The sequence below is a fragment of the Pontibacter anaerobius genome (assembly GCF_026241195.1).
Taxonomy (GTDB): domain Bacteria; phylum Bacteroidota; class Bacteroidia; order Cytophagales; family Hymenobacteraceae; genus Pontibacter; species Pontibacter anaerobius.
Genome location: NZ_JAPFQO010000005.1, coordinates 115,344 through 173,014, shown reverse-complemented (window position 1 = coordinate 173,014; position 57,671 = coordinate 115,344). Strand labels below are relative to the sequence as shown.

The 57,671-nt window shown below is 51.3% G+C and carries 47 protein-coding genes and 1 tRNA gene (2 of these 48 cut by a window edge); 17 read left to right on the top strand and 31 right to left on the bottom strand.

Going from position 1 to position 57,671, the window contains the following annotated elements; genetic code table 11:
- Positions 1 to 381 carry the beginning of a hypothetical protein gene (locus OO017_RS08920; protein WP_266052132.1) on the bottom strand. The gene continues 426 nt to the left of window position 1, outside the view, so only the first 381 of its 807 coding nucleotides appear in the window; it begins with the start codon at positions 379 to 381; the stop codon falls past the left edge of the window.
- 264 nt (positions 382 to 645) lie between these two features.
- Positions 646 to 3,087 carry a GAF domain-containing protein gene (locus OO017_RS08915; protein ID WP_266052131.1) on the bottom strand — a complete coding sequence of 814 codons (2,442 nt, stop codon included), beginning with the start codon at positions 3,085 to 3,087 and terminating at the stop codon, positions 646 to 648.
- Between the two features lie 236 nt (positions 3,088 to 3,323).
- Here OO017_RS08915 and OO017_RS08910 point away from each other — a divergent pair, with 236 nt between their 5' ends.
- Entirely contained in the window at positions 3,324 to 3,953 is a 630-nt protein-coding gene (locus OO017_RS08910; protein ID WP_266052130.1) for a hypothetical protein, read from the top strand.
- Between the two features lie 78 nt (positions 3,954 to 4,031).
- Here OO017_RS08910 and OO017_RS08905 read toward each other — a convergent pair whose 3' ends face one another.
- The gene (locus OO017_RS08905) at positions 4,032 to 4,208 is read right to left on the bottom strand and encodes a hypothetical protein (RefSeq protein WP_266052129.1); all 177 of its coding nucleotides are present in this window, start codon (positions 4,206 to 4,208) and stop codon (positions 4,032 to 4,034) included.
- 677 nt (positions 4,209 to 4,885) lie between these two features.
- Between OO017_RS08905 and OO017_RS08900 the strand changes: the two genes are divergently transcribed.
- The 8 genes from OO017_RS08900 (at position 4,886) to OO017_RS08865 (ending at position 21,979) form a co-directional block, all read left to right on the top strand.
- Entirely contained in the window at positions 4,886 to 8,041 is a 3,156-nt protein-coding gene (locus OO017_RS08900; protein ID WP_266052128.1) for a SusC/RagA family TonB-linked outer membrane protein, read from the top strand.
- A 53-nt stretch (positions 8,042 to 8,094) separates the two neighbouring features.
- A complete protein-coding gene (locus tag OO017_RS08895) occupies positions 8,095 to 9,624 on the top strand; it encodes a RagB/SusD family nutrient uptake outer membrane protein (protein WP_266052127.1) in 1,530 nt (509 codons plus the stop codon).
- A gap of 113 nt (positions 9,625 to 9,737) precedes the next feature.
- A complete protein-coding gene (locus OO017_RS08890) occupies positions 9,738 to 13,070 on the top strand; it encodes a VCBS repeat-containing protein (protein WP_266052126.1) in 3,333 nt (1,110 codons plus the stop codon).
- A 174-nt stretch (positions 13,071 to 13,244) separates the two neighbouring features.
- Positions 13,245 to 16,580 (top strand): VCBS repeat-containing protein, encoded by a 3,336-nt coding sequence (locus OO017_RS08885; RefSeq protein WP_439651302.1) that lies wholly within the window; start codon positions 13,245 to 13,247, stop codon positions 16,578 to 16,580.
- Positions 16,581 to 16,656: 76 nt separating this feature from the next.
- The gene (locus tag OO017_RS08880) at positions 16,657 to 17,988 is read left to right on the top strand and encodes a vanadium-dependent haloperoxidase (RefSeq protein WP_266052124.1); all 1,332 of its coding nucleotides are present in this window, start codon (positions 16,657 to 16,659) and stop codon (positions 17,986 to 17,988) included.
- A gap of 248 nt (positions 17,989 to 18,236) precedes the next feature.
- Positions 18,237 to 18,851, top strand: a complete 615-nt coding sequence (locus OO017_RS08875) for a deoxynucleoside kinase (protein WP_266052123.1) — start codon at positions 18,237 to 18,239, stop codon at positions 18,849 to 18,851.
- Positions 18,852 to 19,753: 902 nt separating this feature from the next.
- Entirely contained in the window at positions 19,754 to 21,415 is a 1,662-nt protein-coding gene (locus tag OO017_RS08870) for a DUF8614 domain-containing protein (RefSeq protein ID WP_266052122.1), read from the top strand.
- A 351-nt stretch (positions 21,416 to 21,766) separates the two neighbouring features.
- A complete protein-coding gene (locus OO017_RS08865; protein WP_266052121.1) occupies positions 21,767 to 21,979 on the top strand; it encodes a hypothetical protein in 213 nt (70 codons plus the stop codon).
- A gap of 77 nt (positions 21,980 to 22,056) precedes the next feature.
- On the opposite strand, the gene OO017_RS08860 is transcribed toward OO017_RS08865, so the two are convergent.
- The 7 genes from OO017_RS08860 to OO017_RS08830 all read right to left on the bottom strand — a co-directional run bounded on the left by OO017_RS08860 (position 22,057) and on the right by OO017_RS08830 (position 27,959).
- Positions 22,057 to 23,202 (bottom strand): NAD(P)/FAD-dependent oxidoreductase, encoded by a 1,146-nt coding sequence (locus tag OO017_RS08860; protein ID WP_266052120.1) that lies wholly within the window; start codon positions 23,200 to 23,202, stop codon positions 22,057 to 22,059.
- Between the two features lie 3 nt (positions 23,203 to 23,205).
- A complete protein-coding gene (locus OO017_RS08855; RefSeq protein ID WP_266052119.1) occupies positions 23,206 to 23,457 on the bottom strand; it encodes a hypothetical protein in 252 nt (83 codons plus the stop codon).
- Complete coding sequence (locus tag OO017_RS08850; protein ID WP_266052118.1) at positions 23,409 to 24,107, bottom strand: alpha/beta hydrolase; 699 nt, start codon at positions 24,105 to 24,107, stop codon at positions 23,409 to 23,411. The genes OO017_RS08855 and OO017_RS08850 overlap by 49 nt, the downstream gene beginning before the upstream one ends.
- Before the next feature lie 84 nt (positions 24,108 to 24,191).
- Positions 24,192 to 25,139: an alpha/beta fold hydrolase gene (locus OO017_RS08845; protein WP_266052117.1), complete on the bottom strand. Its 948-nt coding sequence runs from the start codon at positions 25,137 to 25,139 to the stop codon at positions 24,192 to 24,194.
- A gap of 225 nt (positions 25,140 to 25,364) precedes the next feature.
- Positions 25,365 to 25,766, bottom strand: coding sequence for an SPW repeat domain-containing protein (locus OO017_RS08840; RefSeq protein ID WP_266052116.1), 402 nt, complete (start codon positions 25,764 to 25,766; stop codon positions 25,365 to 25,367).
- Positions 25,767 to 25,769: 3 nt separating this feature from the next.
- The gene (locus OO017_RS08835) at positions 25,770 to 26,330 is read right to left on the bottom strand and encodes a vitamin K epoxide reductase family protein (RefSeq protein ID WP_266052115.1); all 561 of its coding nucleotides are present in this window, start codon (positions 26,328 to 26,330) and stop codon (positions 25,770 to 25,772) included.
- A gap of 156 nt (positions 26,331 to 26,486) precedes the next feature.
- The gene (locus OO017_RS08830) at positions 26,487 to 27,959 is read right to left on the bottom strand and encodes an APC family permease (protein ID WP_266052114.1); all 1,473 of its coding nucleotides are present in this window, start codon (positions 27,957 to 27,959) and stop codon (positions 26,487 to 26,489) included.
- A 293-nt stretch (positions 27,960 to 28,252) separates the two neighbouring features.
- On the opposite strand from OO017_RS08830, the gene OO017_RS08825 reads away from it, so the two are divergent.
- The gene (locus tag OO017_RS08825) at positions 28,253 to 28,450 is read left to right on the top strand and encodes a hypothetical protein (RefSeq protein WP_266052113.1); all 198 of its coding nucleotides are present in this window, start codon (positions 28,253 to 28,255) and stop codon (positions 28,448 to 28,450) included.
- Positions 28,451 to 28,473: 23 nt separating this feature from the next.
- On the opposite strand, the gene OO017_RS08820 is transcribed toward OO017_RS08825, so the two are convergent.
- The 5 genes from OO017_RS08820 to OO017_RS08800 form a co-directional block, all read right to left on the bottom strand.
- A complete protein-coding gene (locus OO017_RS08820; protein WP_266052112.1) occupies positions 28,474 to 28,956 on the bottom strand; it encodes a hypothetical protein in 483 nt (160 codons plus the stop codon).
- 129 nt (positions 28,957 to 29,085) lie between these two features.
- The gene (locus tag OO017_RS08815; protein ID WP_266052111.1) at positions 29,086 to 29,439 is read right to left on the bottom strand and encodes a Rieske (2Fe-2S) protein; all 354 of its coding nucleotides are present in this window, start codon (positions 29,437 to 29,439) and stop codon (positions 29,086 to 29,088) included.
- Positions 29,440 to 29,441: 2 nt separating this feature from the next.
- Complete coding sequence (locus OO017_RS08810) at positions 29,442 to 29,819, bottom strand: DUF3221 domain-containing protein (protein ID WP_266052110.1); 378 nt, start codon at positions 29,817 to 29,819, stop codon at positions 29,442 to 29,444.
- Positions 29,816 to 30,484: a DUF2461 domain-containing protein gene (locus OO017_RS08805; protein WP_266052109.1), complete on the bottom strand. Its 669-nt coding sequence runs from the start codon at positions 30,482 to 30,484 to the stop codon at positions 29,816 to 29,818. The genes OO017_RS08810 and OO017_RS08805 overlap by 4 nt, the downstream gene beginning before the upstream one ends.
- A gap of 204 nt (positions 30,485 to 30,688) precedes the next feature.
- Positions 30,689 to 31,384, bottom strand: a complete 696-nt coding sequence (locus tag OO017_RS08800) for a hypothetical protein (protein WP_266052108.1) — start codon at positions 31,382 to 31,384, stop codon at positions 30,689 to 30,691.
- Between the two features lie 392 nt (positions 31,385 to 31,776).
- On the opposite strand from OO017_RS08800, the gene OO017_RS08795 reads away from it, so the two are divergent.
- From OO017_RS08795 to OO017_RS08785, 3 genes are all read left to right on the top strand, one after another.
- Complete coding sequence (locus tag OO017_RS08795; RefSeq protein WP_266052107.1) at positions 31,777 to 34,311, top strand: PIG-L deacetylase family protein; 2,535 nt, start codon at positions 31,777 to 31,779, stop codon at positions 34,309 to 34,311.
- Positions 34,312 to 34,411: 100 nt separating this feature from the next.
- Complete coding sequence (locus tag OO017_RS08790) at positions 34,412 to 34,558, top strand: hypothetical protein (RefSeq protein WP_266052106.1); 147 nt, start codon at positions 34,412 to 34,414, stop codon at positions 34,556 to 34,558.
- Positions 34,558 to 36,261 (top strand): sodium:solute symporter family protein, encoded by a 1,704-nt coding sequence (locus OO017_RS08785; RefSeq protein ID WP_266052105.1) that lies wholly within the window; start codon positions 34,558 to 34,560, stop codon positions 36,259 to 36,261. The genes OO017_RS08790 and OO017_RS08785 overlap by 1 nt, the downstream gene beginning before the upstream one ends.
- 794 nt (positions 36,262 to 37,055) lie before the next feature.
- Here OO017_RS08785 and OO017_RS08780 read toward each other — a convergent pair.
- From OO017_RS08780 to thpR, 11 genes are all read right to left on the bottom strand, one after another.
- The gene (locus OO017_RS08780) at positions 37,056 to 37,970 is read right to left on the bottom strand and encodes a class I SAM-dependent methyltransferase (protein ID WP_266052104.1); all 915 of its coding nucleotides are present in this window, start codon (positions 37,968 to 37,970) and stop codon (positions 37,056 to 37,058) included.
- Between the two features lie 83 nt (positions 37,971 to 38,053).
- A complete protein-coding gene (locus tag OO017_RS08775) occupies positions 38,054 to 38,923 on the bottom strand; it encodes a DUF2911 domain-containing protein (protein ID WP_266052103.1) in 870 nt (289 codons plus the stop codon).
- Positions 38,924 to 39,026: 103 nt separating this feature from the next.
- On the bottom strand, positions 39,027 to 39,554 hold the full coding sequence (locus OO017_RS08770) for a hypothetical protein (protein WP_266052102.1): 528 nt from the start codon (positions 39,552 to 39,554) through the stop codon (positions 39,027 to 39,029).
- Between the two features lie 132 nt (positions 39,555 to 39,686).
- Positions 39,687 to 41,501, bottom strand: coding sequence for an ABC transporter ATP-binding protein (locus OO017_RS08765; RefSeq protein WP_266052101.1), 1,815 nt, complete (start codon positions 41,499 to 41,501; stop codon positions 39,687 to 39,689).
- 1,003 nt (positions 41,502 to 42,504) lie between these two features.
- On the bottom strand, positions 42,505 to 43,980 hold the full coding sequence (locus OO017_RS08760; protein WP_266052100.1) for a sodium:solute symporter: 1,476 nt from the start codon (positions 43,978 to 43,980) through the stop codon (positions 42,505 to 42,507).
- Between the two features lie 67 nt (positions 43,981 to 44,047).
- Positions 44,048 to 45,064, bottom strand: a complete 1,017-nt coding sequence (locus OO017_RS08755; protein WP_266052099.1) for an MBL fold metallo-hydrolase — start codon at positions 45,062 to 45,064, stop codon at positions 44,048 to 44,050.
- A 254-nt stretch (positions 45,065 to 45,318) separates the two neighbouring features.
- Positions 45,319 to 45,966, bottom strand: a complete 648-nt coding sequence (locus tag OO017_RS08750; RefSeq protein ID WP_266052098.1) for a hypothetical protein — start codon at positions 45,964 to 45,966, stop codon at positions 45,319 to 45,321.
- A 97-nt stretch (positions 45,967 to 46,063) separates the two neighbouring features.
- On the bottom strand, positions 46,064 to 47,896 hold the full coding sequence (locus OO017_RS08745) for a M61 family metallopeptidase (protein ID WP_266052097.1): 1,833 nt from the start codon (positions 47,894 to 47,896) through the stop codon (positions 46,064 to 46,066).
- Positions 47,897 to 48,036: 140 nt separating this feature from the next.
- A complete protein-coding gene (locus OO017_RS08740) occupies positions 48,037 to 48,690 on the bottom strand; it encodes a class I SAM-dependent methyltransferase (protein WP_266052096.1) in 654 nt (217 codons plus the stop codon).
- A 34-nt stretch (positions 48,691 to 48,724) separates the two neighbouring features.
- Positions 48,725 to 49,216: a CinA family protein gene (locus OO017_RS08735; protein WP_266052095.1), complete on the bottom strand. Its 492-nt coding sequence runs from the start codon at positions 49,214 to 49,216 to the stop codon at positions 48,725 to 48,727.
- 63 nt (positions 49,217 to 49,279) lie between these two features.
- Positions 49,280 to 49,825: an RNA 2',3'-cyclic phosphodiesterase gene (gene thpR, locus OO017_RS08730; protein WP_266052094.1), complete on the bottom strand. Its 546-nt coding sequence runs from the start codon at positions 49,823 to 49,825 to the stop codon at positions 49,280 to 49,282.
- A 91-nt stretch (positions 49,826 to 49,916) separates the two neighbouring features.
- Between thpR and OO017_RS08725 the strand changes: the two genes are divergently transcribed.
- Positions 49,917 to 50,636 carry a phosphatase PAP2 family protein gene (locus tag OO017_RS08725; protein ID WP_266052093.1) on the top strand — a complete coding sequence of 240 codons (720 nt, stop codon included), beginning with the start codon at positions 49,917 to 49,919 and terminating at the stop codon, positions 50,634 to 50,636.
- 111 nt (positions 50,637 to 50,747) lie between these two features.
- A tRNA-Leu gene (locus OO017_RS08720) sits at positions 50,748 to 50,829 on the top strand.
- Between the two features lie 1,036 nt (positions 50,830 to 51,865).
- Here OO017_RS08720 and OO017_RS08715 read toward each other — a convergent pair.
- From OO017_RS08715 to OO017_RS08705, 3 genes are read right to left on the bottom strand one after another with little or no spacing between them, the layout of a single operon-like run.
- On the bottom strand, positions 51,866 to 53,500 hold the full coding sequence (locus tag OO017_RS08715) for a glycosyltransferase family 39 protein (RefSeq protein WP_266052092.1): 1,635 nt from the start codon (positions 53,498 to 53,500) through the stop codon (positions 51,866 to 51,868).
- Between the two features lie 5 nt (positions 53,501 to 53,505).
- Positions 53,506 to 54,162 (bottom strand): lipid-A-disaccharide synthase N-terminal domain-containing protein, encoded by a 657-nt coding sequence (locus tag OO017_RS08710; protein WP_266052091.1) that lies wholly within the window; start codon positions 54,160 to 54,162, stop codon positions 53,506 to 53,508.
- Positions 54,149 to 54,910 carry a glycosyltransferase gene (locus tag OO017_RS08705; RefSeq protein WP_266052090.1) on the bottom strand — a complete coding sequence of 254 codons (762 nt, stop codon included), beginning with the start codon at positions 54,908 to 54,910 and terminating at the stop codon, positions 54,149 to 54,151. Before OO017_RS08705 ends, OO017_RS08710 begins: the two co-directional genes overlap by 14 nt.
- A gap of 119 nt (positions 54,911 to 55,029) precedes the next feature.
- On the opposite strand from OO017_RS08705, the gene OO017_RS08700 reads away from it, so the two are divergent.
- Entirely contained in the window at positions 55,030 to 55,725 is a 696-nt protein-coding gene (locus OO017_RS08700; RefSeq protein ID WP_266052089.1) for a phosphatase PAP2 family protein, read from the top strand.
- Here OO017_RS08700 and OO017_RS08695 read toward each other — a convergent pair whose 3' ends face one another.
- Both OO017_RS08695 and OO017_RS20010 read right to left on the bottom strand, forming a co-directional pair.
- Positions 55,726 to 56,778, bottom strand: coding sequence for an NAD-dependent epimerase/dehydratase family protein (locus OO017_RS08695; protein ID WP_266052088.1), 1,053 nt, complete (start codon positions 56,776 to 56,778; stop codon positions 55,726 to 55,728).
- A 229-nt stretch (positions 56,779 to 57,007) separates the two neighbouring features.
- Complete coding sequence (locus OO017_RS20010; RefSeq protein WP_369426425.1) at positions 57,008 to 57,205, bottom strand: zinc ribbon domain-containing protein; 198 nt, start codon at positions 57,203 to 57,205, stop codon at positions 57,008 to 57,010.
- A 109-nt stretch (positions 57,206 to 57,314) separates the two neighbouring features.
- Between OO017_RS20010 and OO017_RS08690 the strand changes: the two genes are divergently transcribed.
- Positions 57,315 to 57,671, top strand: partial view of a tetratricopeptide repeat protein gene (locus OO017_RS08690; protein WP_266052087.1) — the 5' portion only. Its footprint extends 2,520 nt past the window's final position; the window shows 357 of its 2,877 coding nt (coding positions 1-357); it begins with the start codon at positions 57,315 to 57,317; its stop codon lies beyond the right edge, outside the window.

The following is a 57,671-nucleotide window of genomic DNA, read 5'->3' as shown; positions in this document are numbered from 1 at the left end:
CTCCAGTTTGCTGCCGCTGTAGTAGGCCATGCTGCTTTTGGTCAGTTCCCCGTTAGTGTTGTACGTGAAATTCTGCTCCGAAAGCAAAGTCTTGCTGTCGCCTGAGTAGGTGCTGCTCTTCAGTATTCGTCCTTTTGAGTCGCGCTCAAACTTCTCAAAGCTTGCCAGGTCGCCTGATTCCACATCAAAGTGGTTGATCTGGCTCAGCTGCTTGCCGGCAAAGTTGTAAGAACTTACTTCTGCAGAGTCTGCCAGAATGTGGGAGATCATTCCCTGCTCCAGCTCGGGCTGGATTGATTCATTTTCCTGCTTGTCGCAAGAGCTAAACGCCACCACACCTAACATCAGCATAGCAGGCATAAATTTGTTTCTCAGTTTCATTGGGCTAAAAGTTGATTTGATGAAACAACACTTGCCGGCAGCCTGTGCCTTGCAAGTCCCCCTGAGAACGCAATCCTTTTTTAAAAAATTGCACTTGTCGTGAATAAATATTTCAGGCCTTGTGAGTTGATTAGAGTGATGATGTGTTTAAGTTGTTGATATATAGTGTATTTGTGTGTGTTAGAGTGCTGGTTTAGGCAATGGTAAAAAGTTGAAATTATTTGTTAAATATGATATTATGAATATTTTATACTTGCATTTTCCCTAGTTCAGGCTGGCGGACTGCGCTATGCTCAGTAGTTCGTCGCCGGCATCGATGTTGTGGCGCAGCTCTTCTTGCAGGTTAATGGATACACGTATCGCTTTCAGGCCCTGCACCCCCTGCAAATCCTCCACCTCCAGGTGCTCCACCTCTTCCCTGATGTATCCTTCCGACTGCAGAAACTCCAGGTATCGCATGTACTCCTGCTTGGCTTTTTGCTGGGTATACACAATCGCGATCTTGCCGGGCTGCGTCAGGCGTTCTTCGGTGCCGCGCACATTGGCCTTGTCTATGCGCTTCTTTATGATCTCGTAACTGATATTGTTGGCGCCCTCAATGTCAAACTTTTTCTCGTCCAGCCTGTACCGGATAGAGATTGCGTCGGAGTGCACCAGTATAAGCTGCGTGATCTCCAGCGGCAGCTTCAGGCTGGCGCGCAGTTTCTGTATGCGGCGGGCGATCTCGCAGGTCAGCATGAGCTGCCACAGGCGCATGTTCTTCAGGTAAATCGGCTGAAAGTCGCCGGAGCTCAGCAGCGAGGCCCCTATGTAAATGTTATACTCTACACCATCGGTTTTGTACTTCTCGAAATAATGGGGGAAGATCTGCTGTGCCTTCTCCTCCTCCCGGTCCAGGAAACTGGAGATGGTTTCGTTGATCATGAACAGGCTTTCCTCGTAGGCGCGGCGCTTGTTATACACTGCCTTGTAGGGGTTGTTGATGGCCGTGCGGTATCCCTGTATTGCCTGCTCCGCGGTCGGTTCTTTTCTCAGGAAGTAATCGAAAAGCGGCTCTATCTCAGCGCGCAGAAAATCAAGTATGACTACCTCATCGCCTGAACTCAGTTCGTGCAGAATGCCTTGTGAGAGGTTATCTATCTTAAACATCAGCTCGTCGAGTATGGGCAGGGGCATCTTGTCTTTCACGGCAAGTATAACTTCCTTTGCCAGCACCAGCTGTTCCAGCATGTCGCCCTGTATGGCCTTGTTGCGCTCCGTGGCCGAGCTGCGGATATCAGAAGAGCCGTAGAGCGGGAAAATCTCGCGGAATATGATCGGCTCGATCTCCGGGCTGTTGTTGCGCTCCATTTTCTCGAGCAGGTTGATGGCTGCCTGCGTAAAGCGCCACTCTACAATGGGGTGTATGGCTGTATACTTCTCTTTAATGATGCTCTGTATGCTGCTGCGCAATTCTTCCAGGCTGCGGTTCATGGCCAGGGCAAACAGCGGCAGTATCTCTTTAAGCTTGATGGTGGACAAAGCGTTCAGCTCGCCGGGGATGGGAGAGGCCAGCTCCATCAGACCGATGGTGGTTCCCTCGTACTGCAGCGGCGCTATGATAAGGTTGCGCAGACCCATTTCCAGCAGTTTCTGCTCCATGCGCGTGGGGTGTGGCAGCACTTTTAGGTCCTCCACCACTACAGTGTTTCCCTGGGCCAGCACGGGTTCATAAATAGATCCCTTTAAGTCGCTTAGCGATAATTCACAGTCCTGTGTCAGAATGAGGCCGCTCCAGATGCGGCGGGCGTAGCTGGTGTCAAACTCGCGCAGGTTGGGGCAGGAGGCAAACCCAAGCTGTATGCCGGGCAGGCCGAAAAGCACACGCAGCTTTTCCTGCAGGCTCATAAAGCCTTCCTCAGAGCTCACAGAGTCTTTGTCCAGCAAGTCGTAGCGCAGGGAGGAGATCGTTTCCTCCATGGTTACATCGGTAAAATCGAAGATGGCGAAGCCGCTGAACTCGAAGTTTTCCGGGGGGAGCATCTGCATCCACAGGTCCAGGTTGTTGTAGCGGTTTATCAGGAAATTGATCTGCTGGGGCTTCAGCGGTTTTACCTCGCTTTTGGCCTTCACCTCCATAAACTTAAGGTCTACATCTACTTTGTAGTGGCGCGGCAGCCCTGTAAACTTATCGTGCACAGTAAACACAAAAGGCTCATCTATTACAAAGTTAGCCTTGTAAAACTTGCCCAGAATAATGGTATAAGCTTGCAGAATGAGGCGGAAAAGCAGTGTTTTGCGGTCCAGGTCCAGTTTTTCAGAAGAGTCTTCGCTTTCCAGCAGCTCCAGCTCCTCCAATTTTGGCGTAGCGTAAAAGCTTTGGAACCGGAAAGGTACGGCCACAGCCTTGAGGTCATTCTCCCACAACGCCCCTGGAAAAATGTCTTCCATCAGCACATCAACCGTGTCTATGTATTTATCTATAACCGATACATCCTGTATAGAGCCCATCAGCTCTGGCGTGCTGCGTAGCAGGTTTATAAGGTCACGGATTCGGTCGGCGTTGCAGCTTGGGTCATGCTTTACTTTATCCTCCCAATACGAGATAAGCGGGCCCAGGCTAAGCGTTGTCTTGAACGGAAAATCGTTCACGCTCAGCTTTACGTCATCGCTGCTGCTTATGGAGACTACTGTCTCGTGAAAGTTGCCTTTAGGGTTTTTACTCATAAACTGTGTTGTTGCCACACGTGTATGGCTGTAAAGTATAGTTGCTTAATAAGTATAAACGAGGTTTTTTTGTATAAGTATAGAACAGCCGACGCAGCTTGATGTTATGGTTTTGTTACCAGCCTTCCGGCCGGATTGCTTTTGCGGCAGAAATATTTCTCCGGTAAGGAATATAATTGTGGCACAATATTTACGGGAGTGGCTTGTTAAAGTTTATATTCTAATCACTGACTACTATGAAAGGACCTCTGAAATTATTGCTTACAGCCGCTATGGCCTTACTGACTTTTAGCATGGCACAGGCGCAGTCGCAACTGGAGCGCGACCTGGCTGACCTGCGTGCCTGGATGCAGAAGCGTAGTGGACAGGCCGATAGCACCTTGGCTGCCGAGTGGCCAACGGTAAAAAAAGAGTTTAAGGAGCTGACTTATAGCTTGGACAGTAACAGCAAGAAGCTTTCGGAGAAATCCAGGAGCGAGTACAACGATTATAAGCAGCGCTACGAAGCTTGGGAGGAACGGCATGAGAGCGAACTGGTAGACCTGGACGGGCGTGAGTTGGAGCGTTGGGAGCGAGAGATGGCTGGCACCACGAACATCAGCAAAGTGAAACCTGTGCACCTGCGCGATGCCTTTAACCGGGCACTGGAGTATACCCGCACCTATCGCCAGGACTGGAGCCTGCAAGACTGGGCTTACGCCGAGTTTGTGGTGGGGGAGCTGAACAACCGTAAATCTGAGGTGCTGGACCTGCTGAACACCGGTGATAAAATTAAGATCGCCGCCTTGCAGGTTGAGTTTGCTACCTTGAAAAAAAGCCGCGAAGCCAAAGACGCTTACGAGGACAGGAAGAAGGACAAGCGTTAGTTGTAAATCATATTTTAAAACGGGCAGCCCCGGCAGAAGTATAAACTGCCGGGACTGCCCGTTTTTATAAGCTTAAATTTAGATGGCGTTCTTGCCTTTTGTGCCGCCAGACTGCTCTTTGTTCTCGTTGCGGCCCTGGTTCGGGCTCTTGTTCTGCTGTTGGTCGCTTAGGTGGCGGTTCTCTTTTTTGTCGTCGGAGCTCTTGGCGTGCGGCTGGCTCTGCTTATTCAGGTTTTGATTATGTCCTTTTGTCATAGCTTTCATGTGTTTGGTAAAACAAACGTGTTGGTACATAATGGCTGAGAAGTAACCATGCAACACATTTTTATAAACGGCATTGCTACTGTTGAGTTGGCATTATAAGCGGCATTAATCAACGTAACAGCAGGGTTAACTCATGTGTTTTAATTTCATACAGGTTGGGATAGCCCCTGCCAGTTCTGTTTTCCCGTTTTTCTGAGAGCATGGCGTAACCTACTTGCTGGCTTGTGCTGGGGTAGGCTTTGGTGATTTTAGATGTTGTAATTCATACTTGTCTCTGTGGGGGTATGCAGGCGTTACCTGTATTTTTTTAGAGCATGGTAGAGTTTGGTGTGTGGTGTATGTGGTTGTTAATCTTGTGTTTAAACACTGAGTGAGTAATCATTATTTATAAGGTGTATTTTATATATTTATATAAAACTTTTTGTAGGTTTGTTAAGTATTTGCAGTAATACTATTGTTGGCAGAAGGAGAGAGGTTATACTTTAATGTAGCTTGGTTGGGGGCTTGCTATTGTAACATAACAATAAACGCCAGCTAATCTGCATGAGCATGAGTAGACTTTGAGTGTGTACTTGCAACATGTATGGCACACTTTGTACATAGATTTTAAGATACGCCAGTAAGCGTTCTGAATATAAATTTAAAGTGTTACTCCTTAAAGCCATAGTATGAGAAAAATCTACTTTACCCCCGGTGTGCTGTTCCAAGGCACGCCCTTAAGATGTCTGCCGCAGAAGAGGGTGCTCGCGGTATTATTGGCTTCCCTTTGTTTTTCCCAAGGTTATGCGCTGGCAGAAGTGCCAAACACGTTAAGCGATTTCTCTCTGGTGCAGCAGCAAAGGGTAGAGGTTAAAGGAAAAGTTACAGACAATACCGGTGCGGGTATACCTGGTGCCACTGTGCTTGTTAAAGGAACCACAATAGGTACTGCCACAGACGCAAACGGTAACTTCACGTTGAACGTGCCAGACCCTAACGGCACCCTGGTTATCTCCTTTTTAGGTTACCAGCGACAGGAAGTGCCGATCAATAACCAATCCGTTATTAACGTTACCATGGCTACCGATGCTAAAGCACTCGGAGAGGTAGTTGTTACGGGGTATGGCACACAGAAAAAGGCCGATGTTACCGGGGCAACTGCCACCGTTTCAGCAGAAGACCTGAACAATGGCGTTATTAACAACCCCATGCAGGCTGTGCAGGGTAAAGTGGCAGGTCTTAATATCGTTTCATCAGGCGGTGACCCAACCAACAACCGTCCTGCAATCCGCTTGAGAGGAACATCATCCCTGAGCGCCAACAGTGAACCGCTTATCGTTATTGACGGTGTGGCTGGAGCAGACCTGAATACGGTTGCGCCAGAAGATATTGCCTCCATGGACGTGCTGAAAGATGCCTCTGCAGCTGCCATTTATGGCTCAAGGGGCTCTAACGGAGTAATTATCATTACAACAAAACGTGGTCAGCCTGGCAAACCTACCGTAGAGGTGAGCAGCTACGTTGGCCTGGAAGAGGTTTCCAAAACCCTGGACTTCTTGTCACCGGATGAGTATGTTTCTAAACTGAGTGAACTTGGCCTGGACGTTTCAGCTAACGACTATGGGGCACGAACCGACTGGTTTGATGAGATAACCCGCAAGGCAATTAGCCAGAACTATAGCGTGGCTGTTTCAGGAGGCACGGATAACTTTAACTACCGCGGCTCGGTGGTATACCTCGATCAGCCAGGTATTGCCATCAATTCCGGTTTTGACCGCCTTAACTCGCGACTGAATCTGTCTCAAAAGGCTTTAGACGATAAACTGGAAATCCAGCTGTTGCTCTCTCAGCAGGTTAGTAACAAGAACTTTGTAGACTATTTCTCTTTCCTGACGGCTGGCAGGGTTAATCCTACCTTCCCGGTTTACAACGATAACGGCACCTACCTTCAGCCTGGGGTTGAAGGTTTTGATGAATTTAACGGTGCAAGAATACCAGGAGGTTTCGAAATCGAGAACCCGGTGGCCAGGATGCAGCAAATCACTAATGAGGCACGTGAAAAGCAAACGCTGGCTAACCTGAAAGTATACTTAGAGCCTGTGCAAGGGCTACGGTTAGGCGTAAACACCTCTGTAAACAATTTTAACAGCCTTAATGGCTTTTTCAGGCCAAGTACCTTTAAGGCAAACGGTAATAACATTGCCTATGCAAACCGTTCTCAAAGAGAGGTGATTGATAGGTTGATGGAGCTTACAGCCCAATATGAGAGGGAGTCAGGTGACCACCGATATACGTTGCTGGGTGGTTATACTTACCAAAAATTGTCAAACGAAGGATTTAGTGCTGGTAACAGCAGGTTCCCGAATGCCTTGGGGTATAACAACCTGGACGCTGGTAACGCCAACATAGATGATACAAACTCTACCAACAGAGAAGTTGGATCCTACAAGTCCGAAGCCATTCTCGTTGGCCTCATCGGCCGCCTTAACTACTCTTATAAAGACAAATATTTGCTAACCTCCAACATCCGGCGTGATGGCTCTTCACGCTTCGGTGAAAACAATCGCTGGGGATGGTTCCCTTCTGTTTCCGTGGGATGGCGCCTCATTGAGGAGGATTTTATGCAGGGAGTGTCTTTTATAGATGACCTGAAACTGCGTGTAGGTTATGGTGTGACAGGCAACCAGGAAGGTATTGCGGATTATGCTTCACGTCTGTTGTATGGCCCTGGGGGGTACTATTTTACTGACGGCGGCTTCCAGCGTGGCTATGCCTATAGCCAGAATGCTAACCCGGATCTAAAGTGGGAAACTTCTGCGATGACCAACATAGGTGTGGACTTTGCTTTCCTGGGTGGCCGTTTAAACGGATCTCTGGAGTTTTATAATAAGGATACAAAAGACCTGCTTTTTAACTACCCAATCGCTATAGGTACTAAATATGGCTCCGATCAATTAACAGCCGTTACGAACAGCATCCTGGCAAACGTAGGTGAGATCAACAACAAAGGAATTGAGCTTGCCCTGGATTATCTCGTGATGGACAAAGGGGACTTCCAGTGGAACACCAACCTTAACCTGGCACACAACAAGAACGAGATCATTTCCCTGAGTTCCGGAATCTTTGAATATGACCCAACCACGCCCAGAACATATGGAGGGTTTGGTAGCGGCCAGGGCGGTATTGCGCAGCCGGTGGTGCTGCAGGAAGGTAAACCTATTGGCCAATTCTACGGACCTGTTTTTGAAGGATTTGGCGTAAACGAAGATGGTAGCCCGAGATATATCTGGAAAGACTTAGGCGGCGGCGGCGATGACCCATTCGGTGTGGACCGCGATTATCTGGGCGATGCCAACCCAGACCTTACTTTTGGCTGGGGCAACAGTTTCTCATACAAAAGCTTCAGCTTTAACTTCCTGTTCAGGGGCGCTATAGGGCATCAGATCGTGAATGGACCTTATATTTACTCTGCTAACCCTAACCGTTTCCCTAGTAATAACGTGATCAGTGATGCCTTCTCAACCGGTATTCCGGAGGGCTTGTCACCCGCTTTCTCCAGCCTTTGGGTAGAGGATGCCGACTTTGTGCGCCTGGATAACTTCCGTTTGTCTTACCAGCTACCTGAGTTTTGGAAGTATATCAGCAACATGCAGGTTTACATCGCGGGTAACAACACATTTGTCATCACAGGCTACCGCGGCATTGACCCTGAGCCAAGGCTGGGAGCAACACGTGATATTTATGGTGGATCAGACATAGAAACAAACCTTTCCCCAGGAATTGAGCCGGTTACTTTTTACCCAAGAACGCGATCCTTCTCATTCGGAGTTTCTTTAACGCTTTAGAAGCTACTCCATTACAATGTTTTAGAGATCAAGGTTAATTCAAGAGACTTCGTATGAAAAGATATACTATAAAAAAAGTGTTAACTGTTGCATCCCTGGCCGGTGTGCTGCTAGGTGTACAGGCATGTGAACTGGATGCAGAGGTGTTTGACCAGGCAGAAGCCAGCAAGTTTCCCTCAAATGAGGAAGAGTTTCTGTCTATCGTCGGGTCTACTTACGGACAGCTGCGAGGCTTCCTGGACCCGGTACTCGTACTGAACGAGGCCACCACAGATGAACTGGTGGTGCCAACCCGCGGCCCGGACTGGTACGACAACGGGTCATGGCAGCAAATGGCCAAGCATGAGTGGACTCCGGTGTCACCAGGGCAGATGAACGGCTCTTGGGAGTGGGCTTATGGTATTATTGCGTCAGCTAACATTAACCTGGCAGGCCTAAAAAACAATAACCTGGAAGTACAGGGAAAGGAAACCGTTGTCAGTGAAGTTAGGATGTTGCGTGCCTTCGCCTATTTTTGGTTGCTTGACATGTTCGGCAATGTTGCCATCCTGACCGAAGACACCCCTCCCGGAAACCCTCCTCAGAATACCCGGCAGGAAGTGTATGACTTTATTGAAAAGGAGATATTAGAATCTCTGCCAAACCTGAGAGAGGATGCTGGTTTGGCAACATACAGCCGCTTTACGCAAGGGGCTGCCAATACCCTTTTGGCTAAGCTTTATTTGAATGCCGAAGTGTATACAGGTACGCCACAGTGGCAGAAGGCCCTGGATGCTACCAATGCCGTGATAAACTCACCTGCTGGTTTTGCTCTTAATGATGATTATCTGGAAAACTTTGCGGTTAACAATGTGCGCATCGCAGACACCTACAAAGAGAATATATTCGTGATCCCGTACGACAAGGTATTGGCAGGTGGTATGAACATGCAAATGCGAACCCTGCACTATGCGCAGGGGGTAGTGTACGGATTGGCAGCCAGTCCTTGGAATGGTTTTGCAACCAGGGCAGAGTTCTACAATAAGTTCTCAGATACTGATAAACGGAAAGCCATGTGGTTGGCCGGCCCACAGTTGGATAACAGCGGACAAGTGATCACGTACACTGATGCTGTCGACAACAAAGAAAAGGACTTGGTTTTTACACCGGAGATATCTTCTCTCGAAAGAGCCCTTCAGAATGAGGGGGTGCGCAACGTGAAGTATGAAGTGCAACGTAATAACAGCCGCAACGACCAGGACAATGACTTAGTTGTTTTCCGCTATGCCGACGTACTTTTGATGAAAGCAGAGGCGCTGCTGCGCCTGGGTAATGCAGGAGAAGCATTGCTGCTGGTAAACGAGGTGCGCGAACGTGCTGATGTTGCTCCGCTCACATCCATAACACTGGATACGCTGTTGGAGGAACGCGGCAGAGAGTTGGCTTGGGAAGGCTGGCGAAGAAACGATCTGATCCGTTTTGGTAAGTATACAGGTAGCACCTGGCAGTTTAAAACTAACACGCAGCCGCACCGCATCCTGTTCCCAATTCCTGCACAGCAATTGTCCAATAACCCTAACCTAAAACAGAACCCGGGCTATTAACTAACACACTAAAGCTGTAAGCTTATTGGAAAGGAAGTAAGTTGTAGAACTTACTTCCTTTCTGTATATTAGAGTATGGTATTATATTATTACGTGTGAGCTTTTGTCGGGCAATGGTAAAAAGAATTAATCCTAAGGCAACACTTGGCCTCCTCCTTATCTTGTGCTTTGCCTGTAATAAGAAAACTCCACGGCAGGAAGCCACCCTGTTCGAGGAGCTCGCTGCTTCTGCCACTAACGTTGACTTCATCAACAATGTGGAAAGCAACGAGGAGATGAACATCTTTAACTACCGCAACTTCTACAATGGTGGTGGCGTGGCTATCGGTGATGTGAACAATGACGGCCTGCCGGATATTTACCTTACCTCGAACACAGGACAGAACAGGCTATACCTGAACAAGGGCGGTTTCAAGTTCGAGGATGTAACCGAGTTGGCAGGGGTAGGAGGCAACCAGGCCTGGAGTACAGGGGTGACCATGGCCGATGTGAACGGGGATGGACTGCTGGATATTTATGTCTGTAATGCAGGAGAGGTAAACGGTGATAACCGTAAAAACGAGCTTTTCATAAATAACGGTATCACCGGCCAGGGTATACCTTCTTTTTCCGAAAAAGCCACGGCTTATAGCCTGGATGATGAAGGCTTTTCTACGCACGCTACTTTCTTTGACTACGACCGGGATGGCGACCTGGATGTTTACCTGCTCAACAACAGTTCTTATCCGGTAAGTAGCTTAGGGTATACCAATCTCCGCACCAAACGCAACAGCCTGGGCGGCGACAAACTACTCCGCAACGACAACGGAATTTTTACTGATGTAAGTGAAGAGGCCGGGATATATGGCAGCCTGATCGGGTTCGGCCTGGGCATTACCATCGGAGATGTGAACAACGACAACTGGCTGGATATTTTCATCTCCAACGATTTCTACGAGCGGGATTACCTCTACATCAACAACCAGAACGGCACCTTCACAGAAGCCAGTAAAGAGTGGATGCCTCATGAAAGCCTTTCCTCGATGGGGGCGGATATAGCCGACCTCAACAACGACGAGTACCAGGATATCTTTGTAACGGATATGCTCCCTGGCAACGATGCCAGGCTGAAAAGAACCTCTACCTACGAGAACTATGATCTGCAGCAGCTAAAGCTGTCACGCGATTTTCATTACCAGTACATGCAGAACATGCTCCATCTCAACAATGGCGACAATACCTTTAGCGAGGTGGCCCGCCTGGCGGGGGTGCATGCTACCGACTGGAGCTGGGGCGCTTTGCTGTTCGATATGGACAACGACGGACTGAAAGACATCTTTGTGGCCAACGGGATTTACCAGGACCTGACGGACCAGGATTTTGTGAACTTTCTGGGCAACGAGGAAACGATGCGCAAAGCGGCAGAAGGAGGCGGCGGTTATAAGTATAATAAAGAGCTGATCTCCAAAATGACGTCCACGCCTATCCCGAACTATGCGTTCCAGAACAAGGGCAACCTGCAGTTTGAAAACCAGGCAAAGAACTGGGGCTTGGGCAAGCCGGGTTTCTCTAACGGCGCTGCCTACGGCGACCTGGATAACGACGGTGACCTGGATCTGGTTGTAAACAACGTGAACATGCCGGTGTCCATCTATAAAAACAATGCCTCTGAAAGGCTGGGCAACCACTTTCTGCGGGTGAAGCTAAAGGGGGGGCAAGCGAACCTGAATGGGATAGGGGCAAAAGTATACGTGTATCAGCCGGGTAAAACGGTATACCTGCAGCAAATGCCAAACCGCGGCTTCGAGTCGTCTGTAGACCTGACGCTCGTGTTCGGTTTAGGCAAAGAGGCTGTGATAGATTCTGTCCGGGTGATATGGCCGGACGATAACATGCAGGTGCTACAGCAGGTGAAGCCTGACCAGGATCTTATACTTGGTTACCAGCAGGCAGACAAACTGTACACTCCTGAAAAAAAGAACCCGGGCAAGCCATTCTATGATGCCACAGAGGCTGTAAAACTGGCTTATGCGCATCAGGAGAGCAATTTTGTGGACTATAACCGGGATGCACTGCTAAAACAGATGTTCTCTACTCAAGGGCCTGCGCTGGCCACGGGAGATGTAAATGGTGACGGACTGGACGATGTGTATGTAGGTGGTGCAGCAGGGGGCGACAAGAAGCTGTTCCTGCAGCAAAAGGATGGTACGTTTGTGGAGGCCGCCTCAGTTGTTTTTGAAGCGGACAGGGCTTCTGAGGATATAGCGGCGAAGTTCTTTGATGCCGACGGCGACCGTGACCTTGACCTGATGGTGGTGACAGGCAGCAATGAGTTTGTGGCTAACGCGCCTCAGTTGCTGGACAGGCTCTACATAAATGACGGGAAGGGGAATTTCAAAAAGGAGAACAGGTTGCCCAACCTGGAAACAAATGCCTCCTGTGTAGCCGCTGCAGACTTTGACCAGGACGGGGACATTGATCTGTTTATTGGGGGGCGCATGATTCCGGGAGGCTACGGGTATGCTCCGCCCAGCTACCTTTATGTGAACGATGGCACCGGTAATTTTAAAAACTACACCAAGCGGTATTTGCCCGCAAATGAGCTGGGCATGATCTCTGAAGCAGTATGGGTAGACCTGAACGGTGATACATACCCGGAGCTGGTAATGGTAGGAGATTGGATGCCTGTTACCGTGTTCGCGAATGAAAAAGGGCGAAGCCTAAAAAGTAAAACCGAGGTGCCAAACTCCTCCGGCTGGTGGAATACCATTAAAACAGCTGATGTAGATAACGACGGCGACACGGACTTTATACTTGGTAACTTAGGGCGTAACAGTCGTCTGGCAGCCAGTCAGAAGCAGCCCGTGGAGATGTATGTGCACGACTTTGAAGGGAATGGCACCGTTGAGCAGATCATCAACTGCTATGCTGAGGATGGCAAGGCGTACCCTATGATCCTGAAACAGGACCTGCAGAAGCAGGTGCCCAGCATCAAAAAGAAATTTGTAAAGCATGTGGATTATGCCGGTAAGCAGCTGCATGAGATACTGCCCGAGGAAGAGCTGAAAAAGGCAGTGGTCAGAAAGGTAGATAACCCAAACTCCTCCTTCCTGATTAACGACGGCAACATGAAATTTTCCCTGAAAGCGCTGCCGGTAGAGGTGCAGTTTTCCCCGATCCATGCCATCGAGACGCTTGATTACAACCAGGACGGACACCTGGACATTCTGCTGGCCGGAAATTTCCTGGATGTGCTGCCGGAACTGGGACAATATGACGCAAACTATGGCCTTGTGCTGCAGGGCAAAGGGAACGGCTTGTATGATGTAGTAAAGTCCAAAGAGTCAGGTTTCTTTACAAAGGGGCAGGTTCGGAGAATGGGGCAGGTGAGGAATGCGAAGGGGGAAGTATACTTTCTCCTGGGAAAGAATAACGATAAGCTGCAGGTTGTGAGCACCCGAAGGTAAGGTTTTGATTTTCAGTCAACCATGTGCGTGCGTTGGTTTAGTTAATCCGCTATTATGAAACACTTTTATACTTCATTTGTGAAGCTTTTACATCGGCAGCTGTTCTCCGCAAGTGTACTTGCTGGCGGGGTGGCCGCGGCCCTGTCTTTTTCTGGTTGCCAGAGCAAGGCAGCCATGGCGGAGCATGCCCTTTTTGAGGCCTTAGACGCTGCCCAAACGCAGGTAACCTTTATAAACAATGTTCAGGACACGGATAAACTGAACATCCTGAGTTACCTATACTTTTACAATGGTGGTGGGGTAGCCGCCGGCGACGTAAACAACGATGGTTTGGTTGATTTATACTTTGTATCGAACCAGGGCAAGAACAAGCTGTACCTGAACAAAGGTGGTTTTACGTTTGAGGACATCTCGGAGGAAGCCGGTGTGGAAGGCTTCTCAGACTGGCAAACAGGTGTTTCCATGGCTGATGTGAACGGCGATGGCCTGCTGGACATCTATGTAAGCGCCGTGAGCGACTACAAAGGGCTGGAGGGAGCGAACGAGCTGTACATCAACAACGGTGTAGGGGCAGACGGCAAGGTACGCTTCACAGAGGAATCCGCAGCCTATGGCCTCGATTTTACAGGCTTCTCTACCCAAGCCGCCTTTTTTGACTATGACCGAGATGGCGACCTGGATGTGTACCTGCTAAACCATGCCGTGCATACTTCCCGGAGCTATGACCGCGTGAGCGCCCGAAACCTGCGCAGCAACGAGGCTGGGGATATACTTTTCGAGAATCAGCTTATCTCATCTAGTGGCGAGGCCCCTGCAGGCAAGGCCACCAAGTTTAAAAACGTAAGCGACAAGGCTGGCATCTATGGCGCGGCAATGGGCTACGGCTTAGGGGTGGTGGTAGCAGACATGAACAACGATGGCTGGGATGATATTTACGTGTCCAATGATTTTCATGAAGACGACTACTATTATCTGAATAACGGCGACGGTACTTTTTCAGAGAGTGTGAAAGAGCATTTTCAGCATCTTAGCCGGTTCTCGATGGGCTGCGACGCCGCAGACATGAACAATGATGGCTACCCAGACCTGATGACCCTGGACATGTACCCGGAGGATGAACTGGTGGAGAAAACGTCGATGGGGGAAGATCCGATGGATATTTTCCTGTACAAGCTCCAGTTCGGCTACTTTAACCAGTATAGCCGTAACTGTCTGCAGCTTAGCCACTCCGGCGAGAAGTTCTCAGACATTGGCCTGATGGCCGGTGTTGCCGCTACCGACTGGAGTTGGAGCACCTTGCTGGCCGACTACGACAACGATGGCATAAAAGACATCTTCATCTCAAACGGCATTGTCCGGAGGCCGAACAACATGGACTACATCAAGTTCGCCTCCATGGACTCCATGCACTACGCCCCTCAAATCTCGAAGACCCTGGATCAGAAAGCTATCGCGATGATGCCTGACGGAAAAGTGCATAACTACCTGTACAAAGGCACGGAGAGGCTGCGCTTCGAGGATAAGTCCCTTGCCTGGGGCTTTGCTGAGCCAACCGTATCAAACGGGGCCGTGTACGCTGACTTGGACAATGACGGACACCTGGAGCTGATTACGAATAACATCAACCAGCCTGCCGGCATCTACAAAAACAAAGGAAGTGAGCTTAGCGGCAACAACTTCATCAAAGTTAAATTGAAGGGCGATAAGCTGAACACCTTTGGCTACGGGGCCAAGGTGTTGCTGAAAAGCAACGGAAACGTGCAGGTGCAGCAGCTGATGCCTGCCAGAGGGTTTATGTCATCGGTAGAGCCTGCCTTAAATTTTGGCATAGGCAAAGAGACAAGTATAGATACTCTGATAGTAATCTGGGGAAACCAGCAGGTTGAGCTGAAGGCCAACGTGAAGGCAAACACCACGCTGGTGCTGGAGGAGGCAGCGGCCCGGCAGGAGGCGAGCGTATACTACAGCAACTTTACACCAAAGTATAAACCGCTTTACGAAGACGCAACGGCATCCTTTGCCCTTAACTTCACGCATCAGGAGAACAACTACCTGGACTTCTACAGAGAAAGCCTGATTCCTTTCCAGACATCTACGGAGGGGCCAAAGCTGGCTGTTGCTGATGTGAACGGTGATGGGCTGGATGATTTTTACGTGGGAGGGGCCAAGTGGCAGGCCGGAAGCCTTTTTCTGCAGCAGGCAGACGGCAGTTTCACTTCCTCCAACGAGTCGCTCTTTAAGGCTGATTCTGTTTACGAAGATGTGGACGCGATCTTCTTCGACGCAAACAACGACCAGCACCCGGACCTCTATGTGGTGAGCGGTGGAAACGAATTCTACGGGCAGATGAAGGAGCAGTTTGACAGGCTTTACCTGAACGATGGCAACGGAAAGTTTACCAGGAGTAACGGTCTGCCCCCAATGTATGACAATAAAAGCTGCGTACGGCCTTTTGACTTCGACAAGGATGGGGACCTGGACCTGTTTGTAGGCGGCAGGGTACTCGGTTATCAGTACGGAAACTCCCCAGACTCTTACCTGCTCATAAACGATGGCAAAGGCAGGTTCTCTGACAAGACAGACCAACTGGCTCCGGAATTGCGCAAAACCGGCATGGTGACAGATGGTACCTGGTTTGACTATGATAAGGATGGGGATGCCGACCTTGTTGTAGTAGGGGACTGGATGCCGGTAACCTTGTTTGAGAACAAGGACAACCGCTTGGTTAAAGTTACCGAGAGCAATGTGCTGAGCCAGTTAGTCGGGTTTTGGCAGACCGTGAAGGCAGCTGACTTTGATAAGGACGGTGATGTAGACCTGGTACTTGGCAACCTCGGCACTAACACGAAGTTCAGAAAGAAAGAAGACACTGCTTTAAGGATGTATGTTAAGGATATTGACCATAACGAAAGTATAGACCATATCCTGGCTTACAAGGCGCATGAAAACTGGTACCCCGTAGCCACGAGAGATGAACTGGGGAAGCAGCTTCCGCTTATAAACAGGAAGTTCACGGACTATAAAGGCTATGCTGGTAAAACGGTAGAGGAGATTTTTGATGACGGGGAGTTAGAGGATGCCCGGTTACTGGAGGTGAATACCTTTGAGTCTGTTTACCTGGAGAACCTGGGGAAAGGCGCGTTTAAGAAGCATATTCTGCCGCGGCAGGCACAAATGTCTAAAGTGTTTGCATTTCATGTAGAGGATGTGAACCAGGATGGCAACCTTGATATTTTAGCGGGCGGCAACCTGCATGGCGTCAGTACTTACCAGGGCAGGTATGATGCCAGCTATGGTGTGCTGTTGGCAGGCGACGGCAAAGGGGGCTTCGCGGCCATACCTCCGGCCGAAAGCAGGTTTTTGCTGGCAGGGGAGGTGCGTGACATTAAAAAGCTGAAAACTTCCGGAGGGGAGTTTCTGCTGGTGGCCCGCAACAAGCTGCCTGTTCAGGTTCTTAAAAAGCTACACCAGGCACCTGCGGCACCCATAGCTTTGGGAAAGCCCCGCTAAAGAAACCTGCAAAGTATAAATGTTGCTTTAAACAGCTGTTTTACTTTAATTTAATTTACACAAAGCATCCAAAGGCATGAGACAGCATTACGTATTTGTCGGCATATTTTTTCTTTTGTTGGGAGTAGGGGCAGGCTGCCAGAATAAGGCAGTAGACTACAAGCAAGCGGCTGCTGACCCTGAGTTTTTGCACCAGTCCGTAAAGAAGCTTACCGATGTCATCACCCACGATATTTTTTCCCCGCCGGTAGCCAGCAGGGTATACGCTTATCCCCAGATTGCCGCTTATGAGGTGCTGGTGCATGATTACCCTGCGTACCAATCTTTGGAGGGGCAGCTGAACGGCTTTAAAGGCATCCCGAAACCTGTCCCTGATTCTGCCTACTGCTTTCCGCTGGCCAGCTTAAATGCCTACCTTACTGTAAGCCGAAGCCTCACGTTCTCTTCTGATATGTTTGATGATTATGAAGCGCAGCTTTATGACAAATACAGAAACATGGGAGTGCCTGACGATGTGTTTGACCGCTCTATCAGGTATGGCCAACTGGCTGCTAAAAGTATACTTGCCTATGCCTCCGAGGACGGGTATAAGCAAACCAGAGGGTACAGGCATACGGTATCGCAGGCTCCCGGGCATTGGGTGCCAACTCCCCCTGCTTATATGGATGCTGTGGAGCCTTTCTGGCACAAGATACGCCCCTTTGTGATTGATTCCTGCAGCCAGTTTGCGCCCGTAAGGCCAGCTGTTTTCAGTACGGACAAGGACAGCGACTTCTATAAGGAGATGATGACTGTTTATGAGACGACAGTAAAGCTTACGGAGGAGCAAAAGCAAATTGCAAGCTTCTGGGACTGTAATCCCTTTGTGATGCACACTACCGGCCACGTAATGTACGCGACCAAGAAGATCACCCCTGGGGGGCATTGGCTGGGCATAACGGGCATTGCCACGCGCAAAGCCAAGGCCGACATGATGGAAACCCTGGAGGCATACACAAGAGTATCTGTTTCGCTGGCAGATGGCTTTATCAGTTGTTGGGACGAGAAGTATAGAAGTGACCAAATTCGCCCGGAAACGGTTATCAACACGCTGGTAGATGATAAATGGGTGCCGCTGCTGCAAACTCCCCCGTTCCCGGAGTACCCCAGTGGGCATAGCGTAATATCGAATGCCGCGGCGGTGGTGTTAACAGACCTGTATGGCCCTTCCTTTCAGTATGAAGACTCCACAGAGGTAGCTTATGGGCTGCCGGTACGGTCATTCAACTCTTTTGAGGAAGCTGCGGAGGAAGCCGCCATCAGTCGCCTGTACGGTGGCATTCACTTTATGCCAGCCATTATAAATGGAGCGGAAGAGGGCAGGCAGGTAGGCAAGTATGTTGTGACGAATCTAAAAACTAAGAAGTAAACTTAAGAAGTAAACTGGAGTGGCAGCGCAACACTTCTATGCTCAAGACTTCTGCTACCCAGGCAACGTGTTATATTAACCTGAACGTGGGGCTTTCCTTTATTTCTCATCCAGGCCTTTAACTTAACCCAAGGGTGATAAATATAGTTTTTTGCTTATGTTGATAACCTCGTGGGGAACTTGTAGATAACACTGCGTTAAAATCTGTTACTTTTGTAACCCTTAGATATTAAAAGTAACAGATTACCATGCATATCGCGATAGTTGGCAATATTGGCGCCGGCAAAACCACGCTGGCAACAAAGCTGGCCCAACACTTTAACTGGGATTTATACCTGGAGGCTGTGGATAATAATCCATACCTGAAAGATTTTTATGAGGACATGGAGCGCTGGGCTTTCCATCTGCAGGTTTTTTTCCTGAACAGCCGCTTTAACCAGGTACAGCAGATACAAGCTACGAACAAAAGTGTGATACAGGACCGCACCATTTACGAGGACGCCCACATTTTTGCTAAAAACCTGCACCAGTCAGGGCTTATGAGCGCACGCGATTATGAGAACTATCATGCCCTGTTCCAATCCATGATCAGCATGGTAAAAGCCCCGGACCTGATGATTTACCTGAAAGCGGACCTTCCGAAGCTGATCGGGCAGATCGAGAAGCGTAACCGCGACTATGAGAGCAGCATCAGCATCAATTACCTACGCAACCTGAACGATCATTACAATACCTGGATGAGCAACTACGACCTGGGCAAGCTGCTGGTGATAGACGTGAACAACATGGATTTCGTGGCCAACCCGGAAGACCTGGGCACCATCATCGAGAAGATCCAAGGCAAGCTATTCGGCCTGTTTTAACTGTTGAATTTATACTTACTTATACTTCTGAAGAGGGGAGCGGCCGCGGTTGCTTCCCTTTTTGTTTTTAGGGATTAAAAAGACCCTGCTGCACCGGGGCCAACCACCCCTGCCCCTCCTTGACTAAGGCGGGGAGCCTGTAGTTACTGATGTTAAAGTATAAATTGCATAGCAAGGGTTTTTATTAGCAAAAGTGTTAACCCACCCCTAACCCCTCTGAGGAGGGGAATCATACCTCTCCCCAGCCCTCTCCTTTTCTCGAGGGCCCCTACCCCCAAAACAGGAGAGGGAGTCCGGTTCATGTTGCATCAGCTTAGGCTATCGAACTGATCCCAGTCTTTCCGTGGGGGTAGGGGCCCTCGTATAAAGAGCGCCTTTGGAGTTTTTCCGGTGCCGAGCGAGAGCGAAGGCAGCCCGAGGCACGAGGGCAGGAAAAGCTCCCAGCGCGATGCGGGAAGACGAGGCCTCCCGGCCTTGAGGGTGCCAAAGCCAGAGGTGAAACGATAGGTATGTAAGACTGAGGATCAGCAGTGGCTAGTAAGGATAGCTTGTGTCAAGCCAATGAAAGCAGCGGCTATGAAAGTACAAGTACGCGGACTAGGAAATCCGCGGCAGAGAGGTTCCGGACAGGGATATCCGGAACAGCGGGAGAGGCAGGTGTAAGAGAATAGCCAAAGTTTAAGGTATGGCTATTCAAGCGAGTTGCGTTACAAATTCACCATCATAAAAGGATACAAGTATAAATACTTGCGCCAGAGGGGGGACAGCCTGCTTCAGTTAGAAGGAAGCAGCGGTTATAAAGTATAAACTCTATTCCCCCTGAACCCACTCTAACCCCCTTTTTTTGCCATAACCGCAAAAACTGCTATCTTCATCATCAGAACTAATCTTAAACTAAACCCATGAAACCACGCCATATACTTTTTGCCTCGGCTATGGCTGCGGCTACCTTTGGCTGTAGCAGTAGTACTACGGAAGGTACGGAAGCCGCCACGGAAGCCGTTGCCACAGACGAACTGCAACAAAAGCTAGATACCTACACTTCGGTACGCCTGACAGCTGACCTGAGCCACCTGAGCGAGAACGAGAGAAAAATGATCCCGCTCCTGATTGAGGCTTCTGATATTATGAACAAGCTGTTTTGGTACGAAGCCTACGGCAAAAGCGACTCCCTGCTGGCAACCCTGGACAGCGAGTCTGCTAAAAAGTATACCCGGATCAACTACGGTCCCTGGGATCGTTTGAACAACAACGAGCCGTTTATACCTGGTGTAGGACCAAAGCCTGAAGGGGCTAACTTCTACCCAACCGATATAACCAAGGAGGAGTTTGAGCAGGCCGAACTAAAGGATAAAGCCAGCCAGTATACGTTCCTGCGCCGCGATGAAAATGGTAAGCTAATTACGGTGCCTTACCATGTGCAGTTTAAGGAGGAGGTGCAGCGTGTGGCCGAGCTGCTGAAGCAAGCCGCTGGCCTGGCCGAAGACGCTGGACTTAAAAAGTACCTGACCCTGCGCGCCGAGGCCATGCTGACCGACAACTACCAGCCATCGGACCTGGCATGGATGGACATGAAGGACAACAAGCTGGACATTGTGATCGGGCCTATCGAGACGTATGAGGACAAACTGTTTGGCTACAAGGCTGCCCATGAGGCCTACGTACTGGTAAAGGATTTGGAGTGGAGCGATCGCCTGTCGAAGTATGCAGCCTTCCTGCCTGAGCTGCAGCGCGGCCTGCCGGTACCGGCCAAGTATAAAACCGAGACCCCGGGCACCGACTCTGACCTGAACGCCTACGACGTGGTATACTATGCCGGCGATAGCAACGCAGGGAGCAAGACCATTGCCATAAACCTGCCGAACGACGAGGAGGTGCAGCTGAAGAAAGGTACACGCCGCCTTCAACTCAAGAATGCCATGCAGGCCAAATTCGATAAGATTATGGAGCCGATTGCTGATGAGCTGATCGTGGAGGACCAGCAGCAGTTTGTTACGTTCGATGCCTTCTTTGCCAATACCATGTTCCATGAGGTGGCGCACGGCCTGGGCATCAAAAATACCATCAATAACAAAGGCACAGTACGTGAGGCGCTGAAGGAGCATGCTTCTGCTTTGGAAGAGGGCAAGGCCGACATTCTTGGCTTGTACATGATCACGCAGCTGCACGAGAAGGGCGAAGTAGAGGGTGATCTGAAGGAGTACTATACTACCTTCCTGGCGGGTATATTCCGTTCAGTGCGTTTTGGTGCGGCCAGTGCACATGGTAAAGCCAACATGGTGCGCTTCAACTTCTTTAAGGATAACGGTGCTTTTGAGCGCGATGAGGAAACCGGAAAGTACCGCGTAAACTATGAGAAGATGCGTGAGGCCATGAACAAACTTTCTGAGAAGATCCTGACGCTGCAGGGCAATGGCGACTATGCCGGCGTGGGTTCACTTCTGAATGAGCAGGGCCAGATCAGCGCACAGCTGCAGGCAGACCTGGACCGCCTGTCTGAAGCTAACATACCAGTAGATATTGTATTTGAACAAGGTACAGAAGTGCTGGGGCTGAAGCAGTAAAAGCAATTTAAACCTGAGGACACAAACAACAAGCCCGGCCATTTTGGCCGGGCTTGTTGTTTAAGTGGTTAGAGTATGATATATGTACTTTAAAAATATTTATTATAACAAGTTCAGTAGCAGCTCAATAAGGCTGCCGAAAAGATTCCGGTGCAACAGGATTTAAGCAACTTATAAGGGAGTAGCCTCTAAAATTTAAGTAGATATACCGCATTACTTAGTTAAAAGCCTGCAACTAGGGCGAAAGCAGAGCTTCCGGGGAAAAAGTTAAAAACTTTAAGTATAGGTTAAGAGTATGTTATGGTTGTTTAATCAGTTACAAACCAAATACTTAAATCAGTAAAAGTAATTATGAGAAGTTTCTATGACTTTAACAGAAGCAGCCCACAGGAGCGCCAGGAGCAGTATAAAATTTACCCGGAAATGGCGCTATTTCATATAGCACTTCGCGAAGAACTAGGGGAGGAGGAGTATAATGCCTTCTATAGGGCTGAGCAGGAAGCGCAAAAGCGTTTTGTACACCCGATGTCTCACCAAACTAACGCCAAATGGGTTACAGCTTAAGGCACACCAGACACAGCATGTAAAAAGGCAAACTGTTCAGCACACGGTTTGCCTTTTCTTATTTTGCAGAGTACCTTTTACACCTGCCCCAGCACCAGTTCAGCACCCTCTTCCCCAACCAGCGAGCCTATAGCAACTCCCATTCCGCCTAGCCTTACGGCACAGCTAACCCTATCTGTAATCCGATGCACCAGGGTGGTTTTAGTATTGCCACTCCCCAGGCCCATAATGCCGCTCCAGCGGTGCTCTACCTCAAAAGGTGTGTCCGGAAGTATAACCTCGCGTAGCAGGTCCTCCAGTTTATGCTGTATCAGCTCCGTCAGCCCCAGTTCGGTGGTGGTTTCCTGCTCAAAAGCCAGGTTGCGGCCGCCACCAAAAAGTACTCGGCTACCAATGTTGCGGAAGTAGTAATAGCCTTTGTCGTAGTGGAAGGTGCCTTTAAACTTAAGGTTCTCAATGGGTTTGGTGATGAGCACCTGCGCACGGGCAGGCTGTACCTGCAGCGTGGGCAGTAGTGTCTGGGCGAAGCCGTTGGTGGCGACCAATACGTTCCTTGCTTTTATGTAGAGGCCCTGTGCTGTAACCGCAACAACATCCTGCGTGTTCTCCTGCAGTGCCTGTACCTCCAGCCCGTTCAGCACCAGCACACCCATCGCCTGTACTTTCTGCGTGAGCGCCAGGATCATTTTACCTGTGTCGATCTGCCCTTCGGCGGTACTCAGGAGCAGGTGTTGTACGCCTTGAAACCCAAATGGGCTTATTTTATCGTCTGCGGACTGGAAAACCTGGGGTTCACCAATTACACTGTGGAGCTGCTTGTTCAGGTAAGGCAGCTGCTCCAGGCAAGCCTCGTACAGCTCCTGCTGTTGTGGCTCAAACAGCTCATAGCCGCCCCATCGGTGGTAGTCTATGGTGGCGTCGCCGAGGTTCTGGCGCAGGCGCTGCAGGCCTTTCCAGCGGCGCTCCACCAGCCCGAAAACCTCCTCCTCTGAATGATGCTGCAGGTCGTCAAGAAGTTCAGAGGGGCTGCCGAAGCAGGCGAACCCGGCATTTTTGGAACTGGCACCCGTTGGCAGCAGGCCGCGCTCGGCTACCAGCACCTTCAGTTTCGGCTGCTGCTTTTTCAGGTGCAGGGCCGCGTTCAGGCCTACAATACCACTGCCGATGATCAGTACATCGATGTTGTTAAAGTATGTTTCCTGTTCCCAAAAACTCAGTTGCATAGGCTAATCGTCTGTACGGAAGTATGGATGGTCGTAACTACGGGCGCTGGCCTCGTCTATCACCTCATAGTGCGTCAGCATTATCTCGCGCTCGCCGTTGTTCAGGGCCTTTACAAAAACACCCTCAGGGGTTTCGTAGATGGCGTAGTTGTGCTGCCCGAAGGGGTAGAGGTTGTTGCTGCGGAGGATCTGGGCCTGTGTAAGCTCTACCTGCTCTCCGTTGGTGGTGGTAACGATGTATCTGCTTTTATCCATGTCTCTTCTAAAATCTTGCTCAAGATAGCACTTATTTCGTCGGCTTGGTGCAGCACCATCAAGTGCCCGCCGTTCTTCACTTTTATGATATCGGGGCGGTCGTGTAGGGGGAGGATACGGTCTTGGGTGCCGTGGATCTGCACCAGCCCCGGCAGCACTTCCTCCTGCGGCCACACCAGCAGCTGCCCCAGCGACCAGCGCAGCACTTTCTCGTTAATGTGTAGGATGGCTCCTTTCAACAATCCTTTCTCCTGCGGGGTATGAGCCCCAAAAAAGAGCGGCGCCAGCGGGTAAACGCTTTGCATCAGTTTCAGCGGCATCCAGCGGTGCAGGTGTGTTTTACCTATTTTACGGTAGATAAAAGGCAATGCATGGTGCGTGGCCAAACTGGAGATCAGGATGGTTTTGCGCGGCTTCAGGATCTTACTCAGCTCAATGGCCACCAACCCTCCATACGACATCCCCACCAGAATCGGGTCAGGTTCGGAGATCTGGTCTAAAAGGCGATGGACATACTCGTGCAGGGGCTCATCAATGTGCCGGGGCTCTACCCACTCCACGTTCTGCTGCGAAATGTAGTCAGGCAGCTTCAGGTACTGAAACATGCGCCAATCGGCTCCCAACCCACTTATAAAGTATGCTTTGCTCATGGTATAATTGTACGATGAGAAAGATAGATGTTTTTGGGGAGAAGGGGTAGCGCAGTAAGTATAAACTATGATTTATACTTGTTCTTACTCTAAACGGGCCAGTTCATAGCCCAGGAACTGCAGGGCATCCTGCACCGTCTCCTGAGGCAGCTCCTCCATGGGGATGTGCCCGGCACCGGGGTAGGTTATTAGCTGAGCGCCTTTTATACTTTGCTGAAACCTGCGGGCATTAGTGGCTGGAACCCAGGCATCTGCCTCGCCCCAAAGTATGAGCGTGGGCGCCTGCACCTGTGCCAGCTTGTGCAGGTTATTGGTGTCCTGTGTGTTCATGCGGGCGATAAAGGCCTCGCGGTTGCCCTCGCGCAGCAGCATGTCATGGCTAAGACTGATGGCCTGGTCTGTCAGTTTGCTGTCGTCTCCGTACACTTCGCGCAGGCTGTTCTCCACTATAAATCTAGGTGTGATATACTTCAGGGAGAGCTTGAGCAGGGGTGTTTGGGCCATCAGAAACGGCATGGAGATACTTTTGTCGTTGGCATTGGTAACCCCCGTCGGCGATACCAGGATCAGTTTCTGCACCCGCTCCGGGTGTGTGGCGGCAAAATCATAGGCGATCTGCCCGCCCAGCGAGCTGCCGGCAATATGGGCTTTCTCTATCTGCAGGCTATCCAGGAAGTGCAGCAGCAAATCGGAGTAGTAATCGATAGAGTAGGTGTCGGTAGCATTTCGGCCCGTCAGGCCAAAGCCGGGCAGGTCGAGGCGCAGCACCCGGTGGTTCTTGCTTAACTCGGTAGCCCAGCCATCCCAGGTGTTCAGCGAAGCAGCGGTGCCGTGCAGCAGGACAATCGGGGTGCCTTGGCCCTCGTCGCGGTAGTGCAGGTTAGCGCCGGCTATACTTTTATACTTTGAGGCTGGGTGGCTATACTTTGCCCTCAGCTCCTCTGCAGGTATATCGGCACGAATCATAAGCGCAGTAGCCGCCACAAGCATCAGGCCTGCGGCAACCACCATCCGTCTTGTTCTGGTTTTCATAGTTCTATGGTTTTGGATAATTCGAAGTATAAAGTATGAATTTATACTTTAAAAGTATAGGTCAGGTGCAAGTTTTAATGAAATTTATTTTAGATGGATGATGGAGAGGGGGAAAAAGTTTGAGGTAAAGGGGCCTAATTTTTTTCTTAAAAGAGATGCAAAAGCTGTACGGAAGTACGCTAAAATAAAAAAGCATCAGAACTACTCCTGATGCTTTTTCATTTTCTAACCCTCCAAATCCGTTCTGGGTTGTTTTCTCGCTTCCCGTGCGTGCAGCGTGTCTGATTTCCAGATGGCTGACCAGCCGCCGCCGTATGTCTCTTCTACCTTGCCTTTTACAAAACTCAGGCCTGTTATCAGGGCGCCCGCTACCATGGAGTTGGTTGTAGCCAGCCCATTATCATAGCCCAGCACCCAGGGGGCCAGCAGTAACCAGAGCCCCGGCAGCACATTGTAGAGGCGCACCACGCGCGTCGCCTCCCACCACGAGATAATGGCAAAGCTGGCCACAATCGGCCCTACGATATGTTCATTGTCCGTGATGATTTTTACATCGCTATAGCCAAGTATGGCAGCGGAGGCCATAAGCCAGATGCCAAGTACGGCGTTTATGATTTGTGCCCACATAGCTTACAGAACTTTACCTTGTACTTCTTTATATCCCCAAAAGGCCTTCCACATAGACACGTTGGCATCTTTTACGCGCTTCATGTACTGCAGGCTAGCCAGCATTTCATCCATAGCTGGGCCGATCATCACCACCGAAATAAGCGCTGTGCTGAGGCAGAGGGTGCACCAGGAGTCGTACAGCACCGGTTGCAGAACCACAAGCAGCACACTTACAAAGCCAAGCGGGCCAACTGCCAAACCAAAGGCGATCACTATCCAGGGCATGGTGCGCCATCTGCGTACCCCCCCGATCACGCCGGCCAGGGCATCCACCAGGTAACCAAGGGCACCCAGGGCAGCATCCGGAATAGGAAGTATCTGCGAGGTTTTGGAGGTCAGGATCTTACGGCTTCCGTCGCCAAAGAAAGGTTCCCAAACGGTATCGATCACTTTAAACTGAAACAGGGCCATGTAGGCGGCAATAGCGAAACCCACCATGGCCGCAATTACGATGGGTAGGCGCTGGCCCCAGGAGGCCGGGTTGTAGCTCCAGCCGGGTGGAATAGCTTCTTTTTTGCTCATAGATGTCTCATTTGCGTGCAATACCTTGTGTACTACGTGAGCAGCAGGTGAGCGTTTTAGAATATACTTTTACAGCTAAGTAGAGGCAAAAAAGATCAAAAAAAAGCGCCCGCAACGGTTGCCGCGGGCGCTCCAGTTTTTCAAGCAACAGGCTATCTATTCCTTAGCTCGCCTGAACCTATTGCCAAAAAGGTAGAATACCGGGATACCCAACGCCACGATGATCAGGCCGGGCCAGGTGAACTTCGGTTTGTCTATAAGCAGGATGATGCAAATTGCTGAGGAAAGCAGCACGTACAGGGCTGGCAGTACCGGATAGCCAAAGGCTTTGTATGGGCGCGGCAGGTTGGGGCGCTTTTTGCGCAGCACGAAAATGCCGACTATGGTCAGGATATAGAACAGCATCACAGCGAAAACCACGTAGTCCAGCAGGTCGTTGAAGGTGCCGGAGAGGCAAAGGAGACAGGCCCAGATGCACTGTAGCCAAAGGGCCGCGGCCGGCACCCCGTTTTTGTTCAGGCGCCCCATCCTCCCAAAAAACAAGCCATCTCTGGCGATGGCATAGTATACCCGCGCCCCCGAAAGTATAGCCCCGTTGTTACAGCTGAAGGTGGATACCATAATAAGTATGGCAATAGCCACAGTGGCCTGGTAACCTCCGATCACGTCTGCTACAGCGGCGGCCACACGGTCGTTGCTGGCATAGGTAATGCCCTGGCCTACAACGGTGGCGGCATCCGGAGAACCGTGCATTGGCAGCACCAGCAGGTAAACCATGTTCATCAGCAGGTAGATCACCATTACAATGGCGGAGCCTATGACCATGCTCAGCACAATGGTGCGTTTGGGGTTCACGATCTCATCGCCCGAGAAACCAATGTTGTTCCAGGAGTCGGCGGAGAAGAGAGCGCCCACCATGGCAATACCCAGCGCCGATACCAGGGCCATAGCTGTGGGCACGGCTGCGGCCGATCCGCTGGCGCCCCAGAAATCAGAGAAATTGGCTTCAACAGCCGTGTCGTTTACGCCGAAAAGTAACCCGAAAAGTATAAGTCCGAACAGCGCGATAAGTTTGGTGCTGCCAAAGATGTTCTGGATCAGTTTGCCGCTTTTTACGCCTTTGGAGTTAACATAGGTAAGGAAGATAATTGAGATGATGGCCAGCAACTGCACTGAGGTAAACTCCAGCCCGGCCAGCCGCAGCAGTACATTCTCCTCGCTGAACCATGGGATGAGCACGCCGGTAAAACGCGCAAAAGCCACGCCCACGGCGGCAATCACGCCCGTCTGTATCACCAGGAAGAGTGTCCAGCCATAGAGGAAGGCCACCATTTTATTGTATGCCTCTTTCAGGTACACATACTGCCCGCCTACATTCGGAAACATAGACGACAATTCGCCATAACTGACGGCACCCACCATGGTCAGGAAGCCGGAAATGAGCCACACCAGCAGCATATAGCCGGGGCTGACAACTGCGCGGGAGATGTCGGCGGTAACGATGAAGATGCCGGAGCCAATCATGCCGCCTGTCACGATCATGATGGCATCAAATAAGGTGATTTCGCGCTTAAAGGTGCTGCCGCTGCGCTCTTTCTCCTCTTTAATAAGCTCGGTAATGTTCTGCATAAGTATAATTCAGCGACAAAGGTAAGCCTTTTTCAGCCTTTGTTGTTCAACTGAAATACCTATCAGCTTGAAAATACAGGGGTTTTTCGTGGAGGATGTTTCTACTGCTAAAAGCCATTAAAAGGCAGAAAAAATTAAATCCTGTTTGTCTTGTTTTTATTACCGTTCACGGATAAATAGTGCCACTTGGTATAAATAGGTAGTAATACATGTAACAGTACTTTGCATTGCATAGTACTATAGAGTAAGTTTGCAATAACAAAATGAAGTTAAACAATTTAAATCTTACTACTATGAAAATCTTAGTTCTTATCGCCGCCTCAATGTTCGGATTTGGTTTCGCTGTTCAGGAAACTTACCAAGTGCCACAACCTAAAGAAGTTCTGGTTCTCCGCGATGCTCCTGAAGTATTGGAAGAGCCTGTAATGGATGTCATGCTAGATACAGTGGAGATTACTGCAGAGGCTCCAGTTGCGGTTGCCAATTTCTAAGGCAACCGCAGGGCTGCCTGCGGCTACGCGCTTTGCTCCAACTGTGGGGGCAGGCTGGTTAGCAGCCAGTACAGGCCTTCGTTCCGGTCGTTAAAGTTCTGCATCTGCAGGCGCGGGGTTACCCGCAAGTACAGATCGCGGGCTGAAAGTCGGCTGAACATGTTGCTGGAGTATATGTGGCTTAAACAGCGGAGGCCGGCATGGATCACCTGCGGCAGCCACTCAAACTCAAGCCAGTCGTTAGCCTCTGACCAGTCGCCGGTTACATTCGTTTTATCGTTGAGCAGCTTATCCGGGCATGGGTAAGTCTGCAGCAGGGCAAGGTATACTTTGGATGCCGTTACCACATCGCTGGCTGTGATATGTCCGTACCATTTCGCCTCAATATAGCCTGGGTGCAGTTGCAGTGTTAAATACACGTCACCGTTAGGGTGCGTCAGCTGTATTGGTTTTGGCCAGACAGCTATTTCTGCTTCATAATCTGCTGCGTAAGGTGATGCCTTCATGAAGTTAAAATAAATCCTAAAGTGCGGCAAGGCACCTAAATGTTACCCCCCAACAAGCATCTTTTTACGTCTTTCTTAAATTAAAGTCTAGGGTTGTATTGGTATATTTTTAATTAGTATAATTAAAATCTAATTATTGATAATACCAATGTAAATTCCGTCCTCACGGACCTCTACCGGGTGCGTTTTGGCATTTCGGGACCGGTACTCACACTCAAAGCCGGTTTGAAGGTTAAACCGGTAGCTGTGCCAGGGGCAAACCACCTCGTTCAGGTAGTTGGTGGTGCCGCGGCTGAGGGAGTAGCCGAGATGAGGGCAGGCATCGTCCACGGCAAAGAAGCCGGCCTGGGTATGGGCAAAGCATATCTGCCGTCCGTCTATTTCCAGTTTCTGTAGTTTTCGCAGGGGCACCGTTTGGGTGGCTTCTTCTACGGAGGCATATACTTTATGCCAGTTATACTTGTCGGTTGGCGTGTTGGACATACTTAATAGCTTATGCGCATGGCTTTGGCATGGCCTTGCACCGGTTGCTTCATCAGCACATCACCATCAAACCAGGCCTGCACCTGATGGCCTTCGCGGAGCTGATCCAGTTTTAGGTGCTCGCCGGTTTCATCCTCTATCAGGGTGTGTTTATCTATCTTTACACTTGCGTCCGTGTAGTTGGCCGATACACCTTCTATCGCCTTAACAGCTACCACGGCTTTCACTACCTCCCCGTTTTGGGAAGTGCGCTTAATATCGGTTATGTAACCGTAAACATCCGGCAAGGTATCGGGCATGCGCTTTGGCTCCTGGCGGCAGGAAAACAGCAGCACGGTTAGCAGCAGCAGGCTGGTGAGGGAGTAGGTCGCTTGTTTCACTGTAGTTCTGTTATGGCGTTGTTTAGAAAGTCATGGAGCGGCTTAACCTGCCGAAACAGTGGCGGTAGCCGTTCTATAAACTGGGGATGGCTTACCTCCTCATCACTGAAATAATGCAGCACCTGAAAGCCTTTATGCTTTATCAGTTCCAGTTCTGGGTGAGCCTTATCATAGCCCTTGGGGGCATTACTGGTTTTCTCTCCCCTGAAACTACCGAAGTTCTGGCTGAACGCAGGTTCCTCCAGCACTTGCCGTAGCTGGCCGGGGTTATAGTCAATCTCCTCGCGTATCAGTTGCAGCTGCTTGCTGCCGGGTTTACGCATGCCGCCACCTATCCTCGACAAGCCCCCGGGCTCCAGCACCAGCACATAATTGGCAAAAGCCGAGTGCCGGCCACCGGGGGAGATACCTGCCCCAAAATGACCTTTATACGGAGCCTCTCCCTTTTTTGAGAAATCATTCTTGTTGATCCGGAAGATGCACTCCTGCGCCTTTACCCCGTACAGCGCTTCATCGAACTGCTGCAACTGCGCCAACTGGTACGCCACCATTTCCACAAAGTATGCCTTCGCCTGCAGGTACTCCTCCCGATGCTCATCCATCCATACTTTGCTGTTGTTGTGCCGCAGCTTTTGCAGAAAAGTTAGTATGAAGGGGACATGCATAAAGAGCGCTAGTGCTTCGGCGTTTTAGAGTTAAACCAGATAACGCCGATGATAATTACGATCACAAGTATAATGATAAGTATGAGTGTCATAGCTTCTAAGGATAAGATTTGTGGGCGCTTGTAGGATTGTGTACTAATGCAGAAGCCCTATTGTTGCGTGTAGGCGAACAAAAGGGCTGCAGGAAAAGAAAGCCGAGGCTGCTTAGGCTACGCGCAGAACAGTGTCGCCCAACAGGGCTTTTCGGATACGGGCGTCGGATTGGTAATGCGACAGGAAATCGCCACGGCGGCAGGTGGTAGGTTTAGGCTCTTGCTGCAGTACCACCTTGGCGCGTTGCCCTACCGTAATGACCCCAATGCCCCGGCGCGCGCACATGGCCAGCAGTTGCTTCGCCAGGTAGTTGTTCCGGAACGTAAGGCTGCTGATAGAGAGGCCCAGCCACTGCTCATCGGCAGGTGTTTTCCTGAACTCATCGAGCAGGTGTGCAAACTTTCGGATCTTTAGTTTCTCCTCGGCCAGCGTATGCAGGGTAAACGTAACCGCTGCCAGCAACACTGCCGCCGCCAGACCCAGGGCAAAGTAACCCAGTTGCCAGGCTGCCACCGCAACCAATACCAGAACCAGAAAAGATGTGAGATAACGTAACTTGCTAAGGCCTTTTTTCTTGTAGCGGGTTAACGTTTTAGTAATAAGAGGAGATTGCTCGGTGTGCAGCACCGCCACATACAACGCGTTGTCCTGCATCTTGAAAGAAAAAAGCCCTTGCGTGGAATGCCCCTGCCTTGTTTGCTCCTCTTTATCTACCAAAATATGCTTAGCGCCAAAGCGGGTAGCGTAATGGTTGCGCAGGTAGTCAAACGCGAAGTCGTTGATATTGCTTTCTCTTGGGCTGGGCATATTATCTGTCACATAAAATGGGTAGAGGTATGCAACACTCCTGCAAATGTACTTTCTACGAAGCCGCACCGGCAGGAGTTCTGTAAAAGTAATCGGAATAAGCGGTAATGGAAAGCTAAATGCTGAAACTAAACAAACATAGTACTTTGCTAATTTAATTCCTATCTTTTTTCGTGATTTTTTGTTGAGGCTGAACATGTTCTTTACCAGGGCGTTCGGTCAGGTTTTGTAAGTATGGGAGAAAAGAACTGCTGTTTGTTCTGCCATAAGAGCCCTTTGTCAGATTGAGCCGGACCGGGTTACAATACATCCGCAGAAATGTTTAGTTTTACAGAGCTTACATATCAACTAAACTTTGCAGCCTCGCCCGCTGCTGAACAAATACAATGAAGATGCGCTACCCTCTACTCCGCTCCCTGTTATCGGTAATCGTACTGCTGGTGCCTCTGCAGCTGCTGCAAGCCCAAATGCCGAAGAAACCTTCTTCCGCAGAGGTACTGCATGAACTGAAAAAGCTGAACGTGCTAGGCAGCGTGCTCTACGTGGCCGCTCACCCCGATGATGAAAACACCCGCCTCATCGCCTACCTCTCTAAAGAGGAGCTTTACAATACCGGTTACCTGGCCGTTACCCGTGGCGACGGCGGACAGAACCTGATCGGGCCGGAGATCAGGGAGGAACTGGGCATCATACGTACGCAGGAACTGCTGCAGGCCCGCCGCACCGATGGGGGACACCAGTTTTTTACCCGCGCCAACGATTTTGGGTATTCCAAAGACTCCAAAGAGACCTTTACCATCTGGGACAAGGAGCAGGTGCTGGCTGATATGGTCTGGACGATCCGTAAATTCAGGCCTGATGTGATGATCACGCGTTTTCCGCCGGATGAGCGTGCCGGCCATGGCCACCACAGCGGCTCGGCCATACTTGCGGAGGAGGCGTTTAAGGCCGCCGCGGACCCGAAACGCTTTCCGGAACAGCTAAAGTACGTGGAAGTGTGGCAGCCCAAGCGTTTGCTCTGGAACACGGGCGTGTGGTCGTTTAAGAGCCAGGAGGAGTTTGAGAAGTATGGCAAGGAGCTGCTGAAGATAGATGTGGGCGGCTACAACCCTTTATTGGGAAAGTCTTACGGAGAGATCGCGGCGGAGAGCCGCAGCATGCACAAGAGCCAGGGCTTCGGGGCAAGTGGCAGCCGGGGCGCAAGTATAGAGTACCTGCAGCATACGGCAGGGGAGAAGGCGCAGCAGGAGCTGTTCGAAGGTGTGAACACGACCTGGGCCCGCGTAAAAGGAGGCGATAAGGTACAGCAGCTTATCCAGAAAGCCATTGATACTTATAAACCTGCAGACCCTGCCGCCGTGGTGCCAACGTTGATACAGGCCAGAAAAGAGCTGGCGAAACTACCGGACAGCTACTGGAAGCGCATAAAGCTGGAGGAACTGCAGGATGTAATTCAGCATGCCATGGGCCTATACCTGGAGGTGATCGCCAACGACTTCGCCGCTGCGCCCGGGCAGCCCGTAAGGCTGCAGGTGGAGGCCATTAACCGATCTGAGGTTCCGGTGACGATGCAAAGTATAAAGTATAGCTTCGCCTCTTCCGACACCACGGTCCACATGAAACTAAAAAATAATGAGCCGCTGAAGTATGGCACCAGCAAGACGCTGCCACAAAGTATGGCTTACTCGCAACCGTACTGGCTGCGCGAAACTGGCACCCTGGGCATGTTTGCTATCAAGGAGCAGCAAGAGGTGGGCCGGCCGGAGAATGCGCCGGCCGCACAGGCTATATTTAGTTTGGAGGTGGCCGGCGAGCCGCTGCGGCTAACGGTTCCAGTGGTTTACAAGCGCACCGACGCAGTAGAGGGCGAAGTATACCGCCCGTTCGTGGTGACCCCGCCCGTATTCGTGAACCTGCGGGAACAGGTGTTTATGTTTGCTAACGGGGAGCCAAAGCAGGTGCAGGTGCTGGTAAAAGCGGGCAAGGAAAGTATAAAAGGACAGCTGAAGCTGGATCTGCCGAAAGGCTGGCGGGCCGAGCCTACTGCGGTACCGTTCGATCTGGTTGCCAAGGGAGCCGAGCAAAGTATAAACTTTATGGTGTACCCGCCTAAAAAGCAGCAGGAGGCGCAGCTAAAGGCTGTCGCGGTGGTAGAGGGGAAAGCGTACACGCTTGGTTTGAACGAGATTAACTATAACCATATTCCGGCGCAGGCTACGTTTCCGGAGGCTACGGCCAAAATCGTGAAACTGGATTTACAGAAGCGCGGCGAGCAGGTGGCCTACCTGATGGGCGCTGGCGACGACATCCCGTCCAGCCTGCAGCAGATAGGGTATGATGTGACGCTGCTGAAAGACGGCGATATGCGCCTGAGCTTCCTGAAGCAGTTTGATGCGGTTATACTTGGGGTGCGCGCTTACAACACTGTGGATCGCATACGCTTCTACCAGCCTGTGCTGCTGGACTACGTGAAGCAGGGCGGCAACCTGATTGTGCAGTACAATACCAACCACAGCCTAGTGCTGCCGGAGGTGGGGCCATACCCGCTCAGCCTCAGCCGCGACCGCGTAACCGTGGAGGATGCCGACGTGCGCCTGCTCGCCCCGAACCACCCGGTACTGAACTCGCCAAATAAGATCTCTAAAAAAGATTTTGAAGGATGGGTGCAGGAGCGGGGCTTATACTTTCCGAACGAGTGGAGTAAGGAGTACACGGCCATACTTTCATCCAACGACCCGGACGAGCCTGCCCGCGATGGAGGTTTGCTAGTGGCAAAGTATGGTGAGGGGCACTATATCTACACGGGGTACTCTTTTTTCAGAGAATTGCCAGCCGGTGTGCCGGGCGCCTATCGCCTGTTTACTAACCTGATCTCGCTGGGCAGAAGCAATGGCTCCGGCAACGCAGCCGAATCAAGTATAAAATAAACTGTTGATTATCAGGTATAACATAATGAATGGCACGACTTTGCCTGTGTTTGATATAAAATCGTGATGCCTGATACGTGCTAAGATATACGTTAAAATCATGAATGACACACACCCTGTTGACGAAGAGCCTGGCATCCATAAGCCACCTTTCTTTAAGCGCTGGGCCGGCATGTACTGGCTGGTGCTGGGCAACCTGGCTTTTCTGATTATCCTGTTCTACATCATCACAAAAATTTACCAATAATGAGGCCACTCGACTGGATCGTGCTGCTGGGCACGCTGGGCTTTATCGTGAGCTATGGCGTCTGGAAAACACGCGGCAGCAAAGACATTGAAGGCTACCTGAAGGGCGATAACAGCATGAAGTGGTGGACTATCGGGTTGTCCATCATGGCGACCCAGGCCAGCGCCATCACCTTTCTCTCCACGCCCGGCCAGGCCTATGAGGACGGCATGCGCTTTGTGCAGTTCTACTTCGGCCTCCCGATCGCGATGGTCATCATCTCCATCACGGTTATTCCCATTTTCTACCGCCTCAATGTATACACGGCCTACGAGTTCCTGGAGAACCGCTTCGACCTGAAAACACGCTCTCTGGCGGCCTTCCTGTTTTTGGTGCAGCGGGGTCTGGCGGCAGGCATAACAATCTATGCCCCGGCCATTATACTATCCACCATGCTGGGCTGGAGCCTGACGGTTACCAACCTTATTATTGGCGTGCTGGTGATCATTTACACGATGTCAGGGGGCACAAAGGCCGTAAGTGTAACCCAAAAGCAGCAGATGGCCGTGATGATGGGCGGCATGATCATCGCCGGGGTAATGGTGGTGAGTTATTTGCCTGCCAATGTGGGCTTAGGCGATGCCGTGGCTGTAGCCGGCAAAATGGGCAAAATGAACGTGGTGGACTTTTCCTTCGACTGGAACGATCGCTATAATTTCTGGTCCGGGATGACAGGAGGCCTGTTCCTCGCCCTCTCATACTTTGGCACCGACCAGAGCCAGGTGGCGCGTTACCTGGGTGGCAAGTCCATTGGCGAGAGCCGTTTGGGGCTGTTGTTCAACGGTTTGCTTAAGATACCGATGCAGTTCCTGATCCTGTTCATCGGGGTGATGGTGTTCGTGTTTTACCAGTTCAACCCGCCGCCGGTGTTCTTCAACGAGGCCGCCAAGAGCAAAGTATACGCCACCGTGCATGCCGAGGAGCTGCGTGGCCTGGAGACAAAGTATAACGACATTTTCGAGCAGAAGCAGGAGGCAATGCAAGGCCTGGTAACAGCCCTTAAGACTGAAGATGAAACTGCCATTACTGCCGCTCAGGCAGAGGTAAACAGCCATACTGCGGCCGGTAAAGAAGTGCGCGAGCAGGTAAAAAGCGTTATCAAAAAAGCCGTTCCCGATGCTGAAACCAGAGATACCGACTATGTTTTCATCTCTTTTATAATGAAGTACCTGCCTGCTGGCCTGGTGGGGCTTTTGCTGGCCGTAATCTTTTCTGCCGCCATGTCGTCCACAGCCTCGGAGCTGAACGCGCTCGCCTCCACCACTGTGGTGGACATCTACAAACGCTCCGTAAAGCAAGACGGCAACCCGACACATTACCTGAACGCATCGCGGCTCTTTACGCTGGCCTGGGGCCTCATTGCCATACTTTTTGCAACCTACGCCTCGTTACTTGATAACCTGATACAGGCCGTAAATATCATCGGTTCGATCTTCTACGGCACCATTCTGGGTATTTTCCTGGTGGCCTTTTACTTTAAGCGTATCAAGGGAAATGCGGTGTTCTTCGCGGCCCTGCTAGCCGAGGTTATAGTGCTCTACTGCCACTACTTCACCGATATCGCCTTCCTGTGGTTCAACGTGATCGGTTGCATAGCCGTAATTGTGTTCGGTTTTATACTTCAGGGATTGATAGGGAAGAAAAAGAAGGAGCTGGTGGCGTAGCTGTAAATCTAACTACCCGTGGCCCCTCAGAGCTACGCTCGCTAGTTTCGAACTCCCGTTCTCACTAGTTTAAGGAGGGGAGCCTGTAATGACTGATGTTGAAGTGTAAGTTTCATCGTTGGGGATGGATGTCATCAGCAAAAGTGTTAACCCACCCCTAGCCCCTCCGAGAAGGGGAATCATACCTCTCCCCAGCCCTCTCCTAAAAACAGGAGAGGGAGTCCGGTTCAAGCTCCGTCAGCGGTGGCTATCGAAAACCGTTCCCAGTCTTTCCGTTGAGCGCCTTTGGAGTTTTTCGGTCCCGTGAGGGCATTGCGACGCAGGAGCAAAGGAAAAGCTCCCAGCGCGATGCGGGAAGACGAGCCCTCCTGGGCTGGAGGGAGCTAAAGCCAGAGGTGCAACGATAGGTTTGTAAGACTGAGTGTGAACGGTAGCTAGCAAGGATAGCTTGGTTCAAATTGCAGAGAGCAGCAGTTATTAAGGTAAAGGTATAAAGTATGGCTCACGCGGATTTGGAAATCCGCGGCAGAAAGGTTCCGGACAGGGATGTCCGGAACAGCAACAGCAAGAAAGTATAGCCAAAGTATAAAGTATGGCTACAGTTGCGTTACAAACTCAACGTCATAAAAAAGACACAAGTCTGAAGACTTGCGCCAGACGGGGGAAGAATAGTATAAGGCTCAGCAGAAGTTGGAAAGTACATTAAAGTATAAACCAGGCAGCAGCAGCCAGAAGTATAGAGGCACAGGCGAATGCTTGCGACATACTTGAACTGATCAAAAGTAAAACAAAACCTACCGCGGCTTCTGCGCCGCCACAATATAAACCAAACTGCCTCCCGCCGATACATACTCCTCCTTCTGTAGCTTCTCCTTCAGCATGATCTTGTTGTAGAGCAGCTTCTGCCAGTAGGCATCAAATTTATCCTTGTCGCCGCCGCCGGCCATAAAGTAGTTCAGGTTATCCTGGTAATCGTAGCCCATGGCCTCGGTTTCTATCCATTGCATCATCTGTTCCACGCGCAGCATTTTCTCCTGGGTGTCGTAGGGCGGGATGATGGAAAGGGCCTTGTCCGAGATCCATACTTTCATGTCCTGCAGTCCGGCTTTCAGGAACAGGTCGGGGACCACGTCGCCGAGGGAATTAAAGCCTTCGCCCAGCTGCTTTTTACCCTTTTCGATGCGCAGCTTCACCTCCAACACCTCCAGCATGGCCTCCACATTGTAATCGGTTTCGCCGTAGCGGTCGAACATGAGGTTGGGCACGAGGTTGTTTGGCTCCAGAGCCACCACCCAGCCGCCCGGCTTGGTCACCCGGATCATCTCCTGTATAACGCGCTGCGGGTTTTTCACGTGGATCAGGAGGGTTTGGCAGAGCGTTACGTCAGCAATATCGTCCGGGAGAGGAATGTCGGTGGCGTTGCCCACTTTAAACTCATAGTCGATGTTTTTGTGCCCATACTCGCTCTGTGCCCGCTGACGTGCTTCGGCAATGTAGCCGGGTTCATAATCCACGCCGTATACTTTGCCGTCGTCTGGCATGTACTTCGAGAATTTAAAGCCCATCATGCCCTTGCCGCAGCCAATATCCACCAGCGTCTGAATGTAGCGGATATGCAGGCGCTCGGCCAGCAGTTCCAGGTAATCCTCGTTCCACCAGTATTCCCGGGCTGGGCCCAGGTGCTCTTCAGAATGCTTCTTCTCTTCCAACAGGTTTATACTTTAAAGTGCCACAAAAAAGCCTCCGGAAGTATACTCCCGGAGGCTTTTATACGAGAAAAGCAAAGATAGCTTTATTTCATGTTTTTCCACTCGGCAATTGCCTTGTCGTTCAGGCGTACATAGTCTTCGGCATTTGCGGCTTTAGCCAGTTCCTTAGACTTCTCGGCTGTTTTAACAGCGGCTTTATAATTTTTCATTTTCGCCTCGATCTTGGCCTGCGTGTGCATGTTCCAGTATTTCGGGTCTTTTTCGTTGGCCTTCTTCATCCACTCGTGCGCCTGCTTCAGGTCGTGCCCGTTTTCGTAGTAGTAGCTGGCCGCAGCCGCATACAGGTTCGGGTTCACGTTGGTGCCTTTTACCACTTGCTCCTGAATCTGGCTCATTACCTTGCTGTCTACCTCACTTTTAATGGTGAAGGGCACTATGGTGTTGTCCCACAGGATCTCCACATCGGCTGCATCTGGCTTCAGGTTAGTGAAGTTGATGGTGAAAGACTCCACCTCGCGCGGGTTCTGCTGCGGCTTCACCTTAAAGCGCACCAGGTCTTCTGCCGGGTTATAATCTTTGCCGCCATCGCCCCAGTGCTTGGTATTCTTATGGATGATGATGGTCCACTCGTCCTTACCCGGAATGGTATACAGCGCATACTCGCCGGCAGGCACCTTGTTCCCCTCAATACTTACGTCTTCCGAGAATTTGATCTTAGTGGAGGCGTTGGCACCCGTGCGCCACAGTTTGTCATAAGGCACCAGGTCGCCGAAAATCTCACGGTCCTTCATGCCCGGGCGGGAGTAATCCAGGGAGACTGTGCCGAGGCCTACTGCCTGTTCCACCTTCTGTGAGGGGCTTGCGGCCGGCATTTTTATACCTTGTGCCTGCACGGTGCCTGCGCCCAGTAAAAGGGCAGTCGACAGGGCAAAGCCGATTAGTGTTTTTTTCATGGTCTTTTTTGATTAGGTTTTACTTATCTGATACTGATGTAATATTACTAATTATTCGGGAGTTAGAATATTATATTAACCAGAAGAAAGTATAAACAGCAGGCTAAAAGCTGCGGCCCACACTTAACCCGAAACGGGGAACAACCGCCATGCCCGGAGTGTCCGATTTATTCTCCGGGGATACAAACGGCGTTACCGCCAGCCTTACCAGTAGGCCGCCCCGTGGGTCCTGGTATCGGAATCCTATCCTGGTGAAGTACATGTTCTGCATCAGGTCCGGATGGTCGGTAAAGCGGCGCGTATAACCCAGGCCAAACTCTACATGGTTCTGCGTGCCACCGAGCATGCCCATGGCCTCCAGCGGCACAATGGGGTATACACCCGGCTCGGCCTCCTGAAAAAACAGGTTGGTGCCAATCCCGGCGCGCAGGCCCGCCTTAAAAATGTAGCGCTGGAATAAGATGCGATCGTAGTTAAAGGAGTAGGTGTCGGAGTTGCCGCCCACTTCGAGGTAATAGGCGTTACGGGCTTTAAAAGTGCCAGGGTACTTCTGGCCCTGAGCCCAGTTTGCCACGAGCAGCAACACAGGCAGGGCACTATATTTTAGGGTGATTTTATAGATTGAGAGCATTACGGCAACATAAACGAAAATATTGCCTAAAGTATATCTATAAAACATAAAATCCTACTGCAGCCAGCGCCACAGCAGGATTTTATATGTTGGAGCAGAGGTGTTCCGGTCTGCCGGTTCGTTTCTAAAGCACTAACTTAACTCAAACTGCAGCCGCAGTAGGTTAGCATACATGCCATCCGGGTTCAGCGAAAGCTCGTCATGGGAGCCTTCCTCCACAATTTCCCCGTTCTCAATCACCAGGATCTTATCTACCTTACGGATAGTGGCGAGGCGGTGCGCGATCACGATGGTGGTGCGGTCTTTCATAAGCACATCCATGGCCTGCTGCACCAGGTGCTCCGACTCCGAGTCGAGGGCACTGGTGGCTTCGTCGAGTATAAGTATGGCTGGGTTCTTTAGTATAGCCCTGGCAATGGCGATGCGCTGGCGCTGCCCGCCCGATAGTTTAATGCCGCGCTCACCCACCAAGGTGTCAAAGCCCTCCGGGAACGATTTGATGAAGTCGTAGGCATTGGCTTTATGGGCAGCCTCGATAATTTCTGTCTCTGTAGCCTCCGGGCGGCCATAGGCTATATTCTCGCGGATGGAGCCACCGAACAGCAGCACCTCCTGCGGCACCACGCCAATGTTGGCGCGCAGCATGGTCATGTCCATATCCCGGATATCTTTTCCGTCTACTGTTATTCTGCCGCCTTGCAGGTCGTAATAGCGCATCAGCAGCTGGATGATAGTAGATTTACCGGCGCCGCTTGGCCCGACCAAGGCCACTTTCTCGCCGGCTCTTACACCAAAGCTAATGTCGCGAAGCACCTGTATATCGGGGCGGGTAGGGTAGGAGAAGGCTACATGCTGGTAGCTGATGTCTCCGTGCACGCGTGGTATCTGGCTCAGTGTCTTCACGCTTTTATCGGTTGGCTCCTCCTGCTCCTGCAGGATCTCCAGAATGCGCTCGGTAGCTCCCAGCGCGGCCTGCACTTTGCCGTACAGGTCGCCTAAACCGCCAACAGAAGCGCCAATAAACACCGTATAGAGCACAAAGGAAACCAGGTCGCCTTGCGCAATATCGCCGTTGGCCACCAGCGTAACGCCGTACCAGATCACCAATATAATCCCGCCGAAAAGGCCTACAATAATAAACGTGATGAAGGCACCGCGGTAGTAGGCCCCAGTAATGGCTGTTTTAACGGCTTTGTCCAAGGTGGTTCTGTAGCGCCCCACCTCAAACATCTCATTCGTAAAGGACTTTACTGTGTTTATCGCTTGCAGCGTCTCCTCCACGATCACGTTGGTATTCGCCAGCTCATCCTGTGTTTTCTTGGATAGCATCTTGATCTTGCGGCCAAACACCAGCGCCAGCGCCACCAGCACCGGGAAAGTGGCCAGCATAAACAGCGACAGCTTTACCGAAATCCACATGATAAAGATAATGCCGACTATCAGCGTTGTTACCTGGCGGAAAAGCTCGGCGAGTGTAATGGACATCGCGTCTTGCACCTGTGTTACATCGTTGGTGATACGGCTGGTAATCTCGCCCACACGTCGTTTTTCGTAGAAGGAGATAGGCAGCTGCACGAATTTGCTGTAAAGGTCGCGGCGAATGTTAGCCACGGCGTTCTCGCTTACCTGTGCAAAAAAGTATACCCTGAAAAAGGAAAAAATGCCCTGCAGCAGTATAACGGCAAAAAGCCCCATTGCAACGAGGTTGATGTCCTGGAGCAGACCGTTGGCATTGGAAGAATCGAAAAGCTTGCCTACCAGGTAGGGAAAGGCCATCATGGTGAGACTGGACAGCACCAGAAACACAAGGCCGATAATGAATTTATACTTGTAAGGAAGTACGTAGCCAAAAATCTGGAGGCCACGGCGAAAACTCTCTTTGGTTATCTTCTTTCTACCTTCTTTTTCCTGTTCGCCGCCGCTAGACCCGAATCCGCGTTTTGCCATTAATAATACGCTGCTTAAAATGTTTATTAGTTCTTGCCAGCCTTGCAATGCCGGCAGAGCTCTGTGGTACTGTGGTATAACAGTTAAAGCTGCTATATGATGCCACCTCCCTGCAAAATATTGCAAAGGTAAGCAATCTATGGGAAAGTATGCTTGGTTTGTTGAGGCTTCGGTTGGGGACTCAGACTTGGCTGTGTGAGCAGTTCTTATTAGTATAAAAGTATGTTTTGACAAACCTTTCTAAGGCTGCTCCTGATTCTTGCTGTATACTTTGGCTATACCCTATACTTGCCAGTTTATACTTTGATACTCTCTTCACTTTCTGGCGCAATCATTTATACTATTGTCCTTTTATGGTGTTGAGTTTGTAACGCAACTGTAGCCATACTTTATACTTTGGCTATACTTTCTTGCTGTTGCTGTTCCGGACATCCCTGTCCGGAACCTTTCTGCCGCGGATTTCCAAATCCGCGTGAGCCATACTTTATACCTTTACCTTAATAACTGCTGCTTTCTGTAGCTTGAAACAAGCTATCCTTACTAGCCGCCGTTCATCCTCAGTCTTACAAACCTATCGTTGCACCTCTGTCTTTAGCTCCCTCCAGCCCAGGAGGGCTCGTCTTCCCGCATCGCGCTGGGAGCTTTTCCTTTGCTCCTGCGTCGCAATGCCCTCACGGGCACCGGAATAACTCGCATAGGCGCTCAACCCAAAGACTAGGAACAGTTCGATAGCCGTATACGATGCAACTTCCTTCTAAATTCCCCTCTTGGGAGGGATTAGGGGTGGGTTTACACTTTTGCTGATGACATCCATCCCAACTATGAAACTTATACTTCAACATCAGTCATTACAGGCTCCCCTCCTTGGACTACCGAGAACGGGAGTTCGAAGGTAGCGAGCGTAACTCTGAGGGGCAGGGGTGGTTGAACCCGGTACCATATTCACAAAAGAGCCCTCCCCTAAATAAAATAAGGGAGGGCTCTTTTGTGAATATGGGCTTGTTTAGGCAGTCTGCTCCTGTGCCAGTTCCAGCTCGTCAATGGTGCCGGATGATACAGCGATCAGTCCTATAAATGTCAGCAGGCCGTTGAGGATCAGTACTTCAAAGCCGAACTCATATCCCCAGAACCAATCCACGGAGTTGTAGCTGATGATAAAGGTAAGCAGCGGCGCCATGATGCAGACGGCCGGTACAAATCTGTCGCGTACGGCGCGCTTGGTGTAAATACCGAAGCTATAGAGGCCCAGCAGCGGACCGTAGGTATAACCGGCTACTTTAAACACGGCTGTCACCACATTATCATTGTTCAGGATATCAAAAACGATGATAACCAACCCCATTGCCACCGAAATGCCGGCGTGTACAATGTAGCGCACCCGCACGCGCTCCTGCTCCGGGCGGTTCTTAAAGTTAAGGAAGTCCACGCAGAAGGAGGTGGTAAGGGCGGTAAGCGCTGAGTCGGCGGAGGCGTAGGTAATGGCGATGATGCCAAGTATAAATACAATGCCGGCAAAGTAGGTAAAGTGGTTCAGGGCCAGGAACGGGAACACATCGTCGCCGCGCTCCGGTAGGGCAATGCCCTTGGCGTTAGCGTAGATGTACAGTAGGGCACCCAAGGCCAGGAACAGGATGTTCACGAAAACAAGTATAATGCTGAACCAGAACATGTTTTTCTGGGCTTCGCCGATGTTCTTGCAGCTCAGGTTCTTCTGCATCATGTCCTGGTCAAGGCCTGTCATTACAATAGCAATGAAGGCACCGGAGAAGAACTGTTTCAAGAAGTACTTACTGTCCTTGAAGTCCCAGAAAAACACCTGCGAGTAATCGCTTTCCTGCACTGTGTTCACCAGGGCCTGGAAGCTCAGGTTCAGCTCGTCAGAGATAAGCCAGATACTCGTGCCTACCGCCAAAAGCATGGCCGTGGTCTGGAAGGTATCGGTCCAGATAATGGTCTTCATACCGCCCCTGAAAGTATAAACCCAGATGAGGGCGATGGTGATGATCACAGAAACAGAGAACGGGATGCCAAAATCGTCGAAAACGGCCAGTTGCAGCACACCCGCCACCAGGAACAGGCGTATGGCCGCACCCAAAGTTCGCGAGAGCAGGAAGAAAGCCGCCCCGGTTTTGTACGACCACCACCCGAAGCGCTGCTCCAGGTAAGTATAGATCGATACGAGGTTCATGCGGTAATAGAGCGGCATCAGCACCGTGGCAATCACGAAATAGCCCAGCAGGTAGCCCAGCACAAACTGAAGGTACGAGAACTCGGCTGCCGCCACCATGCCCGGTATCGACACAAAGGTAACCCCGGAAAGCGAGGTGCCGATCATACCAAAGGCCACCACATACCAAGGGGAGGAGCGGTTGGCCAGGAAGAACGTCTCAGAGTCGGAGTTGCGGCTGGTGAGGTACGAGATAAAGATAAGGATACAGAAATAGGCTATAATCAAGCCTATGATAAGGGTAGAGGACATAGTATAAGCAGTGGTTCGTAAACGTTCAAGTTTACAAATATAGCAAAACTATGGTCTGGCACCATTCTTAAATATCGTCGGTCAGCAGCACCGGTTCCCCGATGGCCGGAACGCGTAAGCCCTGCAGCATACCGGAGGCGGCAATCTGCTCCAGCAGGCGCACGGGCTCACTTGGCGGTTCATCAGAGAGGTCGAAGGTGCCGTAGTGCATAGGCACAAAAAGGCCGCCGCGCAACTGGTTATAGGCTTTAACGGCCTCGTGCGGGTTCATGTGGCTTTTCTGCATCAGGAAACTTGGTTTATAGGCTCCTATGGGCATGATACAAACATCCATGGGTCCGAGCAGCTCTTCAATCTTCTCGAAATGCGGGGCAAAGCCGGTATCTCCGGCAAAATATATGGTTTGGGTTGATGTTTTGATAACGAAGCTGCCCCACAGCACTTTGTTCATGTCGAGGAGGCCGCGCCGGTGCCAGTGCGAGGCAGGCATAAAGTATACCTCCACATGGTCTGGCACCAGGTCATACTTCTGAAACCAGCCAGCCTCCTGGTAAGGCAGGTTCGGGTCTATGCTTCTAAGGATATCGCCGGCGCGCAGTGGGGCCAGCGCCTTTACCTGCGGGTTGCCCTGGTAAATGGTTTGCACCGATTTCTTGTCGAGGTGGTCGCGGTGGCCGTGCGAGAGCAGCAGAAAATCGATGTTACGCAGTTCCTCTGGCGGGCAGGGCGTGCCTACCCGGCGCTTCAGCATCGGAATATCGTAGAGGGCGGGGTCGGTGAGAAACGTAACGCCGCTCAGGCGCAGGAAAAAGGACGCGTGCCCCAGCCACACCAGCATGTCGCGGTCATCATATAAAAAATCCGAGTTCTCGAGTAGAGGCGGGGTATAGTTGTCCTGTTTCTTCTGCTGGCGCTGCGGGTTCTGGCTCAGCTGCCACTTCAGCACATTGCTAAAATCGGGGTTGTACAGCTCGTCGCCATTGGCGAAGCGGCCTTTTATAGTTTTGTTGCCCCTGTAGCCTGGGTTTATGGTTTCGAGGCGGTCGTTCTTTATGTGGCGGATATGGTTGTTGTGCTGCTGCAAAGTTTGTCTCTGTTGGGTTAAAGCTTCTTTTAAAGTGACTGTTACACAAAAAATAAAAGGGGAGTTCCTGCTGGGGTGTACTTCAGCGCCGCTGCCTTTTGTCACTCCTTTCATCCTCTAACAGCACAATAGTATACTTTAGATACGGCAAAATAGGTTATAGAGGGTTTATTTTACAACGATCTGTAAAAAAAGAACGCTTCCCTGGTAGTGCAGAGAAGCGTTCTTATACTTGTGATGGTGAGTATTGCCTGTTACCAGTAGCCGTACCTGCTGCCGTAGGCCGGGGAGTAGAGTTGGTTGCCATAAGGCGAGGCACCGTCGGTGTAGCGGATGCCGCCTGTCACGCTCAGGTTCTCCGTTATCTTGTAGGTAGCCCTGAAATCGGCACCCATGCGGCCCGGGCTGTAAAAGCTGTTGTTAAACTGGCTAGATGGCAGGTTCGAGAAATCGCGCCAGATGTTTCCGCTCAGAATCAGGCGATCGCTGGCCAGGTAGTCCACGCCCACGCTGGCAATGTAATGGCTGCCGCCGCCGTTGCGATACATGACTGTGGTTCCCTCAGGGCCTGCCACGGCCGTGTTGTACGGCGAAGTATGCACATAGGCCAGGCTGGTGTTTACCCGAAAGCGGCTGCTAACCTGGTATCGTACCGAAGGCTCTACATAAGTGGCGCTGCCAAAACCGTTGCTGAAGCTGGCTCCCATATTCAGGCTGTAGCTAAGCTTAGGGCCCTGCCAGGATGGTTTCTCTGCCTTTGCTCCGTCTTGTGCAACAACTGTAGGAGCAGTAGTCCCAGCAGGTATCGGAGCAGCCTCTAGGCTCGGCTTTACGTCCTGTGCCATACTTTGGCCGGCATAGAGCAGCCCGACCGCCAGTAATGTTCTGAATATATTTTTCACGTGGAAATATCTGAAGTATAAATTCTTATACTAAGGTACAGCATGGATGGTTCAAAAACAACTCTGCTGAAAACGACCCTATGCTATACTTATTGCACTATTTTGCCTGAGAACCGAGCCAGGCACTTCGATAGGCCTGCATTTCCGGCGTCAGCTCCTTGCCTATACGCTCGAAAGGTACCACTTCCAGCGTTTGCACCTCCTCCAGCACCAGGGTAGTGTTGCGGGTCTGGCCGAGGCGGCTGTAGGTTACCGGTATGCTGTCGCCAGGCTTGTGTTTGGCCAGTACCTTTTTCAGGTCCTTTTCCTTTTTGATCTTGCGGCCGTCCAGGGTCAGGAGTACATCGCCACGCTCCAGGCCGGCTTTATAAGCTTCTGAGTTCACGTAGGTGCCGCTTGCGATAGTTGCGGCCCCGTCTTTATAGTCTATATAAAACATGCCCAGCGTAGGCTTGCTTGGTTCGGCTTTGCGCAGCTCCAGCCCGGCTTTAGCCAGCATGGGCGCAAAATCAGGCAGTTCACTTCCATAAATGCTCTGCTCAAAAAACTGCTTCGCCCAGACCGCGTCGCCGCTTACCTCGGCCAGTGTCTCCTGTACCTCGGCTAACGTATACGGTCTTTCCGGTGCGCCATACTTGCGCCAGAGCGCCTGCATAAAGTCATCCAGGGTTTTGTTGTATTGCTGGCGCAGGATCATGTCTAGTGCCAGGCCGGTCATGCTGCCGTAGGTGTAGTAAGAGATAAAGGTGTTGTGGCGGTTCACAGGGTCCACGGAACGGGCTGCATCCACAAAAGGTGCCTGCTGGCTCATCTCCACCAGGCTGTGGTACTGCCGCCCCGGCGACAGCAAGACGTAGTTCAGGTCTCCGGCCAGGTCAGAAGTATACTTTTTCAAGTCGAAAACACCGCTGCGGGCCATGGACAGGTCGCCGTAGTAGCTGGTGAACCCCTCGGCAAGCCATAGGGCCTCGCTCATGTTCGCCTCCTGAAAGTTGAATGGCTCCAGCGATTTCGGACGAATGCGCTCCACGTTCCAGGCATGGAAAAACTCATGCGACACCGTGTTCAGCAGTGGCCCCATGGCATTGGCCAGGGTTCTGGAACTGGTAAGGATGGTGGAGTTGCGGTGCTCCATGCCATCTCCGTTGGCCTGCGGCATGTAGCAGCCAATAAAGGTATAGCGTCCAAAATCGAAGTCAGGTAGCTGCCCGAATACCGCCTGCTGCTCGGCCACGATTTCCTTTGTATGGGCTACATATTGCTGAAACTGTTCGTCCGTGCCGAGGTGGTGCAATGTTACTTGTATGGTTTTTTGCTTGCCGCCCTCCGTTACCGTCCATTCCGCAAAATCAAAGTTGCTGAGCTCGGTGGGGCTGTCCATCAGGTACTGGAAGTTGGGAGCGGAGTAGGTGTTGCCCTGTTCCTGCTTTAGCTGTGTAGCCACTTTCCAGTTGCTCCCTTGCGGCACATTAAAGGTGACAAGCGCTGGAGCCTGCTCAAACCCGCGGGCATACATGAGGGTGGCAGGCATGTTCAGGTGCGCGTGTGTTTCATCTACGCCGGCGTAAGTGCCGTCGGCATGATCAGCAAACAAAGTATAATTGACGGTGGCTGTGCCATTGTGGTTAGGTACGGCCCACTCGCTTATGCTCAGGCGCTCCATTTGCAGCGGCTGGCCCTGTGCATCGGAGGCCCGCACGCTGTACACATTCTTGGCGAACTCATGTATGGCGTACCGCCCGGGAGAGGTGCGTGGCATCAGTACCTTTAAAGTATCGCTCTGGATATCGGAAAAGGTAACTTTTACCTCGGCCTCGTGGTGCACCGCATTGGGGAAGGATAGCTCATACTTTACCTGCTGCTGCGCCAGCACCGGCTGTACTATCAGCCCGAAGGCAAGCCCCAAAAGGCTGTATAATGTTGATTTCATCGGTCAGATCAGTATAGTTGAAAGTTTAAATATAGGGATTGGTAAGCAGGGGAGCAATCTTTGTGGTTGATGGAGCAGTTAAGCCTTAAACCTGGCAGGAGATTAGGATACAAAATGTGGCATCTCCACAAGTATAAATCTCAGTTTCTCCGAAGCACCTTTGCCTGTACCATGCCTTTGTAAAACACCTGGCTATACTTTTCCTCAAAATTCAGGGCTTTAAAATGAGTAGCGTAGTCTGGCAGTTGTTTAGCCTGTACATCACTCAAAAATCCAAAGAAAGTATACATGCCGCGAACCAGGAGGCTTTGCCACCAGGGCACAGGCTGCTGCACGGGCCAGAAATCTGCGAAGAGCCACTGGCCGTCGGGGGCTAGGGCCGCTGCCAGTTTGCGCATGAGCTGCTGCAGGCGCTGTGCCGGAAAAAGATCGAGGAGGAAAGGGGTGAAGATAATATCGAACTGCTCCTGCGGTGCTATACAGTTCTCTGTGCCGAGGCGAAAGTTTACACGACAGCAGTGCGGTTTTTTATACTTCTTATACTTCTGCCGGGCGCGCTGTAGCATGGCCGGGGCGGCATCCAGGTATAAAATATCCAGCTTTTTGCCTGTTTGCAGCAGCTGTACCAGCAACCAGCCGGTGCCACCGCCAATTACTAGCACCCGTGCCTGCCGCGGCACAAAAGGCAGCAGGGCCAACTGCGCCTGCTGCAGCGCACTGCCATACACCAGGCGGGAGAGGGCATCGTAGAAAGAGGCTACTCGGTTAAATCCGCTGTCGGGGAGCTTGGGCAAAGTATAAACAGTGGGTACAGTCGCAAATTAGCGATTAGCGGTCGTAATGCTGCTCCAGCACGCCTTTTAGTTTGTCAAAAATATAATCGACAAGCTGTTTGCGTACGCTCTCGGTGTTGCCTTTAAACACCTCCCGGAACTCCTCGGCCTTGCCGTCATAGAGCACGGAGACGAACATCGTGCCCACAGGTTTCTCTTCGGTTTCGGAGCCCCCGGGGCCGGCCAGTCCGGTGGTGGCCACGCTGATGTCGGCATCCAGGAGCTTCTTCAGGCCCATTACCAGCTCGTTCGTTACCTGCTGCGACTCTGCTGTGTACAGGTCTAGAGTCTCTTTTTTCACCCCCAGCAGTTTCTGCTTCACTTCCGGCTGGTACACTACCAGGCTGCCTTTTAGCACTTCGCTGCTGCCTTTGGCTTTTACAAACTCGGAGGCTAACATGCCACCCGTGCAACTCTCGGCAAAAGCTACGGTCAGGCCTTTGTCTTTCAGGCCCATCATCAGCTCGGTAAGCTCCGATTGATTCATATTGGTTTGTCAGGTTATATCTGTTTGAAGTAGTTTGTTTACTGTGTTTGGCAGCCGCAGGTTTTAACCCAGGGGGTAGCGCTCCAGTACCTTGTAGGTGGGGTGCGGCGAGCCCAGCACCGATTGCCACAGCGCCACCTCCTGCACCGGCAACTCCAGCGGCTCTTCGGCTTCCGGGTATGGCAGCTGTTTGGGCGGCTTTGCATCCTTGCGGTAGCGGGCTAACGTAATATGGGGAATAGCTTTATGCTTTTCGGGTGGTTGTTCGGCCAGTTCCTCCGTCAGGTGGCGGCTAAGCGACTCGAAAGCGGGGTGCGGAGCAAAACGGGCCCACACCAGCCGGGGAGACTTTGGTTTCGGGCCTGGCTCTGTTCGCTCAAATTGCAGCGTAAAAGGCTGGTGCTGCTGCGCCACGCGGGCTACACGCGCTTTTATACCTGGCAGCTCCTGATGCGGCACATTGCCGATAAAGTATAGCGTGAGGTGTAAGTTCTGGGGTGGCAGCATACGGAGGGTCGGGTGCTCGAAATGCTGCAGCTGATCCTGTAGTTTAGAAAGTAGCGCCGGGGGCAAAGCGGCGGCAACAAACAACCTGATGCTCTCTTTCATAGTTCTATATATGTTCAATTAATTTATTGATACGTAAGTATGGGCTAATCAATGCCGGCCATACTTTACCTTTTAAGTTTTTCAGAGCGATATGATCCGAAGTTTCTATAAAAGAATGATGGCCTCCACGGCGCTGTTTACCGTGGAACTGATATTTGTGTGGCTGCTGTTCCTGGTCTGCATCATCGGTTTTCTGTACCTGGGTAGCGAGGTGCTGGAAGGCGACACAGAGGGTCTGGACGAGGCGGCCTTCAACTTTGCGGCCAGTCTGGGCAACCCTTACATGGATGGCTTTATCAAGTTCGTCACCTTCTTTGCCTCGCGGCAGTTCCTGACACCCATGGCGCTGGCGCTTGTAGCCTATTACCTGTTTGTGCGCAAGCACCGCTGGAACTCGCTGAAGGTGCCGGTGGTGGCGCTGGGCAGCATCACGCTGAACATTATCCTCAAGTATTTCTTTGACCGGGAGCGGCCCATGTCACCGCTGGTGGAGGCGTCGGGGCTGAGTTTCCCGAGCGGGCACAGCATGGTGGCGGCCTCGTTTTACGGGCTGCTGATCTACCTGGTGTGGCACAACGTGAAGAACGTGCATGTGCGCAACACGCTGATTGTGCTGCTGAGTGTTTTTGTGGTGCTGATCGGGTTTAGCCGGATCTACCTGCGGGTGCACTATGCCTCAGATGTGCTTGCAGGGTTTTCGGCTGGTTTCCTGTGGGTTATCATCGGTATCACGACCTTGCGCCGTATCGAGCGCTTCTCCGGAAAAGAGATCACGCCTATTGTGCTGGAAGAGCACGAAGAAAAAAAATAATTTTTTTTGCAGGGGCTATTGTTTAGGATAAAGCAGCATACTACTTTTGCACTCCCAATAAACACAAAGGGTTAAAGGGTTTTGGGACGTTAATCTGATATAGTGAATTAAGCGCAAGTGGCGAAATTGGTAGACGCGCTGTCTTCAGGCGGCAGTTCCGCAAGGTGTGAAGGTTCGAGTCCTTTCTTGCGCACACTAAATCATTAAAAGGCTGATCTTCGGATCAGCCTTTTTTGTTTAGCCGGGGCTAGGAGAGAATAAATTAACCTTTCTGGCCTTTCCCTATTTCAGGCGCAAGCCCTTCCTTGGCGCAAGTATTTATAATAGTGCTGAGTTTTTAACTCAACTGGCTTGAAAAGCCATCCCTTATACTTTGGCCATACTTTTATACTTGCCTTTCCAGTTGTTCCAGACATCCCTGTCCGGAACGTCTCTGCCGCGGATTTCAAAATCCGCGCAATCCATACTTTATACTTTCATCGCCGCCGCTTCCTTCAGCAGGACACAAGCTATCCTTTTAGCTACTGCTGATCCTCAGTCTTACAAAGGCTATCGTTTCATCTCTGGCCTTGGCTCCCTCCAGCCCGGGAGGGCTCGTCTTCCCGCATCGCGGTGGGAGCTTTTCTTTGCTCGCTGTCGCTTTGCAATCCCGCTCTCGCGGGACCGAAAAACTCCATAGGCGCTCAACCCAAAGACTGGGAACAGTTTTCGATAGCCATTGCTATACCACTGGGACCGGACTCCCTCTCCTGTTTTGGGGTAGGGGCCCTCGAGAAAAGGAGAGGGCTGGGGAGAGGTGAAATTCCCCTCCTCGGAGGGGCTAGGGGTGGGTTCATACTTTTGCTGATGACAGCCATCCCCAACTAGGAAACTTACGCTTCAACATCAGTAAGTACAGGCTCCCCTCCTTGGACTACCGAGAACGCGAGTTCGAAGGTAGCGAGCGTAGCTCTGAGGGGCAGGGGTGGTTGGAAAACTCCCCTTTCGGGACTAGCCAAAACGGGAGTTTTAAGTTAGCGAGCGTAGCTCTCAAGGGGTGAGTTTACACCTTCGCACAGACAGGTCGCGACCTGTCCGCGCTACACCAGCAGCCATGGAGCTTGTACTTTAGCTTAAGCCAATGCTACTGGCCCACAAAATTCCTCCAGGATGACTGAAAAAGAGAAAGAAAGGCTCTTCCTCCCAAGGATGCAGGGGGATGACAATCGGCTGCTTAAATGCTAGGGGAGTTAAAAATACACCATCCACTTACCTGCCTGCACCTGGTTTTTAAAGTGCTGCAATATCCACTGGCGTTCCTCTGGTAGCTTGTTTTTTACCACGAGAACCGGGTGCTGCTGTAAAAGCTCCTTTAGCCGCTCCATGTCCTCTTGTTGGTTAAGCTGCAGCAGTTGCTCCCGCCACTGCTCATCCTGCTCAAACTGCACTTCCCGCTCCAGGTGGCTGCTTCCGTCTTCCAGGGAAACTATACTTCTGTTCAGTTCAAAAGCCAGGGAGGGTAAAAGTTTATTGTAAACCAGGATTGGCCGCTCTTCCAGGTTGTTGGCCCGTATAACTTCTGCAATCGGGCGGCTGCCATTCGTGAACTGCGGGTTGTAGGCCAGTAACTTTGTGGAGTAGGGCAGGAGCAAAGCAGTGAAGACCAATGCGCCATAAACAAGTTTTTGCTGGTTTGGCCTTTCACCGGTCCAAAGTATGTAGAAAGCGCCCAGTATCAGTACAGGGAACGTAAGCACCCGCCAGGGCAGTACAATACCCACTGGCAGCAAGGGCGCTACGAAAAGAGCCACCGCCAGCACCGTAAAGTATAGCAAACCTCCGTGCATGGCCCGCTTCAGTGCCGGGGCAGGCATGTTATAAAGCATCCAAACAGTCAACAAGGCCTGTCCGGCAAAAATGGGCAGGATATAAAGTATAAGCTTGGAGCCGGAGAAAGAGAAGAACACCAGCGGCACGAGTATCCAAAGTATAAACAGGCGCTTGAGCGGGCCCGGCAGGTCTTTCAGTTTCTTTACCTGCAGTAAAAGTATGGCAGACCAGGGTAGGCTGAGCGCCGGGGCCAGCACCAGGTAAAACCACCAGGGCTTGGAGCGGCCGAAGGTTTCGGGGTTAGCGTAGCGCTGCACGGTGTGCTTAAACAGGAAGTAATCTACGAATTGCGGGTCCTGGAGCATGAGGTATACATACCAGGAACTCCCGATCACCAGAAACAGCAGGAGGGCGGGCAGGTGGTGCCAGCCCGCAACTCGGTTAGTGGCAGAAGTGAAGTTACCGCCAAAGCCGATAGCCGCCAGCACCGGGAAGATCAACCCGACAGGCCCTTTCGTGAGGAAGGCCAAGGCCAGCAGCAGGTAGAAAAAGTATAGCCACCCGGCTTTGGCATGTGTTTTATACTTTAGCCAGGCAAATATGGCCGCCAGCTCAAAGGTGGTCAGGAAAGAATCGGTGGTGAGGTTGCGGGCTGAGATAAGCACTGCCGGAATGGTGAGGTACACCACCGCCGCCAGCAGCGCCTGCCGTGGCTCCTTAAACAGTTCGTTGCCGATAAGGTATACCAGCCATACTTGCAGCAGCAGCGAAACCTGCAGGAAAAAACGCGCGCCAAAAGCGTCTGGCCCGAAAAGCAGCATCCCCATAGCCGAGATGATGTAAGTAACCGGCGGTTTATGGAAATGTTGAATGCCCAGCAGGCGCGGGTGCAGCAGATCGCCGCTAAGCCACATTTCACGGCTGATTTCGGCGTAACGGGCCTCGCTGGTCTCGATCACACCCCATCCCCCTAAATTAAACAGCAGTAGCAGAAACAGCACGAGAAGCAGGCCATACAGCGTTTGGTCTGTACGGTGTTTGCGGTGTTGCAGCATCAGGTTTAGTTTAATGTAGAAGGTTGCCGGGCTTCCCGCTGCTCGCGGATTCCGATAATAAAGTTACGGCTATATGCGGCTACTCCAAATATTTGCCCCAGAAACAGCACCGGGTCCAGGCGCAGCGCGGCATAAGACATGATCATGAGGCTGCCTGCCAGGCTGATAACCCAGAAACCGATAGGGATAACTGACTCCTGCTGCCGCTCAGAATGCCACCACTGGTACACAAAGCGCAGCGTAAAAACCAGCTGCCCGGCACCGCCCCAGGCAATGAGCGCCCCCGAGACCCTACTATGCGCCATAATGTAACTGAAGCTGTAGGTATCGCTCCAGATTAGCCAGCCTATAGCTACAACCGGGAAAAGCAAGGCTCCCCAGCGCACAGGCCACGACAGCCCCTCCCACACATTCTTCAGCTTGATGTTGCGTATATAAATGAAGTAGGAGATCAGTTGCCCGCCTACTATAACAATGTCGTTACGCAGGGCGCCGTAGGCCATCAGCAGGATAGAGGCCAGCATACTGGTGGTCCAGAAAGAGGCGGGGGAGAGCACCTTGCCCACCCGCTCCGACATAACCCACTGAATGATGATACGCGCCGAGAACAGCAACTGCGCGAGCAGCCCGATGCCGTATATGAGCATCTCAGAAATGTCCATTGGCTACAGGCTGGTTTTCGAATTGATCGGCTATGCCATAGGTTATGTAGCGCTTGCGCATCCACCGGAAGGCGAAGGTGTCGTTAAGCGGGCCCCACAGCCTGTTGAACAGGTGGTACTTGGAGTAGCCTGCAAAGCGCTCAAAGTGCTGCACCGGCAGCTGCTTTACCTTTCCGCCCTGCAGTTGTATGAGCGCCGGCAGGAAGCGGTGCATACCATCGAAAAAAGGCACACGCCTGGCGTAGGCGGTATCCATGATCTTGAGCGGACAGCCGGTATCCACAATGCCATCGTTGATCATGTAGCGCCGGAAGCTGTTTGCAATCTTAGAAGAAATTTTCTTGATGAACGTATCCTTGCGCCTGGCCCGGATGCCGATAACCATCTCGTGCTGGGGCACATGCTCCAGCAGCAGCATAAAGTCCAGCGGGGAGGTTTGCAGGTCGGAATCGATGTAGCCGATGTGGGTGGTCTGGCTATGGTCTACTCCGGCTTTGATGGCGGTGCTGAGGCCGTGGTTTCGGTCCAGGGAGATGTAGCTGTAGCCGGCGGTGCCATGGCAGATCCCGCGAATCTGGTTAAGGCTGCTGTCGGTGGAGCCATCGTTGATAAAAAGCACCTGGGTAGGCACCGGCGACTGCGCCAGAAAAGCATCCATCGCCTCCCGGAAGCGCTGCAGGCAGCCCTCCTCGTTATACACTGGCACCAGCACCGTAAGTGTAATAGAATCAAACCCTTGATAAAGCATGCTGCTTAATTTTATGTTTCTATCTACAAGTTTTTTAGCTGTATACTGTTTAACTGCAGCGGCAGCAGCAAAGTTTATACTTTAACCACTGAAGTTGGCAGTGCGTACTCTTTCAATGTATGAGACAGCGGCTAACTCAGACCTTCCTGCGCCTGCTGGCGCTTCTCACCGCAGAGGTGCTGGTGCTGGGCTTTGCCATGGCGCTTTGCCTGCTGCTGTTTCTCTTGATGGCGCACCTCGTCTTCAACATCCGTGACAGTACCCTGGATAACGCCCTCTTTGCCTTTGCCGATCGCCTGGCTTCGCCCCAGATGACGCAGGCCATGAGGGTAATCTCTTTTTTTGCTTCAGCCGAATACCTGCTGGTAACGCCGCCGCTGGTGGTGCTTGTCTTCAGCTTCTTCCGCGCCTGGCGCTGGTACGCCCTGAAAGTGCTGCTCATTTCCTTCTCCACCTCCATCCTCAACCAAGCCCTGAAACGGTTTTTTGAGCGGCCCCGCCCCGCCTTCGCCCTGCTGGAGCAGTCGGGGCTAAGCTTTCCGAGCGGCCATGCCATGATCGGCGGTGCTTTTTACGGCTTGCTCATTTACATTGTATGGCACACCGTGCGTCACAAAGTATGGCGTTGGGTAAGTATACTACTGCTCACGCTGCTCGTATTGCTCATCGGGTTTAGCCGCATTTACCTAAAAGTGCACTATGCCACCGATGTGCTGGCGGGCTACGGCATCGGGTTTATGTGGCTGATTGTGTCTGTGTACCTCATGCGGCGGCTGGAACTGGTATATATAAACCGCTACGAGCGCCGTCCTTAGCTATTTCGTCTGCAGTTGCGGCGCTTCCTCTACGTGGTGGTAGGCTTTAAACCACGCCACAAAATTGGTTAGCCCCTCCTCCAGCGATGTTCTGGGCCTGAAGCCCGATGTCAGCATCAGGTCATTCACGTCGGCGCAGGTTGTTTGCACATCGCCGGGCTGCATGGGCTGTAAGTCCAGTCTTGCCTTGCGCTGCAGCAGGCGTTCCAGAATAGCCACCATTTCCATCAGTTGCTCCGGCTGGTTATTGCCGATATTATACAGTTTAAAAGGCACCGGGTTTGCTTCAGGCGTTATGTTAAGCAGCTGCACCATGCTCTCCACCACATCATCCACATACGTGAAATCCCGCAGCATATCCCCGTTGTTGAAAATCCGGATCTGTTTGCCCTCTACAATTGCTTTGGAAAAGATGTAGTATGCCATATCAGGCCGGCCCCATGGACCATACACCGTAAAAAAGCGAAGGCCTGTGGTCGGGATGCCGTACAGGTGTGCGTAGCTATGTGCCATTACCTCATTGGCCTTTTTAGTGGCCGCGTAAAACGAGATAGGGGTATCAGTGCGGTGGCTGGTGCTGAAAGGTGTCTGCTCATTTAGCCCGTATACAGAGCTGGATGAGGCAAACAGCAGGTGCTTTATACTATAGCGGCGGCAGCACTCCAGCACATTGGCAAAACCCACTAGGTTGCTGGTAATATACTCCTCTGGATGATCTATACTATGGCGCACGCCGGCTTGTGCCGCTAGGTTCACCACCACATCAAACTTCTGCGCAGCAAAAAGCCGCTGCAGGGCCGGGGCATCAGAAATATCGAGCTGTGTAAAGTATGCGTTGGGGTAAGTTAGACTCTGCCATACTGTTTCCGGTCCTATCCTATCCGTCTGAAAGCCTTGCTGCTCCAGGCGCTTGTACTTCAGATTGGGGTCGTAGTAGCTGTTCAGGCTGTCGAGGCCCACTACCGTGTGGCCGTGCCGCTGCAGTGCCAGCACCAGGTGATGGCCGATAAAACCAGCGCTGCCGGTTACAAGTATGCGTCGAGTAGCTCCCATACCTTCATCGCAATGACACGAATTTCTTAACATGTATCCTTTTAATAATTCTCCCAAAGCTATCTTCAGATTCTGTAGAAATCCTGTAGTTAAACTGGGTTTAAAAGTGATTTGTTATGATTTATATGTGAAGTGTACGGGGTTGCTGTATAAAAGTAGAGGTATACCTGGCGTTTTTAGAATCCTTTACAAGGCATTTTGGGAGCGCAGAGTATAAATCTGTAACACGCTAGGTAAACAGGTCAAACACGTCACCCAGCTGGCTGCTGCTGGCCTTATACATTTCAGTATAGGAGCAGTGACGGCAGGTAACCGTCGTAAATTTCTTGTTCTGGATGTCGAAGATCTTGGCCAGGAAGCCGCCCGTGGCTCTGAACTCGTCTACCTCGGCCTGCTTACCGCCGCATTTGGGGCTTTGTAGTTTAATTGTCGCATTTGTCTATTACAGTTGGTTTTCATCAAGATAATGCTTTTATACTTTTATAGAAAGCAGGAAAATCATACTTTTAAAAGTTAATATTTGCTTCTGAACCCTCATGTTCTCTCTCCCCAAAAAACTGCTGCTTTATACCTGCGGATTTCTGCTGGCCCTACCCGCTTTGGCCCAACACCCTGATGAAGTGGAGGCTGTGCGGAAAAAGCTGCAGCAGGAGCGGCAGGAGGCCATACAGGCAAGCATAAACCCGGCCCCAAAAGCAACCCGCCTGCTTGAACTGGGGGCTTGGCATGAGGCTGAACAGGTGCTGCAGGCTGCCCCGGCTAACACAGGAGTAAAGCTGGCGCAGGCAAGGCTGGCTATACTTCAGAACGAGTTTGAGCAGGCCGGGGAACTGGTACAGCAGGTGCTGCAGGAGAACCCGAAGGACCGCGAGGCGCTGCTGCTGCAGAGCAAG

Coding starts and splice junctions, on each gene's coding strand:
- OO017_RS08835 (WP_266052115.1), bottom strand. CDS start 26,330: ATGAGCAAAAAAGAAGCTATTCCACCCGGCTGGAGCTACAACCCGGCC.
- OO017_RS08800 (WP_266052108.1), bottom strand. CDS start 31,384: ATGCCCAGCCCAAGAGAAAGCAATATCAACGACTTCGCGTTTGACTAC.
- thpR (WP_266052094.1), bottom strand. CDS start 49,825: ATGAAAGAGAGCATCAGGTTGTTTGTTGCCGCCGCTTTGCCCCCGGCG.
- OO017_RS08905 (WP_266052129.1), bottom strand. CDS start 4,208: ATGACAAAAGGACATAATCAAAACCTGAATAAGCAGAGCCAGCCGCAC.
- OO017_RS08760 (WP_266052100.1), bottom strand. CDS start 43,980: ATGTCCTCTACCCTTATCATAGGCTTGATTATAGCCTATTTCTGTATC.
- OO017_RS08700 (WP_266052089.1), top strand. CDS start 55,030: ATGAGACAGCGGCTAACTCAGACCTTCCTGCGCCTGCTGGCGCTTCTC.
- OO017_RS08865 (WP_266052121.1), top strand. CDS start 21,767: ATGAGAAGTTTCTATGACTTTAACAGAAGCAGCCCACAGGAGCGCCAG.
- OO017_RS08695 (WP_266052088.1), bottom strand. CDS start 56,778: ATGGGAGCTACTCGACGCATACTTGTAACCGGCAGCGCTGGTTTTATC.
- OO017_RS08890 (WP_266052126.1), top strand. CDS start 9,738: ATGGTAAAAAGAATTAATCCTAAGGCAACACTTGGCCTCCTCCTTATC.
- OO017_RS08915 (WP_266052131.1), bottom strand. CDS start 3,087: ATGAGTAAAAACCCTAAAGGCAACTTTCACGAGACAGTAGTCTCCATA.
- OO017_RS08910 (WP_266052130.1), top strand. CDS start 3,324: ATGAAAGGACCTCTGAAATTATTGCTTACAGCCGCTATGGCCTTACTG.
- OO017_RS08775 (WP_266052103.1), bottom strand. CDS start 38,923: ATGAAAAAAACACTAATCGGCTTTGCCCTGTCGACTGCCCTTTTACTG.
- OO017_RS08885 (WP_439651302.1), top strand. CDS start 13,245: ATGGCGGAGCATGCCCTTTTTGAGGCCTTAGACGCTGCCCAAACGCAG.
- OO017_RS08735 (WP_266052095.1), bottom strand. CDS start 49,216: ATGAATCAATCGGAGCTTACCGAGCTGATGATGGGCCTGAAAGACAAA.
- OO017_RS08715 (WP_266052092.1), bottom strand. CDS start 53,500: ATGCTGCAACACCGCAAACACCGTACAGACCAAACGCTGTATGGCCTG.
- OO017_RS08790 (WP_266052106.1), top strand. CDS start 34,412: ATGAATGACACACACCCTGTTGACGAAGAGCCTGGCATCCATAAGCCA.
- OO017_RS08870 (WP_266052122.1), top strand. CDS start 19,754: ATGAAACCACGCCATATACTTTTTGCCTCGGCTATGGCTGCGGCTACC.
- OO017_RS08825 (WP_266052113.1), top strand. CDS start 28,253: ATGAAAATCTTAGTTCTTATCGCCGCCTCAATGTTCGGATTTGGTTTC.
- OO017_RS08855 (WP_266052119.1), bottom strand. CDS start 23,457: ATGGATAAAAGCAGATACATCGTTACCACCACCAACGGAGAGCAGGTA.
- OO017_RS08845 (WP_266052117.1), bottom strand. CDS start 25,139: ATGAAAACCAGAACAAGACGGATGGTGGTTGCCGCAGGCCTGATGCTT.
- OO017_RS08770 (WP_266052102.1), bottom strand. CDS start 39,554: ATGCTCTCAATCTATAAAATCACCCTAAAATATAGTGCCCTGCCTGTG.
- OO017_RS08880 (WP_266052124.1), top strand. CDS start 16,657: ATGAGACAGCATTACGTATTTGTCGGCATATTTTTTCTTTTGTTGGGA.
- OO017_RS08795 (WP_266052107.1), top strand. CDS start 31,777: ATGCGCTACCCTCTACTCCGCTCCCTGTTATCGGTAATCGTACTGCTG.
- OO017_RS08900 (WP_266052128.1), top strand. CDS start 4,886: ATGAGAAAAATCTACTTTACCCCCGGTGTGCTGTTCCAAGGCACGCCC.
- OO017_RS08710 (WP_266052091.1), bottom strand. CDS start 54,162: ATGGACATTTCTGAGATGCTCATATACGGCATCGGGCTGCTCGCGCAG.
- OO017_RS08860 (WP_266052120.1), bottom strand. CDS start 23,202: ATGCAACTGAGTTTTTGGGAACAGGAAACATACTTTAACAACATCGAT.
- OO017_RS08840 (WP_266052116.1), bottom strand. CDS start 25,766: ATGTGGGCACAAATCATAAACGCCGTACTTGGCATCTGGCTTATGGCC.
- OO017_RS08805 (WP_266052109.1), bottom strand. CDS start 30,484: ATGCATGTCCCCTTCATACTAACTTTTCTGCAAAAGCTGCGGCACAAC.
- OO017_RS08850 (WP_266052118.1), bottom strand. CDS start 24,107: ATGAGCAAAGCATACTTTATAAGTGGGTTGGGAGCCGATTGGCGCATG.
- OO017_RS08765 (WP_266052101.1), bottom strand. CDS start 41,501: ATGGCAAAACGCGGATTCGGGTCTAGCGGCGGCGAACAGGAAAAAGAA.
- OO017_RS08725 (WP_266052093.1), top strand. CDS start 49,917: ATGATCCGAAGTTTCTATAAAAGAATGATGGCCTCCACGGCGCTGTTT.
- OO017_RS08815 (WP_266052111.1), bottom strand. CDS start 29,439: ATGTCCAACACGCCAACCGACAAGTATAACTGGCATAAAGTATATGCC.
- OO017_RS08785 (WP_266052105.1), top strand. CDS start 34,558: ATGAGGCCACTCGACTGGATCGTGCTGCTGGGCACGCTGGGCTTTATC.
- OO017_RS08705 (WP_266052090.1), bottom strand. CDS start 54,910: ATGCTTTATCAAGGGTTTGATTCTATTACACTTACGGTGCTGGTGCCA.
- OO017_RS08875 (WP_266052123.1), top strand. CDS start 18,237: ATGCATATCGCGATAGTTGGCAATATTGGCGCCGGCAAAACCACGCTG.
- OO017_RS08895 (WP_266052127.1), top strand. CDS start 8,095: ATGAAAAGATATACTATAAAAAAAGTGTTAACTGTTGCATCCCTGGCC.
- OO017_RS08745 (WP_266052097.1), bottom strand. CDS start 47,896: ATGAAATCAACATTATACAGCCTTTTGGGGCTTGCCTTCGGGCTGATA.
- OO017_RS08820 (WP_266052112.1), bottom strand. CDS start 28,956: ATGAAGGCATCACCTTACGCAGCAGATTATGAAGCAGAAATAGCTGTC.
- OO017_RS08830 (WP_266052114.1), bottom strand. CDS start 27,959: ATGCAGAACATTACCGAGCTTATTAAAGAGGAGAAAGAGCGCAGCGGC.